This is a genomic window from Streptomyces sp. NPDC050548, from assembly GCF_044457385.1.
Taxonomy (GTDB): Bacteria; Actinomycetota; Actinomycetes; order Streptomycetales; family Streptomycetaceae; genus Streptomyces.
Genome location: NZ_JBITGV010000011.1, coordinates 167,020 through 224,690 on the forward strand (window position 1 = coordinate 167,020; position 57,671 = coordinate 224,690).

General features: G+C 71.4%; 38 protein-coding genes (1 of these 38 running past the window's edge). 17 read left to right on the forward strand and 21 right to left on the reverse strand.

The window, feature by feature from the left end; genetic code table 11:
- The first annotated feature begins 21 nt into the window (after positions 1–21).
- Positions 22–468, forward strand: coding sequence for an Lrp/AsnC family transcriptional regulator (locus ACIBJH_RS28830; RefSeq protein ID WP_399119781.1), 447 nt, complete (start codon positions 22–24; stop codon positions 466–468).
- A 2-nt stretch (positions 469–470) separates the two neighbouring features.
- Here ACIBJH_RS28830 and ACIBJH_RS28835 read toward each other — a convergent pair whose 3' ends face one another.
- The 8 genes from ACIBJH_RS28835 to ACIBJH_RS28870 all read right to left on the reverse strand — a co-directional run bounded on the left by ACIBJH_RS28835 (position 471) and on the right by ACIBJH_RS28870 (position 13,161).
- Complete coding sequence (locus tag ACIBJH_RS28835; RefSeq protein WP_399119782.1) at positions 471–3,464, reverse strand: AAA family ATPase; 2,994 nt, start codon at positions 3,462–3,464, stop codon at positions 471–473.
- Between the two features lie 55 nt (positions 3,465–3,519).
- Complete coding sequence (locus ACIBJH_RS28840) at positions 3,520–4,683, reverse strand: exonuclease SbcCD subunit D (protein WP_399119783.1); 1,164 nt, start codon at positions 4,681–4,683, stop codon at positions 3,520–3,522.
- Positions 4,684–4,796: 113 nt separating this feature from the next.
- The gene (locus ACIBJH_RS28845) at positions 4,797–6,047 is read right to left on the reverse strand and encodes a serine hydrolase domain-containing protein (protein WP_399119784.1); all 1,251 of its coding nucleotides are present in this window, start codon (positions 6,045–6,047) and stop codon (positions 4,797–4,799) included.
- A 30-nt stretch (positions 6,048–6,077) separates the two neighbouring features.
- Positions 6,078–6,905, reverse strand: a complete 828-nt coding sequence (locus ACIBJH_RS28850) for an ATP-binding cassette domain-containing protein (protein ID WP_399119785.1) — start codon at positions 6,903–6,905, stop codon at positions 6,078–6,080.
- A complete protein-coding gene (locus ACIBJH_RS28855; RefSeq protein ID WP_399119786.1) occupies positions 6,902–8,839 on the reverse strand; it encodes a dipeptide/oligopeptide/nickel ABC transporter permease/ATP-binding protein in 1,938 nt (645 codons plus the stop codon). The genes ACIBJH_RS28850 and ACIBJH_RS28855 overlap by 4 nt, the downstream gene beginning before the upstream one ends.
- Positions 8,836–9,759 carry an ABC transporter permease gene (locus tag ACIBJH_RS28860; protein ID WP_399119903.1) on the reverse strand — a complete coding sequence of 308 codons (924 nt, stop codon included), beginning with the start codon at positions 9,757–9,759 and terminating at the stop codon, positions 8,836–8,838. Before ACIBJH_RS28860 ends, ACIBJH_RS28855 begins: the two co-directional genes overlap by 4 nt.
- 42 nt (positions 9,760–9,801) lie before the next feature.
- Positions 9,802–11,364 carry an ABC transporter substrate-binding protein gene (locus ACIBJH_RS28865; protein WP_399119787.1) on the reverse strand — a complete coding sequence of 521 codons (1,563 nt, stop codon included), beginning with the start codon at positions 11,362–11,364 and terminating at the stop codon, positions 9,802–9,804.
- A 438-nt stretch (positions 11,365–11,802) separates the two neighbouring features.
- Positions 11,803–13,161 carry an MATE family efflux transporter gene (locus ACIBJH_RS28870; RefSeq protein ID WP_399119788.1) on the reverse strand — a complete coding sequence of 453 codons (1,359 nt, stop codon included), beginning with the start codon at positions 13,159–13,161 and terminating at the stop codon, positions 11,803–11,805.
- Positions 13,162–13,242: 81 nt separating this feature from the next.
- Between ACIBJH_RS28870 and ACIBJH_RS28875 the strand changes: the two genes are divergently transcribed.
- Both ACIBJH_RS28875 and ACIBJH_RS28880 read left to right on the forward strand, forming a co-directional pair.
- Positions 13,243–13,971: an IclR family transcriptional regulator gene (locus tag ACIBJH_RS28875; protein ID WP_399119789.1), complete on the forward strand. Its 729-nt coding sequence runs from the start codon at positions 13,243–13,245 to the stop codon at positions 13,969–13,971.
- A gap of 100 nt (positions 13,972–14,071) precedes the next feature.
- Positions 14,072–16,045 (forward strand): protein kinase, encoded by a 1,974-nt coding sequence (locus ACIBJH_RS28880; RefSeq protein WP_399119790.1) that lies wholly within the window; start codon positions 14,072–14,074, stop codon positions 16,043–16,045.
- 22 nt (positions 16,046–16,067) lie between these two features.
- Here ACIBJH_RS28880 and ACIBJH_RS28885 read toward each other — a convergent pair whose 3' ends face one another.
- Positions 16,068–16,694 carry a YigZ family protein gene (locus ACIBJH_RS28885; protein ID WP_399119791.1) on the reverse strand — a complete coding sequence of 209 codons (627 nt, stop codon included), beginning with the start codon at positions 16,692–16,694 and terminating at the stop codon, positions 16,068–16,070.
- A 125-nt stretch (positions 16,695–16,819) separates the two neighbouring features.
- On the opposite strand from ACIBJH_RS28885, the gene ACIBJH_RS28890 reads away from it, so the two are divergent.
- Together ACIBJH_RS28890 and ACIBJH_RS28895 are read left to right on the forward strand one after the other, a co-directional pair.
- Positions 16,820–18,805, forward strand: coding sequence for an amino acid transporter (locus tag ACIBJH_RS28890; RefSeq protein ID WP_399119792.1), 1,986 nt, complete (start codon positions 16,820–16,822; stop codon positions 18,803–18,805).
- A gap of 5 nt (positions 18,806–18,810) precedes the next feature.
- Positions 18,811–19,635 (forward strand): SDR family oxidoreductase, encoded by an 825-nt coding sequence (locus ACIBJH_RS28895; protein WP_399119793.1) that lies wholly within the window; start codon positions 18,811–18,813, stop codon positions 19,633–19,635.
- A gap of 8 nt (positions 19,636–19,643) precedes the next feature.
- Here ACIBJH_RS28895 and ACIBJH_RS28900 read toward each other — a convergent pair whose 3' ends face one another.
- The 4 genes from ACIBJH_RS28900 to ACIBJH_RS28915 form a co-directional block, all read right to left on the reverse strand.
- A complete protein-coding gene (locus tag ACIBJH_RS28900; RefSeq protein ID WP_399119794.1) occupies positions 19,644–20,186 on the reverse strand; it encodes a SixA phosphatase family protein in 543 nt (180 codons plus the stop codon).
- Positions 20,183–20,947, reverse strand: a complete 765-nt coding sequence (locus ACIBJH_RS28905) for a hypothetical protein (protein ID WP_399119795.1) — start codon at positions 20,945–20,947, stop codon at positions 20,183–20,185. Before ACIBJH_RS28905 ends, ACIBJH_RS28900 begins: the two co-directional genes overlap by 4 nt.
- Positions 20,948–20,978: 31 nt before the next feature.
- Positions 20,979–21,329, reverse strand: a complete 351-nt coding sequence (locus tag ACIBJH_RS28910) for a DUF190 domain-containing protein (RefSeq protein ID WP_399119796.1) — start codon at positions 21,327–21,329, stop codon at positions 20,979–20,981.
- A gap of 64 nt (positions 21,330–21,393) precedes the next feature.
- Positions 21,394–22,278, reverse strand: a complete 885-nt coding sequence (locus tag ACIBJH_RS28915; RefSeq protein WP_399119797.1) for an alpha/beta fold hydrolase — start codon at positions 22,276–22,278, stop codon at positions 21,394–21,396.
- Positions 22,279–22,397: 119 nt separating this feature from the next.
- Between ACIBJH_RS28915 and ACIBJH_RS28920 the strand changes: the two genes are divergently transcribed.
- Positions 22,398–24,773 (forward strand): BTAD domain-containing putative transcriptional regulator, encoded by a 2,376-nt coding sequence (locus tag ACIBJH_RS28920; protein ID WP_399119798.1) that lies wholly within the window; start codon positions 22,398–22,400, stop codon positions 24,771–24,773.
- Positions 24,774–24,786: 13 nt separating this feature from the next.
- Here the strand turns inward: ACIBJH_RS28920 and ACIBJH_RS28925 are convergent, their stop codons facing one another.
- Positions 24,787–26,745: a hypothetical protein gene (locus tag ACIBJH_RS28925; protein ID WP_399119800.1), complete on the reverse strand. Its 1,959-nt coding sequence runs from the start codon at positions 26,743–26,745 to the stop codon at positions 24,787–24,789.
- A 193-nt stretch (positions 26,746–26,938) separates the two neighbouring features.
- Here ACIBJH_RS28925 and ACIBJH_RS28930 point away from each other — a divergent pair, with 193 nt between their 5' ends.
- The 5 genes from ACIBJH_RS28930 (at position 26,939) to ACIBJH_RS28950 (ending at position 33,508) form a co-directional block, all read left to right on the forward strand.
- Positions 26,939–27,934: a LacI family DNA-binding transcriptional regulator gene (locus ACIBJH_RS28930; protein ID WP_399119801.1), complete on the forward strand. Its 996-nt coding sequence runs from the start codon at positions 26,939–26,941 to the stop codon at positions 27,932–27,934.
- A gap of 137 nt (positions 27,935–28,071) precedes the next feature.
- Positions 28,072–29,940, forward strand: a complete 1,869-nt coding sequence (locus ACIBJH_RS28935; RefSeq protein WP_399119802.1) for a right-handed parallel beta-helix repeat-containing protein — start codon at positions 28,072–28,074, stop codon at positions 29,938–29,940.
- Between the two features lie 70 nt (positions 29,941–30,010).
- Entirely contained in the window at positions 30,011–30,427 is a 417-nt protein-coding gene (locus tag ACIBJH_RS28940) for a CoA-binding protein (RefSeq protein WP_399119803.1), read from the forward strand.
- Between the two features lie 139 nt (positions 30,428–30,566).
- Positions 30,567–32,204: an APC family permease gene (locus tag ACIBJH_RS28945; RefSeq protein WP_399119804.1), complete on the forward strand. Its 1,638-nt coding sequence runs from the start codon at positions 30,567–30,569 to the stop codon at positions 32,202–32,204.
- A gap of 83 nt (positions 32,205–32,287) precedes the next feature.
- The gene (locus tag ACIBJH_RS28950; protein ID WP_399119805.1) at positions 32,288–33,508 is read left to right on the forward strand and encodes a 4-hydroxybenzoate 3-monooxygenase; all 1,221 of its coding nucleotides are present in this window, start codon (positions 32,288–32,290) and stop codon (positions 33,506–33,508) included.
- Between the two features lie 7 nt (positions 33,509–33,515).
- On the opposite strand, the gene ACIBJH_RS28955 is transcribed toward ACIBJH_RS28950, so the two are convergent.
- Positions 33,516–33,875 carry an ArsR/SmtB family transcription factor gene (locus ACIBJH_RS28955; RefSeq protein WP_399119806.1) on the reverse strand — a complete coding sequence of 120 codons (360 nt, stop codon included), beginning with the start codon at positions 33,873–33,875 and terminating at the stop codon, positions 33,516–33,518.
- A 59-nt stretch (positions 33,876–33,934) separates the two neighbouring features.
- Between ACIBJH_RS28955 and ACIBJH_RS28960 the strand changes: the two genes are divergently transcribed.
- The gene (locus tag ACIBJH_RS28960; protein ID WP_399119807.1) at positions 33,935–34,972 is read left to right on the forward strand and encodes a cation diffusion facilitator family transporter; all 1,038 of its coding nucleotides are present in this window, start codon (positions 33,935–33,937) and stop codon (positions 34,970–34,972) included.
- Between the two features lie 2 nt (positions 34,973–34,974).
- Here the strand turns inward: ACIBJH_RS28960 and ACIBJH_RS28965 are convergent, their stop codons facing one another.
- Positions 34,975–35,532, reverse strand: coding sequence for a YbaK/EbsC family protein (locus tag ACIBJH_RS28965; protein ID WP_399119808.1), 558 nt, complete (start codon positions 35,530–35,532; stop codon positions 34,975–34,977).
- A gap of 31 nt (positions 35,533–35,563) precedes the next feature.
- The gene (locus ACIBJH_RS28970) at positions 35,564–36,148 is read right to left on the reverse strand and encodes a helix-turn-helix domain-containing protein (RefSeq protein WP_399119809.1); all 585 of its coding nucleotides are present in this window, start codon (positions 36,146–36,148) and stop codon (positions 35,564–35,566) included.
- 105 nt (positions 36,149–36,253) lie between these two features.
- On the opposite strand from ACIBJH_RS28970, the gene ACIBJH_RS28975 reads away from it, so the two are divergent.
- Positions 36,254–37,111: an EamA family transporter gene (locus ACIBJH_RS28975; RefSeq protein ID WP_399119810.1), complete on the forward strand. Its 858-nt coding sequence runs from the start codon at positions 36,254–36,256 to the stop codon at positions 37,109–37,111.
- A 49-nt stretch (positions 37,112–37,160) separates the two neighbouring features.
- On the opposite strand, the gene ACIBJH_RS28980 is transcribed toward ACIBJH_RS28975, so the two are convergent.
- Entirely contained in the window at positions 37,161–37,958 is a 798-nt protein-coding gene (locus ACIBJH_RS28980; RefSeq protein WP_399119811.1) for an acyltransferase, read from the reverse strand.
- Positions 37,959–38,067: 109 nt separating this feature from the next.
- On the opposite strand from ACIBJH_RS28980, the gene ACIBJH_RS28985 reads away from it, so the two are divergent.
- Positions 38,068–38,595, forward strand: a complete 528-nt coding sequence (locus tag ACIBJH_RS28985) for a gamma carbonic anhydrase family protein (protein ID WP_399119812.1) — start codon at positions 38,068–38,070, stop codon at positions 38,593–38,595.
- 64 nt (positions 38,596–38,659) lie between these two features.
- Here the strand turns inward: ACIBJH_RS28985 and ACIBJH_RS28990 are convergent, their stop codons facing one another.
- Entirely contained in the window at positions 38,660–39,304 is a 645-nt protein-coding gene (locus ACIBJH_RS28990; RefSeq protein WP_399119813.1) for a DedA family protein, read from the reverse strand.
- Between the two features lie 219 nt (positions 39,305–39,523).
- Between ACIBJH_RS28990 and ACIBJH_RS28995 the strand changes: the two genes are divergently transcribed.
- The 3 genes from ACIBJH_RS28995 to ACIBJH_RS29005 are packed head-to-tail and all read left to right on the forward strand — an operon-like array spanning position 39,524 to position 44,180.
- Complete coding sequence (locus tag ACIBJH_RS28995; RefSeq protein WP_399119814.1) at positions 39,524–41,227, forward strand: ABC transporter ATP-binding protein; 1,704 nt, start codon at positions 39,524–39,526, stop codon at positions 41,225–41,227.
- Positions 41,228–41,259: 32 nt separating this feature from the next.
- Positions 41,260–43,053 (forward strand): ABC transporter ATP-binding protein, encoded by a 1,794-nt coding sequence (locus tag ACIBJH_RS29000; protein WP_399119904.1) that lies wholly within the window; start codon positions 41,260–41,262, stop codon positions 43,051–43,053.
- A 50-nt stretch (positions 43,054–43,103) separates the two neighbouring features.
- Complete coding sequence (locus ACIBJH_RS29005; RefSeq protein WP_399119815.1) at positions 43,104–44,180, forward strand: iron-siderophore ABC transporter substrate-binding protein; 1,077 nt, start codon at positions 43,104–43,106, stop codon at positions 44,178–44,180.
- A gap of 59 nt (positions 44,181–44,239) precedes the next feature.
- On the opposite strand, the gene ACIBJH_RS29010 is transcribed toward ACIBJH_RS29005, so the two are convergent.
- Together ACIBJH_RS29010 and ACIBJH_RS29015 are read right to left on the reverse strand one after the other, a co-directional pair.
- On the reverse strand, positions 44,240–44,443 hold the full coding sequence (locus tag ACIBJH_RS29010) for an MbtH family protein (protein ID WP_093624131.1): 204 nt from the start codon (positions 44,441–44,443) through the stop codon (positions 44,240–44,242).
- A 55-nt stretch (positions 44,444–44,498) separates the two neighbouring features.
- On the reverse strand, positions 44,499–57,671 hold the 3' portion of the coding sequence (locus ACIBJH_RS29015) for a non-ribosomal peptide synthase/polyketide synthase (RefSeq protein WP_399119816.1). It continues 8,745 nt past the right edge of the window; the window shows 13,173 of its 21,918 coding nt (coding positions 8,746–21,918); its start codon lies beyond the right edge, outside the window; the stop codon is at positions 44,499–44,501.

Genomic DNA, 57,671 nt, shown 5'->3' on the forward strand with positions numbered 1-57,671 from the left:
TTCCCCTGCTATTTCTCAGCTATGACCGCGTATTCCCCGGACGCCACCGACTGGCGCATCCTCGACGTCCTCCAGCGGGAGGGCCGGGCCGGTTTCACCGAGCTGGCCCGGGCCGTCTCCATGTCCGCGAGCGCGGTCACCGAGCGGGTGCGGCGGCTGGAGGAGGCGGGGGTGATCCAGGGGTACACGGCGGTCGTGGACCCGGAGCGGCTCGGCCTGCCGATCCTGGCGTTCGTGCGGCTGCGCTATCCGAACGGCAACTACAAGCCGTTCCACGACCTGGTCGCGGTGACGCCGGAGATCCTGGAGGCGCATCACATCACGGGCGACGACTGCTTCATGATCAAGGTCGCGGCCCGCTCGATGCGCCACCTGGAGGAGGTGTCGGGGAAGATCGGCGCGCTGGGCTCGGTCACCACCAGCGTCGTCTACTCCTCACCGCTCCCGCGCCGCCCGCTGGGTCACTGACCTCACTGACCCCGCTGTCGTACGGCCGACCCGGCCCGCCCCTTCACGACCTCCAGCTGCGCGTGGATGCGCCGCCGCAGGTCGGCGACATGGCTGACGATGCCGACGCTGCGGTCCCGTTCGCGCAGGGAGTCGAGGACGTCGAGGACCTCGTCGAGGGTCTGCTCGTCGAGGCTGCCGAAGCCCTCGTCGATGAAGAGGGTGTCGAGCCGGACCCCGCCGGCCTCGTCGGTGACCACGTCCGCGAGTCCGAGCGCGAGGGCGAGCGAGGCGAAGAACGTCTCGCCGCCGGACAGCGTCGCCGTGTCCCGCTCCCGCCCGGTCCACGCGTCGACGACATGCAGCCCGAGTCCGCTGCGGCCCCGCCCGGCGCGGTCGTCGGAGTGGACCAGGGTGTAGCGCCCCGACGACATGCGCTGCAGCCGTACGGTCGCGGCGGCGGCCACCTGTTCCAGGCGGGCGGCGAGCACGTACGACTCCAGGCGCATCCGGCGTTCGTTGTCCGCCGAGGTGCCCGCGGTGAGGGCGGCGAGGCGGGCCACCCGGTCGTACTCCTCACGCAGCGGCGCCAGTTGACGTGCCCCGGCCGCCGACCTGGCGGAGAGCCGGTCGAGTTCGGTGCAGCGCCGGGCCGCCGCGTCGCGCGCGGAGGCCGCGTCCCGGGTCCGCCGCTCGGCCGCGCTCGCGGCGCGCTCCGCCAAGTCCAGCTCGGCGGGGGCCTGTTGGGCGGCCGCCACTGTGTCGGCCTCCGCGAGGACCGCCCGTACGGCGGCCTCCTCCGACTGCCAGGCGTCCAGGCGCCGTTGGAGTTCGCGATGGGCGGTGTCGTCGAGGAGGGCGTCGGCAGCCGCCTGCGGGGTCTCGAAGCCCGCGCGAAAAGCGGCGTCGGCCAGCCGCGCGTCGGCGTCCTTGAGGCGCTGCGCGGTGTCCTCGGCGACCCGTGCGGTGTCGGCGGCCTCGGTGAGCAGCGCGGCCTGCCGCTCCAGCTGGGTGGCGCGCGCCGCCACACTGTCGGCCGTGCCCCGCGTTTGCGCCAACTCCTCTTCCAGCAGGGCGCGTTCGCGGTCCAGGGTGTCGCGGAGGGTCGTACGGGACGCGGCTCTGAGGGCGGCCTGCTGCTGGATACCGGTCCGCCGGTCGTGCTCCTGCTCGGCCCGCCGCAGCTCCTCGGTCGCCGGGTGCAGCCAGGAAGCGTCCCGGCGCGCCCGCTCGTACAGCCGCTCCAACTCCGCGACCTCGTCGGCAAGTTGCTCGGTCGGCGTGTCCCCCGCCTCCGCGGTGGCGGCGGCGAGCGCTTCCCGTACGAGACCGAGGCGGCGCTCGGACTCGGCGCGCTGTTCCTCGGCGTGCTGGTGGGCGGTGAGGGCCTGTTCCTCGGCCGCGCGGTCGACGTGTTCCGCGGACTTGCGTGCGGGCGCGGGGTGTTCGGAGGCACCGCAGACAGCGCAGGGTTCGCCGTCGGTGAGGTGGGCGGCGAGTTCGGCGGCGATGCCGTTCAGCCGCTGTTCCTTGAGGTCGAGCCAGTGGGCGCGGGCCTCGACGGCGCGCTCGGCAAGGGCGAGCACCTGCCGCTGGGCGTCCTCCGTGTCACCGGCGAACTGGTCCCGCTGCCGGGCCGCCCGGAGCCGCCGCTCGGCGGGCTCGCGGCGCACGGCGAGCTGTTCGGCCCGGCTCGCGGCCTCCTGTGCGGACTCGATCCGGGTCCGCAGCTCCGCGCGGTTGGTGTCCCACCCGGCGAGCCAGGCCTCGGCCTCCTGCCGTACCTCCTCGTCGGCTCGCTCCTGCCGCTCCGACTCGGCGCGTTCCACGACGAGTTCGGTCAGGCGCTGTTCGGCGCGCCGGGCCGACTCCAGGCCGCCCAGCTCCTCGGCGGCCCGACGGGCGGCGGCGGTGAGCCCGGCCGCCCCGGCGTCCGCGAAGGTCTCCGGCAGCAGCTCACGTGCGCGCGCCTCGGCCCGGGCGGCTTCCCGGTGCTCGGCGTCGGCTGCGTCCCGCAGCTCCAGCGCCGGCGCCACCGCCTCCGCCTTACGGGCCCGCTCCATCCGCGCCTGCGCCTGCCGATAGCCGTCGGCGCGCTCCTCCAGAAGCGTGGCCCGCTCCCGGGCCTGCGTGAACCGCTGTTGCAGGCGGGCCAGTTCGCGTACGTCGGCAAGCTCGCGGTCGGCGGCCGCCTGGGCGGACTCGGCGGCGCCGAGGCGACTGTGCGCGATGGTCAACTGCTCGCGCGCGGTGCTGCGGGCGACGGCCGCCGCGCCCAACACCTCTGCGGCGAGGCCGGGTTCACCCGGTGCGAGGTCCGGCAGCTCCATGGCGTTCCCGGCGGCCTGCTGCATGCGGTGCGCGTCGGCCAGCAACTCGGCGTCGCCCTGGCGGACTTGGGCCTCGGTGGCGCGCCGCCGGTCGGCGAGCCGCTTCTCGACCTCGGCGAAGCGGTGGGTGTCGAAGAGCCGGCCGAGCAGCTTGCCGCGCGCCTCGGCGTCGGAGCGCAGGAACCGCGCGAACTCTCCCTGCGGCAACAGCACGACCTGGCAGAACTGCTCCCGGCTCATCCCGAGCAGCTGGGTGATCTCCTCGCCGATCTCCTGGTGCGAGCGGCTGAGATCCTTCCAGGTACCGGCCGTGGCGTCGTACTCGCGCAGCCAGCTCTGTGCCTTGTCGACCGTGGTCCCGGGACCGCCCTTCTTCTTGGGGCGCTCCCAGGGCGGCTGCCGGGTGAGTTCCAACCGCCGTCCGGCGACGGTGAGTTCGAGCCGGACCTCGGTGCGGGTGGCGGGCGCCGCGTGGTCGCTGCGCAGGGTGAGCCCCTGGCCGGACTGGCGGACGCCGGGCACCGAGCCGTAGAGCGCGTAGCACACGGCGTCCAGGACGGAGGTCTTGCCGGCGCCGGTCGGGCCGTGCAGGAGGAAGAGGCCGGCGGAGGACAGTTCGTCGAAGTCGACGGTCTGCGAGCCGCCGAAGGGACCGAAGGCGGTGATGTCGAGCCGGTGCAGCCTCATCGCCCACCCCCTCCTGCCGAGAACCGCGCACTCACTCGCGCCGAGAGCCGCGCGTTCACGGCGTCACCTCCCGCACCACCGCGTCCGCGCGCACCGCGTCGAACGCCTCCTGGAGCACGGTCTGTTCGTCGTCGTCGGGTCCCGCACCACGCACATGGGCCACGAAGTCGTCGGCGATCTCCTGGTCGCTGCGGCCCGCGAGGCGCCTGGCGTACGACACGTCGGGGTCGTCCGGGGACCGCTCGGGGTCGAAGACCAGGCTGAGGGTGTGCGGGAAGCGCTCGGTGAGCCGGGCCATGGGGTCGGCCGGGCGCACCGGGTCGGTGAGCGTCGCCTCGACCCACGCCTCCTCGTGCCGCGCCAGCTCCGGATCGTCGAGCAGATCCTCCAACGCGCCCCGGATCCTGGCCAGTTCGCGCTCCACCGGGCAGTCGACGCGCTCGGCGGTGACGGTCCCGTCGGCGTCCAGGTCGACGAGCCACATGCTCTTGCGGTGGTCGGCCTCGGAGAAGGAGTACGGCAGCGGCGAGCCCGAGTAGCGCACGCGCCCGGTGATGGTCTGGGAGCCGTGCAGATGCCCGAGCGCCACGTAGTCGACGCCGCCGAAGACACCGGCCGGTACGGCGGCGACCCCGCCGACGGTGATGTCCCGCTCGCTGTCGCTGGCCTCCCCGCCGGTGACGAAGGCATGGGCGAGGACCACGGAACGGGTGCCTGTCGGACGACCCGCGAGGTCGGCGCGGACGCGCTCCATCGCGGCGGCCAGCACCGCTTCGTGCCCGGCCTTCTCCACCCCGAACTCGGCCTTCACCAAGGCGGGTTCGAGATACGGCAGCCCGTAGAAGGCCACGTCCCCGAACGCGTCCGGAATCACCACGGGCGTCCCGCAGGCCGACGGCTCGGTGCGCAGATGGATGCCCGCGCGGTCGATCAGTCCCGCGCCGACGCCGAGGCGGCGGGCCGAGTCGTGGTTCCCGGAGATCATCACCGTGGGCACGCCCAGGTCGGCGAGCCGGTGCAGGGTGTCGTCGAACAGCTCGACGGCGGCGAGCGGCGGGACCGCACGGTCGTACACGTCTCCCGACACGACCACGGCGTCAACCGCGCGCTCGCGCACGGTGGTGACGAGGTGGCTCACGAAGTCGGCCTGGGCCCCGAGCATGTTCACTCGGTGGAACGCCCGGCCCAGGTGCCAGTCGGAGGTGTGCAGCAGTTTCATGGAGCCACCACGCTAGCGCCTGTGGCCCCCCTGCTTCACCACGGCCACACGTTCGCGCCCGCCCCGCCACGCAAGACGCCGCGAATATCCCTTATGTCGACGTCGAACGCCCCTTATGTCATGGCCTGGTACACGAGGTTGCGCAACTGGCGGCGGATCGGCGTGCGGTGTGTGCCCCAGGTGACGACCTGGGTGCAGAAGACCGCCGTGACCCCGTCGACCGGGTCCACGAAGAAGTGGGTGTTGGCCGCGCCGGACCAGCCGAACTCCCCCTTGTTGCCGAACGAACCCGCGCCCACGGGGTCGGTCATGACATAGAAGCCCAGCCCGAATCCGCAGCCCCGGTGCTCGTCGTCGGGGTACAGCCCGAAGGAGTTGATCTCGGCGCCGCCCGGCAGGTGGTTGGCGGTCATGTGCGCGAGGGTCCGGGGGCCGAGCAGCCGCTCGCCGTCGAGTTCTCCGCCACGTACGAGCATGGCCGCGAAGCGGTGGTAGTCCTCCAGCGTCGACACCAGTCCGGGGACACCGCTGCCGGACGGGAACGGCGCCGGTTCGCGGAAGGTGGGCCGCAGTTCCTGGTTCACGGCGAGCCGGCCCGATGCGGGGTCCGGGCTGTAGACCTCGGCCAGGTCCGGCACCCGCTCGGGCGCGAGCGCGAACGTCGTGTCGGTCATCCCGAGCGGGCCGAGCACGTGGGACTCGATGAAGGTGTCGAGGCTCTCCCCGCTCACCACCTCGATGATCCGGCCCAGTACGTCGACGCCCAGGGAGTAGTTCCAGGCGGTGCCCGGTTCGAACAGCAGCGGCAGGGCGCCGACGTCGGCGCACATCTGCTGGAGTGTCGCGCCGGGCAGCGGCAGGACGTCCTGGCCCGCCTCGCGGTACAGCGCGTCGACGGGGTTCATGTGGGCCAGCCCCAGGGTCAGCCCGGCGGTGTGCGAGAGCAGGTGGCGCACGGTCACCGGGTGGGCGGCCGGGCGCACCCGCACACTCCCCGGTGACCCGCCGTCGTAGACCCGCATGTCCGTGAACTCGGGGATGTACGCGCCGACCGGGTCGTCGAGTCCGAGCAGGCCGTGCTCCACCAGCATCATGACGGCGACGGACGTCACCGGTTTGGTCATGGAGTAGAGGCGCCACAGGGTGGTCGGCTCGACCGGCAGGCCGAGTTCGAGGTCGCGGAGTCCGCCGCCCGCCGCGTACACGGGTTCCCCGTCGCGGGCCACGAGCGCCGACCAGCCGGGGATGACGCCGAGTTCGGTCTGCCGGTCGAAGAACTCGGTGATCCGGCCCAGCCGTTCGGCACTGAAGCCGGACCGCTCCGGGGGTTTGGTGACGCCGAAGCGTTCGGCGAACTGCTGCATGTGGGCCTCCGTGTACGGGAGTTGGGGGGGTCAAGGGGTGGCGGGAGCTGCGCTCTGCACCCCGGCCGCCGCCAACAGCTTTCTGGTGTAGGGGTGTTGGGCGTCGGCGTAGACCTCCTCGGTCGTGCCGTGCTCCACCACGTCACCGCGGTACAGGACGACGATCCGCTGGGCGAGGTGTCGTACCACGGCGAGGTCGTGGGAGATGAACAGGTAGCTGACGCCCGTCTCCCGCTGGAGGTCGGTGAAGAGGTTCAGGACCTGGGCCTGGACGGACAGGTCGAGCGCGCTGACCGGCTCGTCGCACACGATGAGCTTCGGCGCCATCACCAGGGCCCGGGCGATGGCGATCCGCTGCCGCTGGCCGCCGGAGAACTGGCGCGGGTAGCGGTCGGCCGCCTCGGCCGGGAGCCCGACCAGTTCCAGCACCTCCCGTACTCGTTGCTGGACGACGGACCGTTCGTCGCGCGAGTGCACCAGAAGCGGTTCGGCCAGGGTCTGGCCCACGGTCAGTGCCGGGTTGAGCGAGCCGTTGGGGTCCTGGAAGACGGCCTGGACGCTCTTGCTCAGCTCCCTGCGCCGGGCGCCGGCGGCATGCGTGATGTCCTCGCCGTCGAACAGGATCGTGCCCTGGGTGACGGCCGTCAGCCCGAGCACGGCACGGCCCAGCGTGGACTTGCCGGAGCCGGATTCGCCGACCAGCGCGACGGTCTCGCCGGGCCGGATGTCCAGGGACACGTCCCGGATGGCCGGGGTGCCCTTGCCACGGCGGTGGTACGACACCGAGAGGTCGCGGATGTCGAGCAGCGGCCGACCGGCCGCGCTCGCCTCAGCCCTGTCGGCTGCTTGCGTGCTCACGAGGACACCTCCAGCAGTTCTTCGCCCAGTTCCTCGCCGATCAGGACGCAGCGGGCGACGCCCTGGTCGTCGGGTTGGGTCAGGGCGATCGGGGCCTCGGTGCAGCGGGCGACCCGGTCGGGGCAGCGGTCGGCGAAGTGGCAGCCGACGGGCCACTGTCCCGGGGGCGGCACGGTGCCGGGGATGGTGGGGATGGGTTCGCCGACCGTCGCCAGGCGCGGGTTCGCGGCGAGCAGCTTGCGGGTGTACGGGTGCAGGGGCGCGGTCATGACGCGTTCCGTCGGACCGGCTTCGACGACCTGGCCGGCGTACATGACCAGGGCGGTGTCGCAGGCCTCCGCGATGACGTCCCAGTCGTGGCTGATCATCAGCAGGGCCATGCCGGTGTCCCGCTGGATGGTGCGCAGCAGTTGGACGATCTCGCGCTGGACGGTGACGTCTAGCGCGGTGGTCGGTTCGTCGGCGACGAGGATGCGCGGGCGTCCGGCCAGCGCGACCGCGATGGAGACGCGCTGTGCCATACCGCCGGAGATCTGCGACGGGCGCAGTTTCAACACCCGGTCGGGGTCGGGGAGTTGGACTTGCGCGAGCAGTTCACGGGCGCGGAGCGTGGCGTCCTTGCGGGACAGTTTCTCGTGGGTGCGCACCGCCTCGCGCAGCAGCTGGCCGATGGTGAACAGGGGGTCGAGGCCGACCATGGGTTCCTGCGAGATGAAGGCGATGGTTCCGCCGCGCAGTTCCCGCCACTGGGCCGGACCGAACGATCCGACGTCCACGCCGTCGATCTCGACCGTGCCCGAGGAGACCCGGGCGCCGTTCGGCAGCAGGCCGAGCACGGCGAGCCCGGTCATGGACTTGCCGCAGCCGGACTCGCCGACCAGTCCGACCGTACGGCCCTGCCCCACGGCCAGGCTGACATCGCTGATCAGCTCGACCTCACCGTGCTCGGTCTCCGCGGTGACGGTCACCTTGGTGAGCCGTACGACCGGATGCGGTTCCGCCAGCAGCCAGGCGTCGTCGGACTCCGGCGCCGCGGCGGTGGCCACCGGGGCGGTAACTGCCTTACGGTGCCGGGTCGTTGTCGCGTGCGAGGTGCCGGACCAGCGTTCGGCGAGCGTGTCGCGCAGGCCGTCGCCGAGGACGATCAGCGCGGCGGCCGTGACGGCGACGAGACCGCCGGTCGGGATGGCCAGCCAGAGGCTCTGGTTGAGGGTCTGCGCGGCGTCGGCCATCATGCCGCCCCAGGACGGGGCGGGCGGCTTCACGCCGAGGCCGATGGCGTTCAGGCCGGCCGCGATCAGCAGGGTGTTCGCGCAGGCCAGGGCCGCGTTGACCAGGATCAGACCGGTGATCCGGGGCAGCACGTGCCGGCGGGCCACCCGCCAGGTGCCGAGCCCGGAGACCCTTGCCGCGGCGACGTAGGTCTCGCGGCCGACGGTGAGGGACGCGGACCGGACGACCCGCATCATGCCGGGTACCGACAGCAGGCCGATCACGATCATGGCCGCGGTCATGCTCTGCGAGAACAGGGCCAGCACGATCAGCAGCAGGATGATGCCGGGGATCGACATCACCACGTCGGCCAGCCGCATCAGCACCGCGTCGATGCGGCCCCGGCGCAGTCCTGCGACCAGGCCGAGAGGGACCGCGATCACGAGGGTGATCAGTACGGCGATCGCGATCTCGCGGAACGTGTCCGCGCCGCCGTACATCAGCCGCGACAGCACATCGCGGCCGAGGCGGTCGGTGCCCAGCAGGTGCTTCGCGCTGGGGCCGCTCAGTGCGGCGGCGAAGTCCGCCTGCTGGGGCGGGTAGGGCGCGAGCCAGCTCGCGCCGAACGACGCGATCAGCTCCAGGACCAGGATCACGGCCGGGATCATGATCCGCGGGCGGCCCAACGCGCGGCGGACGAGGGGGACTTGGGGTGTGCTCATGCGGCGACCGCCTGTGGGTTGAGCCAGCCGATGGCGAGGTCGAGCAGGAGATTGAGTCCGACCACGATGAGGGTGAAGTACACCGCCACTCCCTGGATCACCGGAATGTCGCCGCTGGACGCGGCCGTGACCGCCGCGCTGCCGAGGCCGGGCAGGCCGAAGAGTTCCTCGATCACCACGGCCGAGCCGAGGAGTCCGATGAGGTTGTTGCCCGCCACCGTGAGGACGGTGACGGAGACGTGCCGCAGCGAGTGCTTGAAGAGGATCGAGCGCTCGCTGACACCGTTGGCACGCAGGTTCCGTACGAAGTCGCGGCCCAGTACGTCGGCGAACTGCTCGCGGGTCTGCTTGGCGATCACCGTGACCAGGGCGAAGGCCAGGGCGGCCACCGGCAGGACCAGTGAGCGCGCCCAGCCGCCGGCGGACGTCCCGAAGAACACGTAGCCGTTGGCGGGCAGCAGGTCGAACCGGGTGTTGAAGACCCAGATGCCCAGCAGACCGACCCAGAAGGCGGGGATGGTCATGCCCGCGATGGACGCGCTGTCCGCGGCGAGCCGGGTGGCGCGCCCGCCACGCACGCTCGCCATGCCCAGGACGACCCCGACGACCAGGGCGAGCAGCGTGGTCGCGATCACCAGGGAGAGGGTCACCCCCAACCGGGTGTTGAGGGTGCCCGAGACCGATTCGTTGTTGCTGATCGAGCGTCCGAGGTCGCCGTGGACGGCGTCCTTGAGCCAGGCCCAGTAGCGCTCCCAGACCGGCTGGTCGAGGTGGAGGCGGTGCCGCAGCGCGGCGATCGCCTGGGGTGAGGCGGTCAGGCCTCCGATGGACCGGGCGGCGTCACCCGGGATGAACAGCTGGAGGAAGAAGGTGAGCGCCGAGACGAAGAGCAGCAGGGGTACAGCCTGCACGATCCGCATTCCGCTGGTTCGCCACATGACTGGGTGCCTTTCTCGGGAGGGTCACTTCGCGGCGTACAGGGACGTCAGGTCCGGGGTGAGGTTGGTGGCCGAGAGGTCGATGCCCTTCAGACCGGGCCGGGCGTAGACGATCTTCTCCATGGAGACCATGGGGATCGTCCAGGACAGGTCGGACAGCCGCTGTTCGAACTTCTGCCAGCCCTGCTCCTGGAGTGCGGCGGAAGGTGCGGAGGCCGCCGCGCTGTAGAGCGTGTCGAGCTGCTTGTCGCTGACCTTGAGCGGGTTGCCCCAGCTGTAGAGGAGGTCGTTGCCCTGGGCGTAGGGCGGGGCGATGCCGGCGCCGTAGTCGAACATCATCGCCGGGAACTTCGCGTAGGTGGAGAACAGCTCGTTGACGTTGGCCGGGACGTTGATCTTGACGTTGATGCCGATGTTGGCCATCTCCGCGGCGAAGGCCTCCGCGGCCTGGGACTCCCCTACGCCCGTGAGGTTCACGGTGATGGACATGCTGAAGCCGTTGGGGTAGCCGGCCGCCGCCAGGAGCTTCTTGGCCTTGGCGACGTCGTAGGGGTACTTGCCTTCGCTGCCCTGGGTGTAGCCGCTCGTGTCGGCGAGCACGGGGTAGTCCCAGCCCTTGGCGTACGAGCCGTACAGGGCCTTGGCGATCGAGTCCCGGTTGATGCCGTACATCATGGCCTGCCGTACCCGCAGGTCACCGAGGGCCTTGACCATGGTGCCCGCCCGGTCCTGGATCATCAGCTGCATGATCGAGTAGGGGCTCGAAAGGACCTGGAATCCGGCGGACTTGGCGCCCTTGGCGGTGGTGGAGTCGCCGAGCGCGTAGTCGACCTCACCGGAGCGGAAGGCGCTGAGCGTGGTGTTCGTGTCCTTGATGACCTTGACGACGACCTTTTTCCAGTGCACCCGCGACTTGTCGTAGTACGTGGGGTTGGGGACGTAGGTGTAGGTCTGGCCGGAGACGGTCCCCGAGCTGTCGATCATGTACGGTCCGGCGCCGTGGGTGGTGGTGCCCAGTTCGCTCGTCTTGGCGAGGCCGGTGGGGCTGATGATCTCTCCGGTGGTCGGTCTGGAGAGATAGAGCGGCAGCAGCGGGTCGGACGTCTTGAGGTGGATACGGAGGGAGAGCGGGGAAGTGACGTCGATCGATGCGACGGGGGCCAGGTCGGCCGCCAGTGGGCCGCCGGCCTTGGCGTAGTACTCAAGCGACTTCTTCACGCCGTCGGCGGTGAGTGCGGAGCCGTCGTTGAACTTCACACCGGACCGCAGGGTGAGGTCGAAGGTCTTGCTGCCGGAGCCGACGAAGCCCCATTTGGTCGCGAGGGCGGGCGTGTACTTCCCGTTCGGGGCCTGACGGATCAATGTGTCGTACGCCAGTTCGAAAAAGTACTGCTGTGGGTCGGAGGAACCGCCCAGAGCCGGGTTGAGGCTGTTGGGCGCGATGGCCGAGGCGACCGTCAGGACGCTGGGGTCCTGGGCCTTCGCGGGAGTGGACGAGGTGCTGCTTCCACCGCCGCACGCGGTGGTCAGCAGCGCCAGCCCGGCGGCACCGGCTGTGACTGTGAGAGTGAGACGCGAACGAGACATCTGAACCTCCGGCGTTGAGGCATCGAACGGGAACGCGGGGTTCACCGGGCGTGGGGAAGGAGGCCACCGTCGTGGTGGCCGCTCCATTGCGTGAGTCCGCGGGGATGGAGGGGCGGCGGGACGGTCACGCCGTACAGCTGCGTACGGCGGCGTCCGGAAACCGCGGAGCGTGTCCCGACTGAACGGGGAACACGCGAACCGTGCTGTTGTGAGCTGCAAGCCTAGGAGTGGAACCGCTGTTCGGCCCACTCTTGTGGAGGTCGGGCCGAGCAGGGGGTGGGGCCCTGCGTATCGAAGTTCGCCCAGTATTCGGTCGGCCGCCGCATTCCCGGAAAGACAGCAGTCCGCTGAACGGACCGCCGGACACATCGGGACACCGCGGCCCACCCCGTTCGAGGGGCCGCGGGCCTACGCGATCGGTTCCCTCGCCCCTCCCCGCTACGCAATGGTGCGCGGCTCCTTGAGATACCGGCGTACCGCGAACGCCGTGTAGGCCAGGCCGATGAACCAGCCGACGGGTACCGCCCAGATGATGCCGTCCAGGCCGAGCGGCCCCTTCAGGAGGGACGCGGTGGGGACGCGGGCCACTAGGAACGACAGCATCGTGCAGACCAGGGGGAAGACGGTACGGCCGATGCCGTTCAGGAAGCCGTGGACGACCGCCATCGCCGAGTAGAGGAGGAAGAACGGATACGTCATGAGGATGTACGAGCCGACGATCGCGCGGACCTGCTCGTCGGTGGTGAACGCGGCGGCGATGCCGTGCCGCAGCAGGATCACGAGCAGGGACTCCGCCGGCGTCGCCCACAGGCAGATCCGCAGCGCGTCGAGCAGGACCCGCCGGGCCCGTTCGGCGTCCCCGGCGCCCGTGTGCCGGGCCACGAAGACGGTCACCGCGCCGGACAGGTCGAGGTAGAAGCGTCCGGCGAGGGCCTCCAACCGGGCGGCGATGCTGAAGGCCGCGATGGCGGCCGTGCCGAACGGCGCGATCAGCGAGGTCAGGACCATGGTGCCGAGCGAGAGCAGGACGTGCTGGATGCCGACCGGGAAGCCGAGGCGCAGGGCCGAGCCCGCCTGCCGGGCCAGGTCACGCGGGCTGCTGCGGTAGCGATGGATGCCGTGTCGGCGGGCCACCAGGACGAGGCCGGCCACGAAGGCCAGCGAACTCGCCGCCACCGTCCCCAGGGCCGCGCCACGCAGTCCCAGTCCGAGCACGGCCACGAAGCTCCAGGCGAGCACGATGTTGAGCAGGCTGCTGAACACCATGATGTACATGACCGTGCGGGAGTCGCCGAGCCCGCGCAGGAAGCCGCCGAGCGCACCGATGCCGAACATGCCGGCGAATCCCAGCGACAGGGTCCGCAGATAGGTCGTGCTCCCGTCGGCCACGGTGCCGTGAATCCCCATGGCACCGAGGAAGAACCCGGTGGCGGCGAAGACCAGTCCGACGCACAGCGCGGCCCAGACCGCGGTGAAGCCCGCGAGGCCGATGACGGCGTCCTGTTGCCGCTCGGCACGGCCGGATCCGGTCATTCTCGCGAACCGTATGGCGAATCCGCCGACCAGCCCGAGGAAGACGGCGTTGACGAGATAGAAGATCGGCTGGGCGGCACCGACGGCGGCCAGGCCGCCGATCCCCACGTAGTGGCCGACGATGACGCTGTCGGCCAACAGGTAGGACTGCTGCACGTAGTTGGCGACCGACATCGGAAGGCTGAACCCGAGAATCGCCCGCCGCTCGGAGCCCTCCTTCCGCCCCCGTTGTTCCCAACGGGCTTTCAGCACACCCTTGTTCATCCGCTCCACCGCCGTATGCCGGTCCCCCGGCGTCTCAATTACCCCACTCCGCAAGGCATTGATGCATGCCACACTCATTCCATGCCAGGTCCCATCCAGTCGTTGTCCCGAGGCGCCGCGCTGTTACGGCTGCTGGCCACCGGTGAGGGACGGCTCGGTCCCTCCGAGGCCGCCGCCTCGCTCGGTCTGCCGAAGGGCACGGTGTACGGCATCCTGCGCACCCTGCGACAGGAGGGCCTCGTCGAGCAGGATCCGGTGTCCGGCAAGTACGGGCTGGGCGCGGAGTTGGCGCGGCTGGGCGGCAGGTACCTCCAGACCCACGAATTACGGGCCCATGCCCTGGCCTGGGCCGACGACCTCGCCCGGGGTACCGGGGAGGCGGTGCACGTGGGTGTGCCGCACCGGTCGGGCGTGCTGATCGTCCATCACGTCTTCCGCCCCGACAACACACCACAGGTCCTGGAGACCGGCACGGTCGTGCCCCTCGGCGGCACGGCACTGGGCGCGGTCCTGGGCGCCTACGCGGCCAATTCCCCTGCACCGCACGCGAGTTCGCCCCCTCTCGCCGACAGTCCGGAGGCCGTCAGGGATCGCGGCTGGGCCTGCGTTCCCGGACCGGCCGGGGACGGCACGGCGTCGATCGCCGTACCGATCCGCGACCGGCGGCGCGGCGCCGTGGCGGCGGTGAGCGTCACGGGGGCCGCCGACCGGGTCTGCGCGGACGGCCCGGTGCGCGCCTCCCTGGTCTCCGCGGCGCGGACCTGCGCCCGCTCGATCTCCCGCAGCCTCGGCGACACGGATCGCCCCTGAGGCGCCCGGCTCCCCACAGGAAACCCTCAACTCCCCTGCCCCACAAGGGAGCTGCGCTAATCTCACGTCACACGCACCACGCGAGAGACACAGGGTTCCCATGCCAGTCGAGTACCGCGGTCGGTCCGAGACGATGGCCTATGCGGCGGCGGGGATGGAGCCGCCGCCCGAGGTCCCGTTGCGGAAGAGCGATCCCCGGCAGGCGGGCCCGTACCGCTTGCTGTCGGTACTGGGCAGCGGCGGAATGGGCCGGGTCTATCTCGGCCGCGACACCACCGGCTCCACCGGCCCGGCCGCCGTGAAGGTGATCCGTCCCGAGTACGCGGAGGACCCGCAGTTCCGCAAGCGCTTCGAGCGCGAGGTCGGCGCCCTGGACAGCATCCGAGGGGCGCACATCGTACGGCTGCTGGGCAGCGGCTGCGACGAGGACCTGGTCTGGGTCGCCACCGCGTACATACCCGGGCCCACGCTGGACCAGCTGGTCGACGCGCGCGGACCGGTCGACGCGGCGGCGGCCTGGCGGCTGATGGGCGACGTGGGACGCGCGATCGAGGCGATCTGGCGCGCCGGGCTGGTGCATCGCGACCTCAAGCCGTCCAACATCATCCTCGGTGCCGACGGCGCCCGCGTCATCGACTTCGGTGTCGTCCAGGCCACCGACGGCACCTCGATCACCGCCACCGGCCAGAACGTGGGCACCCCCGCCTACATGTCCCCGGAGCAGGTCCGCGGCCAGGAGGTGACCGCCGCCTCGGACGTCTTCTCACTGGCCTCCACGCTCACCTACGCGGTCGCCGGGGAGGCGCCGTTCGGCGAGGGCACCGGCGTCGACGTGCTGCACCGGGTGGCCTTCGACCCGCCCCGGGAGGAGACCCTCGACAAAGTGGCGGCCGTCGACACGGACCTGGCCGCGTTCATCCGCGTCTGCCTCGACAAGGACCCCGAGCAACGGCCGTCACCCGAAGCCGTGTTCAGGACGGCCATCGGGCATCAGCTCTCCGGGCCGGTCGGCGACCCGCCCCGTGCGGATCCCCGGCGCGGGGCCTCCCCCGGTCTCGCGATCTCCGCCTCCGTCGGTCCCGTCGCGGCGCCCCCGGAGCCGTCCGCCGAGCCCCACGTCGCCCCTGGGAAACGGGGGTTCGCGCCCGGGAGACGCGGAAAACTCGTCGCGGGCGCCGTCGCCGCGGCGGCCGTCCTGGTCGCCGGCAGCATCACCGCGACACTGCTGCTGCACCACGACGACGGCAGCGGGACATCGGCCGGTGCCGGGCCAGTTGCCTCCTCGGCGGCTGCCGTACCGGAGAACTCGCCCTCGGCGCCGAGCAGTTCACCGACCGCGGACACGACCCTGCCGGGGACGGGGAACGTGGCGTCGCAGAACCCGACGAAGGCACCGGACACCCACGATCCCGCGGCCCTCGACATCCGGATCGCCTCCTGCGTCGCCGAGATCGCGTCGCACTCCCCCGGCGACTGCGTCAAGGCCCTCCAACTCCTCCTCGCCGGCTACGGGTTGCACGTCACCGTCGACGGCGACTACGGGCAGGCGACGACCGACGCGGTGAAGGCCTTCCAGACCGAGGCCGGAACCACCCCGAGCGGGACGGTCGACGCGCCGACCATGAAGCTGCTGTACGGCACGGAGCGCGGGCCGGTCAGGACCGGTTCGGTGACGGTCACCGAGAGCGTCCACGCCGTCGATGTCGCCCGGTGCCTCGACGCCCGCGTCTCCGCGGTGCAGGTGTGGGGGTGCGACGGCACGGCGGCCCAGAAGTGGGCGCTGTATCGCGTGCCCGGCCACGCGTCCCAGTACCTCGTCGTCAACCAGGGCAGCCACGCCTGCCTGGACGCCGACGCCGACACGGTCGGACAGAACTTCTCGAAGATCCGGGCCAGGAACTGCGACGGGCTGAGCGCGCAGCGGTGGCGACTGGGCAGCGCCGGGACCCTGGTCAGCGCCCCGGACGGCTTCTGTCTGGACGCGGAGGCCGACAAGTCGGGGCAGGACGGTCAGCCGGTGCAGACCTTCGGCTGCGCGGGCAGCTCCAACCAGGTCTGGAACTGGCACTCCTGACGCACCGTCACCACCGTTGAGGTCAGGCGTCCCCGTACGCCTCTCCGCCCAGCTCCAGACCCGCCGTCCCCGCCGTGGCATCGGCCAACCACGCCCTGAAGGCGTCCACATCGGCGTCCGGCAGGCCGATCTCGATCGTGACCGCCTCGCCGTAGCGGACGTCCCGGACCTCGCGTCCCGTGGCGCGCAGATCGTTCTGGATCTTGCCGGCCCGCTGGTGGTCGACGGTGACCGTGGCGAGCCGGAAGCGGCGGCGGGTGAGGGTGCCGAGGGTGTCGAGGGCTTCGCCGACCGAGCCGCCGTAGGCCCTGATGAGGCCGCCCGCGCCGAGCTTCACGCCGCCGTAGTAGCGGGTGACGACGGCGACGACGTACCGCATGTCGCGGCGCAGCAGCATCTGGAGCATGGGGACGCCGGCCGTGCCGCCGGGCTCGCCGTCGTCGCTCGCCTTCTGGATGGCGGCGTCGGCGCCGATGACGTAGGCGAAGCAGTTGTGCGTGGCGTCGGCGTGCTCCTTGCGGACCCGGGCGACGAAGTCCTGCGCCTCCTGCTCGGTGGCCGCCGGGGCGAGGGCGCACAGGAAGCGGGAGCGGTTGACCTCGGTCTCGTGCACACCCGGGCGGGCCACTGTGCGGTACTCGTCCTGCATCCGGCCAGCCTATGCGCAGGGTCAGGGGTCGCCCCCGGTCCGGGTGCGGGTGACGATGTGGTGGATACTCGCTGCTCGTTGCCCCGGTGGCGGGCACGGTGATCCGATCTCAGGGAGTTCTCAGCATGACCGGCGCGCAGGTGGACCCGACGGAGAGCGTGGAGTCCGGCGGTTCGGGGTCCGCCGCCGAGCGCTGCCGGGCCTGGCTGCTGGAGGGGCTGAGCGAGCAGAGCGCCCGGCATCCGGGGCCGCACGCGACGCCGAACCCGGAGCACGAGGGGCACCGGTGGTGGCGGGTCATGTGTCTGACCGGCGTCGACTACTTCTCCACCCTCGGCTACCAGCCGGGCATCGCCGCACTCGCGGCCGGACTGCTGTCGCCGCTCGCGACGGTCGTGCTGATCGGGCTGACGCTGCTCGGGGCGCTGCCGGTGTACCGGCGGGTGGCGCACGAGTCTCCGCACGGCGAGGGGTCGATCGCCATGCTGGAGCGGCTGCTGCCGTGGTGGTCGGGGAAGATCTTCGTCCTGGTGCTCCTGGGCTTCGCGGCGACCGACTTCATGATCACGGTCACCCTCTCGGCGGCGGACGCGGCGGCGCACGTCGTGGAGAACCCGTTCGCTCCGGGCTGGATGCACGGCGAGAACACCTGGATCACGCTGGTGCTGGTCGGCTTGCTGGGCGCGGTCTTCCTCAAGGGGTTCCGGGAGGCCATCGGGATCGCCGTGGTGCTGGTGGGCGTGTATCTCACGCTCAACCTTGTGGTGCTGGCAGTGTCCGCCTGGGAAGTGCTGAGTCATCCCGTGAAGATCGGCGACTGGACGGACGCGATGACGGCCGCGCACTCCTCACCGCTCGCGATGGTCGGCGTCGCCCTGCTCGTCTTCCCGAAACTCGCGCTCGGCATGTCCGGCTTCGAGACGGGCGTGGCGGTGATGCCGCAGGTCAAGGGCGATACGACGGACACCTGGGAGAAGCCGACGGGCCGCATCCGCGAGACCCGCAAGCTGCTCACCACGGCCGCCGTGGTCATGTCCGGTTTCCTGCTGCTGTCCAGCCTGGCGACGACCATCCTCATCCCGCAGAGCGCCTTCAAGACGGGCGGCCCGGCGAACGGCCGCGCCCTCGCCTATCTCGCGCACGAGCACCTGGGCCAGGTCTTCGGCACCTTCTACGATGTCTCGACGATCGCGATCCTGTGGTTCGCGGGCGCCTCCGCACTCGCCGGACTGCTCAACCTCGTACCGCGCTATCTGCCGCGCTACGGCATGGCCCCGGAGTGGACGCGGGCGGTACGCCCCCTGGTCCTCGTGTTCATGGTGGCGGCCGTGCTGATCACGCTCTGGTTCCACGCGAGCGTCGACGCGCAGAGCGGCGCGTACGCGACCGGCGTCCTGGTGCTGATGCTCTCGGCGGCCTTCGCCTCCACGGTCACCGTGCACAAGCGGGGGCATCGGAAGGCGACGCTCGGGTTCGGCGCGATCACGGCCGTGTTCGCGTACACGCTGGTCGCGAACGTCGTCGAACGGCCCGACGGCATCAAGATCGCCGGGATCTTCATCGTGCTGATCCTGGCGACGTCGTTCGGTTCGCGCATCCACCGCGCCTTCGAACTCCGGGCCGCCGAGGTCACGTTCGACGACACGGCGGCCCGGTTCATCGACGAGGCGGCCCGCTCCGGCCCCCTGCGGCTGATCGCCAACGAGCCGCAGGAGCACAGCAGTCGGGAGTACCGCGCCAAGGAGTACAGCCAGCGCGAGCACACCCACATCCCGGAGGGTGGCCCGGTGCTCTTCGTGGAGGTCATCGTCCGCGACTCCTCGGACTTCACCGCGGACATCGCCGTGCACGGCGACAAGAAGTACGGGGTACGGCGGCTTCGGGTCGAGGGTCCCACGGTGCCCAACTCGATCGCCGCGGTCCTGCTGGCCCTGCGGGACCGCACCGGCAAGGTCCCGCACGCCTACTTCGACTGGACCGAGGGCAGCCCGGTCAGTCATCTGATCCGTTTCCTCGTCTTCGGCGACGGGGAGGTCGCGCCGGTCACCCGCGAGGTACTGCGCCGCGCGGAACCGGACCGGCACCGGCGGCCCCGCGTCCACGTCGGCTGACCGCCGTGCGAGTCCTTGTCGTCGGCGGCAGCGGCTTCCTGGGTACGGAACTCGTACGCCGGGCGAGCGCGGCGGGCTGGGCCACGGCGGCGACGTACTGCTCGGCACGCCCCGACACCGTGCCGCCGGATGTTTCGTGGCACCGGCTCGACCTCCGCACGAACACCCGACTCGGCGATCTCCTGGCCGAGTTGGAACCCGACGCGATCATCAACGCGACCAGCGGACAGAGCGACTGGGCGGTCACCGCCGACGGTTCGGTCCGCGTGGCGATGGCGGCGGCACGCCACGGATGCCGCCTGGTCCATGTCTCCAGCGACGCCGTGTTCTCCGGTTCCCGCGTCTCCTACGACGAGTCGTGCCCGCCCGACCCGGTCTCCCCGTACGGCGCGGCGAAGGCCGCCGCCGAGACCGCCGTTCGCCTTCTGACACCGGCCGCCGCGGTCGCGCGCACCTCGCTGATCATCGGCAACGGCGGCTCCGCGCACGAGCGCATGGTGCGTGAACTGGCCGCCGCTGCCCGCGAGGGCGTCCTGTTCACCGATGTCGTCCGCTGCCCGGTGCACGTCGAGGACCTGGCCGCCGCCCTGCTGGAACTCGCCTGCTCCGACCTGGCCGGGATGTTCCATCTCGCCGGCCCGGACGCCCTCAGCCGCCACGACCTCGGTGTGCTCATCGCCCGACGCGACGGACTCGACGCGAGTCGGCTCCCCGCCGGGCGCAAAGAGGGCACGTCCATGGCCCTCGACGTCCGCCTGGACAGCCGAGCGACACAGGAGCGGCTGGGCACGCGGCTGCGCGGAGCGCGGGAGTTCCTCCAACTCCCTTAGAACCGGGCCTACTTCTTCTTGCCCCTCGGCACGGTCAGGCCCGTCAGCAGGGCCGTGCCCGGGGCGAGGTCCCGCCAGGTGCGGCCGTGCCAGGCCAGGACCGCGATCGCCGACGTCGGGAACTTCACCCGCACCTCGTCGAGCGCGTCGTCGAGACTGTCACCCGCGAGTTCGAGGACCAGTTCCTCCAGGCCGGGGTTGTGGCCGACGACGAGCAACGTCTCTACCTCGTGCGGCACTTGGCGTACGGCGTCGAGCAGATCCTCCACATCGGCCGCGTAGAGCCGCGGTTCGTACCGCACCGGCGGCGGGGTGCCCCACTCGGCCGAGGCCAACTCCCAGGTCTGGCGCGCCCGTACGGCCGTGGAGCACAGCGCGAGGTCGGGCAGGGAGTCCGTCTCGGCGAGCGCGATCCCGGCGGCCGGTGCGTCACGCAGACCGCGCGGGGCGAGCGGCCGTAGACGGTCGGGAACGCCTTCGGGCCAGGCGGACTTGGCGTGCCGCAGCACGACCAGTCGGCGCAACGGGCGGGCCCCGGAGCGGGCGTTCACGCCAACGACCCGATGTCACGGGTGAGTTCGAGCCCGAGGAGCCGGTCGGCGTAGGCGTACGTCTCGAAGCGGGCACCGTCCGGCAGGTCGGGCCAGGTCTCCACGCGCCGCAACACCCCCAGCACGGCGGGCACGTCGAGGTCGTTCTCCCAGGCGCTCCGCAGCTCGGCGCGCACCTCGTCGGGCACCGGCCGCGAGGGTTGCCGCGCCCAGTCGGCGACCGACCCGCGCCAGTGCGCCAGGGTCCGCCGCGCCTCGTCAAGACCATCCGCGTCGAGCCGTACGGGCAGGTCCCGTGGGTGCGAGAGCAGGGCGAGACGGAGCGCGCCCGGGTCGGACAGGTCCGGGGCAGCGGTCGTAGGGGATGCGACGGGCGCTACGGCGACCAGGACTCCCCCGGGTGTCGCCTCGCTCCCGGCGGCCACGTGGAGGACCTGGGCCTCGCCGAGTCCGGAGCCGAGGTCTCCGCCGTCCTCGAACGGGCGGATGCCCAACGCACCGGCGGCGGCGCGGAGTTCGGCCTGGTCCCGTTCTCCGGTGAGCAGGGCCCACACGGGTGTGCCGCCGAGTTCGAGGGCGCGCACGAGGAGGTCGGCGACGAGGAGGACACGTAGTGCCGTGGGGTCGAGGCCCGGCGCGTGCGCCTCGACCCTGGTCAGGCCACGGCGGGCGGGGGCGGCTTCGGTGGAGTCGCCGGTTCGGGCGTCGATGATGCGGAGCACGGCCCGAGCGTAGGCGGGTGGAGGGCCGTACGCACGCATGTTCGCTCTGTTCAGGCCGGAGTGGCGGGGTTCACGCGGGGCTGTCCGGCACATGGATCCGCACCTGGTCCAGGGTGGCGACGGCCGCGGTCTCTCCCAACACGTCGGCCACGCACGGCAGAAACGAACGCAGCCGTCGCTCGTCGTCCACGATGATCACCAGGCAGGGCCCGTGATCGCGGAGGTGCGGGGCCTTGCCGGGGTGCCGGGCCTTGGCGGCGCCCGTGCCGAACCCCGTCACGCCGTGGAAGACGCTCGCTCCGGCGAGGCCCTCGCGGTGGGCGCGGTGGACGAGTTCGGCGTATGCGGGTCTGTGGTGCCAGAGCGCGGCCGCGTCGAGATGGACGGTGAGCCGTGCGGCGAGCGGGTCGGGCGCGGGCATCGGGCACCCCCTGCCGTGGGGACTGTCCCGACGGTACTGCGCGGGTCGGCGAGGGGGAACGCGGTCAGCGGGCGAGCAGGTCCCGGAGCGCCTTGGCCACGTCGGCGGGCGCCTCCTCCGCCATGAAGTGGCCGCAGGTCACGGTGGAGTGCCGGAGATCCGGTGCCCAGTCGCGCCACAGGGCCGCCGCGTCGAAGCCGAGGGCGGCGCCCCAGTCCTGCTGGAGCACGGCGACCGGCATCCGCAGCCGGTTCCCGGCGTCCCGGTCGGCCTGGTCGTGGGCGAGGTCGACGCCGGCGGAGGCGCGGTAGTCGGCGACGATCGAGGGGACCGCGGCGCGGCAGGCGTCCAGGTAGGCGGTGCGGACGTCGGCGGGGATCGCGTGTGGGTCGTTCGCCCAGAGGTCGAGGAAGTGGCCGAAGAACGCGTCGGGCGCGGCGGCGATCAACTCCTCGGGCAGGCCCGGGGGTTGGGCCATCAGGTAGAGGTGGAAGCCGACGGCGGCGGTGACGCCGTGCAGCACGTCCCACATGTCGAGGGTGGGCAGTACGTCGAGGCAGGCGAGGTGGGTCACGGTGTCCGGGTGGTCGAGTCCGGCGCGGAAGGCGACGAGGGCGCCGCGGTCGTGTCCTGCCAGTGCGAAGCGATCGTGTCCCAGGGTGTGGGCGAGGGCCACGATGTCGTTCGCCATGGTGCGCTTGGCGTAGCTGTCGCCGGAGCCGTCGGTCTCGGCGGGCTTGTCGCTCGCGCCGTAGCCGCGCAGGTCGGGGCAGATGACGGTGTGGTCGGCCGCGAGGTCGGCGGCGACATGACGCCACATGAGGTGGGTCTGCGGGAAGCCGTGCAGCAGCACGACCGGACTGCCCGAACCGGACACGGCCGCGTTCAGGGACACTCCGTCCGCGACGGGAACGCGGTGGTAGGTGAAGCCGGGGATGGTCGGTGGCATGGTGCGCCCTGCTTTCGTCTGTGCTGTGGGTGCTCTCTCCGAGCCTGCCGCGCGCCGATGAGCAACGGGTGAGCGCGCTACCGTGACCTGGGGCGATGCCCCGGAAAGGGTGGTCGGTGATGGAGGTCGCGTTCGGGGTGCTCGGGCCGGTGACGGCCTGGGACGGTGCCGGGGACGTGATCGCCCTGCGGGGGCCGCGACACCGCGCGGTGCTGGCCCGGCTGCTCGTGGCCCGGCGCCGGGTCGTCCCGGTCGGACGGCTGGTCGAGGATCTGTGGGCGGGCCGGGAGGAGCCGCCCGCCGACGCGGTGGGCGCGGTGCGCACCTTCGTCGCCGCGCTGCGCCGGGCCCTGGAACCGGAGCGCCCGCCGCGCGCGCCGGCCCGGCTGCTGGTCACCGAGGGACCGGGGTACGCGCTGCGGGCCGCGCCGGAGGCCGTGGACGCGTGGCGGTTCGAGCGCGCGGTGACCACCGCCGGAGAGCTGCCCGAGCCGCGGGCACTGGCTCACCTGGAGGAGGCGCTCGGCTGGTGGCGGGGCCCGGCCTACGCCGACTTCGACGCCGAGACCTGGGCCCGCGCGGAACGCTCCCGCCTCGCCGAGCTGCGCCTGCACGCCGTCGAACGCCGGGCCGAGACCCAACTCGCCCTGGGCCGGGCCGCGGAGGCGGTGCCCGACCTGGACGCGCACGCGGCCGAACACCCGTGGCGCGAGAACGCCTGGCGACTGCTGGCCCTGTCCCTGTACCGCACCGGCCGCCAGGGCGACGCACTCGCGGTACTGCGCCGGGCCCGCACCCTCCTCGTGAAACAACTCGGCGCGGACCCGGGCCCGGCCCTGCGCCGCCTGGAGTCGGACATCCTGGCGCATGCTCCGCACCTCGATCCTGGGCTCGGAGGTCAGCAGGAACGGGGGCGGGCGCAGACAGTTGGCCGCCCGCTGGAACCAGCGCGGGCGCAGGGAGACGGCCATCTGCGGGGGCACGGGCAGGTGGGGGCGGACGGCAGTCCCCATGAACAGGGACGAGCCCAAGCCGACGGCAGCCCGCCGGAACGGGCGCAAACCCAGACGAACAGCGACCCGCCCGAACCGGCGCAGGCGCACAGGGACGGCGATCCACTCGGGCACAGGCGGGCGCACACGGACGGCAGCCCTGAGGAACGGAGCCGAGCCACACCGGACGGCGAGCCGCCGGAGTCGGCGCGGGCCCAAGCCGACGGCAGCCCGCCCGCGCGAACGCGAGTCCAGGCAGACGGTGGCCCAGCGGAGCGACCCCGGGCGCAAGCCGTCGGCGGTCCCGCGGAGCGGGTGTGGGCAGCCACCACCGCCGCCTACGACCGAACCGTGGCGGCCGGTGCGCGGGTGCGGCTGGAGTCGGCGGTGGGGCTGTTGCGGGATCTCGCGGTGACCGGAGGCGGCGGGCTGGAGGCGGCCCGCGGGCATCGGCTCGCGGCGATCGCGGCGGCGGCCGAACTGGGCGACCCGGAACTCACCGCCCGGGTGATCGGCGCCTACGACGTCCCGGCGATCTGGACCCGTGTCGACGACCCCCGGCTGGCGGCGGAGACCGTGGCCGCCGCCGAGCGCACCCTTGCCGTACTCCCGCCGGACGTCCATCTCGCGGTGCGGGCCCGTCTGTTGGCCACGGTCGCTCTGGAGTCACGGGGTACGCGTTCCGCGCGCGGGCCCCAGGCCGCCCGGCAGGCGGAGGACATCGCCCGCCGGCTCAACGACCCGGCGCTCCTGGCCTTCGCCCTCAACGGGGTGTTCATGCAGACCTTCCACCGCGCCGGCCTCGCCCCGCAACGGGACCGGATCGGGGCCGAGTTGGTCGCCCTGTCCGCCCGGCACGGCCTCGTCACCCACGAAGTGCTCGGCCATCTCGTTCGGCTCCAGGCTCGTAGCGCCCTCGCCGACTTCGGCGGAGCGGACCGGCACGCGGCAGCCGCAGAACAGCTGGCGGAGCGTCATGAACTGCCGCTGGTGGGCGTGTTCACCCAGTGGTACCGGGTGGTGCGGCTCACCGAGTGTGGCAGTGCGCTGCCGGTGGACGTGGAGGCGGCCTACCAGGATGCGGCGCGGCGGCTGGACGGCGCCGGAATGCCCGGGCTGGAGCACGGGCTGCTACCGCTGGCCCTGCTGTGTCTGCGGGTGCGGTACGGGCAGCCCGCGCAGACCGGCGAGCACATCGACTGGGGGCCGTACGAACCGTGGGCCCGCCCCCTCGTGTCGCTGGCCCAGGGACGGACCAACGACGCCCGGAACGCGCTGCGTTCACTGCCCGCCCCGCCGCGCGACCTGCTGTTCGAGGCGCTGTGGTGCCTGGCCGCGCGGGCGGCGCTCGCCGTGGGCGACCGGGACACGATGGAGCGCGCGAGGGACGAACTGGCGCCCGCCGCAGCCGAGTTGGCCGGGGCGGGCAGCGGTCTGCTCTCGCTGGGCCCCGTCGCGCGGTACCTCGACGATCTCGACGCCGCACTACGGGGCCCTCGGTGAGCGGGAGTTCGCGTCAGTCGCCGACCTGCACGACCGTCGTCGCCCCGGCCCGGACCGTCGGTGTCGCGTAGGTGTAGGTCACGCCGTGGACCGTCTTCACCCGCACGTGCTGCGCGACGCCGTTGACCTTGATCTTCTTGTGGACGCCGGCGAAGCGGGCCTCCCAACTGTAGGAGCCCTTGCGGGAGTTGTTCGTCAGCGTGGTCTTCGTGGCGCCGTCGTGCCGCACGGTGACCGTGCCGGTGCCGATGGGGACGTCCGCCGCCTGGAGCCACTTCATGCCGGTCGGCAGCTGCGACTGGGTGGTCACCTTGTGGTCCGGCGCGTCCGGTGTGATGCCCATCAGGCCCTGGATGGTCTGGCTGACCAGGGTGAACGACACCTCGGGGTAGTCGCCGTCGGGGCCCTGGCTGGAGTTGACGTGCTGGGTCTCCCGCTCGCCGTAGATCTTCTGCATCCACTGCCAGGCGGTGTCGGGGCGGTTGTTCTTGAAGAACATGTCGGGGAGATACGTCGTGGACTCGATGTTGGGTGAGCCCTGCGGTCCCAGTTCCTGCTGCTGGATGTAGTCGAGGTAGGCGTCGTTGCGCGGGCCGGGGTCGATGATCTGCTTCATCGGCATGAAGACGCTGTTCTCCTTGCCCCAGCCGGTGACCGGAGTGCCGGAGACGGTGTAGGCGCGGACCATGTCGGCGCCGCTGCCGGTGCCGCTCCAGGTGTCGTTGAAGTACGTCTTGAGGTCGGCGGCCTTCTTGTCGTAGGTCTTCGCCAGCTTGGTGTCGCCCTTGCCGCGGGCGAGCACGGCCATCGCCAGGTAGGCCTGGTACTCGGTGGCGATGGTGTCGCCCGCCTCGGCCAGGTCGTCGCCGTCCTGTTCGTTGTAGCTGGCGGCGCCCGCGAAGATGCCCTGGCCGGTGCCCTCGGCGACCTTGACCTTGCCGTTGTCCTTGGCGGAGTTGTGCAGGTCGATGAACTGCTCGGTGGCGTGCCGGTAGAAGTCCCACAGCACCGGGTCGTCCACGTATCTGCGGTCGCCGGTCCAGAGGTAGGCCTGGGCTGCCTTCTCGACGAGTTCGAAGGTGGCCGGCACCTCGCGGACGAAGTTGTCCGGGCTCTTGTAGTCGATGCTCAGGTAGGTCTTGGCGTCGAAGTTGAGGGACCACACCGGGAAGTACTTGCTCTCGGCGGTGGCCGACGCCGCGTACGAGCGGAGCATCGTCTCGTTCTCGGTGTCGAGGCCGATGAGGTGGGCGCCGGCGAGCTGGTGGGTCATGTCGCGGGAGTAGTAGGCGCTGCGGTTGGCGTATCCGGCCCAGTAGGTGGGCTCGTACGTTGCGGTTCCGGTGCCGCCGGTCTGGTACTCGTCGACGTTGACCGGGCCGACCGTGCCGGGGAGTTGGACCCAGCTGTTGGCCTTCTTCTGCGCCCAGGCGAACATCTCGACCACCGAGGGGTCGGACGAGGTGACCTTGGGGTCGGCGGGCGCGGCGGGCGAGATCATCAGGTCGTCGGCGTTGACCCAGGAGGTGCCGGAGCCGAACTCGATCTGGAGCAGATCGCCGGTCCTCAGCTTGACGTCGCTGATGGTGTAGCGGGCGTAGCCGGGGTGTTGCGGCAGGGTGATGGTCTGCACGGTCACGCCGTTGCGCCGGATCGTGTACGTGCCGCCGGTGCCGGCGCTGCCGATCCACGCGGAGAAGTCGTAACTGCCGTCGCGGGGCGCGACGATGGTCGTCTGCCCGCTCTTGCCGGCTCCGGAGTCGAGGTAGAGGAAGCGCTGGCCGCCGTGTCTGTTGCCGGTGCCGACGCCGGCTCCCGAGGTGAAGGTCCAGCCCACGCCACCGTTCTCGAACCCGGGGTCGGGGATGGCGAGTTGGGGGCGGGGGGCGGCGGACGCGGTGGCCGACAGTGCGGGAGCCATCGGTGCGAGCAGGGCAACAGCGGTGAGCAGCATGAGCCTTGAGGGCTTCATCGGGTCTCCCGGGTCTTCGGTCACTGCGGGATGGGCGCCGCGTGGTGGCCGGAAAGCTAGCAGGGGCCGAAGTGGCGATTCAATGGTCATGCGCAAGAAACATGGAAGACATGCAGTCTCACTGCTATGTTGCGTGGGAGGTCGGATTGAAAGTTTTCATCCGACTGTTGCAAATCGGGGTGGAGGGAACCGTATGAAGGTCGGCATCACCGAGGTCGCGGACCGGGCGCAGGTGAGCGAGGCCACGGTCAGCCGGGTCATCAACCGGCGCCAGGGCGTGTCCCGCAGGACCCGCGAGGCCGTCGAGCAGGCGATGGCCGACCTGGGCTACGAGCGGCAGACGCGGGGGCAACTCGTCGCGATCGTCACGGAGTTGGTCTCCAACCCGTTCTTCGCCGATGTCGCCGAGCGGATCGAGTCGGTGCTCGCCCCGCACGGCCTGAAGACGGTGCTGTGCCCGTGCTTCCCGGGCGGGGTCCAGGAGTTGGACTTCGTGACCTCCCTCGCGGACCGGGGTGTGGCCGCCGTGGTCTTCCTCTCGGCCAGCAACACGATCGAGGGCGCGGATCCGCAGGCGTACGAACTCCTCACCTCCCGCAGGATCCCGTTCGTGGGGATCAACGGCCGGTTCGAGGGCGTGAGCGAGGCACCCGTCTTCTCCACCGACGATCTGCTCGCCGCCGAACTCGCCGTGGACCACCTCCACCGGCTCGGCCACCGCCGGATCGGCATGGCGTCGGGGCCAGTTGGCAACCGCCCGGCCGACCGGCGCGTCAGCGGCTTCGTCTCCTCGCTCACCAAGCGCGGTGTCGAGGACGCCGAGCAGTGGGTGGTCCGGCAGTCGTACACCGTGGAGGGCGGCCAGTCCGCCGCGATCTCACTGCTCGGCCGGGGCGCGACGGCGATCGTCGCCGCCAGCGACTACATGGCGCTCGGCGCGATCCGCGGCGCGCGCCGGCAGGGGTACGACGTCCCGGGCGATGTGTCGGTCGTGGGCTACGACGGCTCCATGATCATGGACTTCGTCGACCCGCCGCTCACCACGGTCCGCCAGCCGGCCGACCGGCTGGCCTCGGAGGCGGGCCGCAGTGTCCTCGCCCTGGTCGGCAACCGTGATGTCCCCGTCGGCGAGCTGCTCTTCGATCCCGAGCTGGTGATCCGCGCGAGCACGGCGGCGCCGAAAGCTTGAACTCCCTTGCTCGTCCGGACCATTGACCCAGAGGTCGGATCTATGGACACTCCAGTCCGGAGATCGGACCGGCAAAGCGGCCGCAACTCCGTTTATTCATCGGGTGTTTGGCGACTCATGAATGCTCCGGAGGGGCTATGTCTCGGTCTCGGTTCGTGTTTCTCGGGGTGGCGCTCGCGCTGCTCGTGGGCGGCGGGGGTCCCGTCGCCGCGGCGTCGGGAGCGACGCCCGCGCCGGCGGTGGTGCGGGTCGACGCGTACGGCGCCGATCCGACGGGCCGGACGGACTCCACGCCCGCCGTCGTCGCGGCGCTGCGGCACGCGAAGGAGGTCGATCACGGGCGTGCGGTCAGGATCGTCTTCTCCAAGGGGACCTATCAGCTCTACCCCGAGCGGGCCGAGACGCGTGAGCTGTATGTCTCCAACACCGTTGGCGCCGACCAGCGTTACCGGGACAAGAAGATCGGCCTGCTGATCGAGGACATGCACGACGTCACCGTCGACGGCGGCGGGGCGAAGCTCGTCTACCACGGTCTGCAGACGGCGTTCGCGTCGATCCGCTCGACGAATGTGACCTTCCAGAACTTCTCGTTCGACTACGCGGCCCCCGAGGTCATCGACGCGACGGTCGCGAGTGCCGGGGTCAGCGACGGGCACGCCTACCGCGTCCTGTCGATCCCGGCCGGCAGCCCGTACCAGGTGAACGGCACGCACATCACCTGGCTCGGCGAGAAGAGCCCGGCCACCGGACAGCCGTACTGGCAGGGCGAGGACGGACTCCAGTACACGCAGATCCACGACCCCGAGGCGCAGAAGACCTGGCGCGGCGACAACCCGCTCTTCAACGACGTCTCCTCGGTCACCGACCTCGGCAACCGCCGGATCCGCATCGACTACAGCACCGCGGCACAGCCGTCGGACGCCGGTCTCGTCTACCAGATGCGCCTGATCGAGCGGACCGAACCGGGCGCCTTCATCTGGCAGTCCAAGAACGTCACGATGCGCTCGATGAACGCCTACTACCTCCAATCCTTCGGTGTGGTCGGCCAGTTCAGCGAGAACATCACCATCGACAAGGTGAACTTCGCGCCCGATCCGAAGTCCGGCCGCTCGACGGCCTCGTTCGCGGACTTCGTGCAGATGTCCGGCGTCAAGGGCAGGGTCTCCATCACCCGGAGCCTCTTCGACGGCCCGCAGGACGACCCGATCAACATCCACGGCACCTACCTCGAAGTGGTCGGGCAGCCGGGCCCGAACACCCTCACCCTCGCCTACGAGCACCCGCAGACCGCCGGTTTCCCGCAGTTCGCCCAGGGCGACGAGGTCGAGTTCACCACGCAGCGCACGATGACCCCGGTCGCGGACCCGCACGCGAAGGTCACGGCCGTGGACGGCCCGAGCGGCATGGACCACGACAAGCCGCTCACCACGATGAACGTCACTTTCGACCGGCCGGTGCCCGCCGGGGTGCAGATCGGCGGCACGGTCGTCGAGAACATCACGGCCACCCCGTCGGTCGTCATCTCCGGCAACACGTTCCGCAACGTGCCGACCCGCGGCATCCTGGTCACCACCCGCAAGCCCGTGCTGATCAGCGACAACCACTTCGACGCGATGTCCATGGCGAGCATCTACGTCTCCGCCGACGCGTACCAGTGGTTCGAGTCCGGCCCGGTGGCCCACCTGACGATCCGCGACAACTCCTTCACCCGCCCCACGGGTCCGGTGATCTTCGTGGAACCGACGAACCAGGTCGTCGACCCGGCCAACCCGGTGCACCACAACATCGCGGTCGAGGACAACTCCTTCGACATCGGCGACGTGACGGTCGTCAACGCCAAGAGCGTCGGCGGCTTCACCTTCACCGGCAACACGGTCCGCCGCCTCGCTTCGCCGGACGAGCCGCCGTACACCTCCCCACTCTTCGTCTTCCACGGCAGCACGGGGATCAAGATCGCCCGCAACCACTACGACAAGGGCCTCAACACCACCGTGGTCTCCGACTGAGGGAATCCCCGCCCGCCGCGCGCCGTTGTGTCACGCGTCAGACTCCGCACGCATACCAAGGAGGCCGAGCGTGTACGGCGACTCAGCAACGGTCCGAAAGATCCTCACCGAGTCCGGTGACACCTGGGCGGTCGTGGGCCTGTCCTCGAACCGGTCCCGCGCGGCGTACGGCGTGGCGGAGGTGCTGCAGATCTTCGGCAAGCGCGTCGTCCCGGTCCATCCCAAGGCGGAGACGGTGCACGGCGAGCAGGGGTACGCCTCGCTCGCGGAGATCCCCTTCGAGGTCGACGTCGTCGACGTGTTCGTCAACAGCGAGCTCGCCGGGGCGGTCGCGGACGAGGCGGTCACCAAGGGCGCGAAGGCGGTCTGGTTCCAGCTGGGCGTGATCGACGAGGCCGCGTACGAGCGGACCCGGGCGGCGGGCCTGGAGATGGTGATGGACCGCTGCCCGGCGATCGAGATCCCGAGGCTCGGGGCAACACGGTAAGAAGCCTGTGAACATGTCAAAGAACACCTCGAAGACAAGTAAAATTTCAGGCAACGGACTTCTGTAAGAATTCATTCATTCCTAGCCTGAGGCCTCCCGTCCGTTAAGCATGCGTGCTGACTTCGAGAGGCCTCTTGACATGGTGAGCGTTGACCAGTCCGTTTCGGAGGCCACCAGGGATCCGAGCGGCTTGCGGAGGGATGTCGGCCTGATCGGGCTGATGTGGGCATCCGTCGGCTCCATCATCGGCTCCGGGTGGTTGTACGGCGCGCACGACGCCGTCATCCAGGCCGGTCCCTCGGCGATCATCTCGTGGGTGATCGGCGCGGTCGCGATCGTGCTGCTGGCACTGGTGCACGCCGAACTCGGCGGCATGTTCCCGGTGGCGGGCGGCACGGCCCGCTACCCGCACTACGCGTTCGGCGGCCTCGCGGGCATGTCGTTCGGCTGGTTCTCCTGGCTCCAGGCCGCGACCGTGGCGCCGATCGAGGTCGAGGCCATGATCGGCTACGCCGGTCACTGGTCGTGGGCGAAGCACTTCGAGCACGCCGACAAGACCCTGACCGCCAGCGGTCTGCTGGTGGCGATCGTGCTCATGGCGGTCTTCGTCGCCGTGAACTTCTTCGGCGTACGGGTGCTCGCGCACACCAACAGCGCCGCGACCTGGTGGAAGATAGCCGTCCCGCTGGGCGCGATCTTCATCGTCGCCGCGCGCAACTTCCACCCCGCCAACTTCCACTCGGAGGGCTTCGCGCCCTTCGGCGCCAAGGGCGTGCTCACCGCGATCAGCACCAGCGGCATCATCTTCGCCCTGCTCGGCTTCGAGCAGGCCATCCAACTGGCGGGCGAGAGCCGCAACCCGAAGCGGGACCTGCCGCGCGCCACGCTCGGCTCGGTCGCGATCGGTGCCGTCATCTACGTCCTGCTCCAGGTGGTGTTCATCGCCGCACTGCCGCACAGCACCTTCGCGAACGGCTGGGGCCACCTCGCGTTCAAGGGCGACAGCGGTCCGTGGGCCGGCCTGACGACTCTGATCGGCCTCGGCTGGCTGGCCTGGATCCTCTACCTGGACGCGATCATCTCCCCCGGCGGCACCGGCCTGATCTACACCACGGCCACCTCACGCGTCTCCTACGGCCTGGCGAAGAACGGCTACGCCCCCAAGCTCTTCACGAAGACCGACGCGCGCGGTGTGCCGTGGTTCGGCCTGATCATGTCCTTCGTGACCGGCGTGATCTGCTTCCTGCCGTTCCCCAGCTGGCACAAGCTGGTCGGTTTCATCACCTCGGCGAGTGTGCTGATGTACGCGGGCGCCCCGCTGGCCTACGGCGTCTTCGCCGACAAACTGCCGCGCCTGGAACGCCCGTACCGGCTGCCGGCCGGCAAGCTGCTCTCCCCGCTGTCGTTCGTGGTCGCCAACCTGATCATTTACTGGGCGGGTTGGGACACCCTGTGGCGGCTCGGCCTGGCGATCCTGCTCGGCTACCTCCTGCTCGGCGGCTACGCCTTCTACGCCCACAGCAACAACCTGCCGGACGCGCCCCGACTGGACTTCAAGGCCGCGCAGTGGCTGCCGGTCTACCTGCTGGGCATGGGCCTGATCTCCTGGCAGGGCGGCTTCGGTGGCCAGGGCAACATCCCGCTGTGGTGGGACATCCTGCTCATCGCCGCCTTCTCCCTCGGCATCTACTACTGGGCCAAGGCGACCTCGTCCACGGTCGAGGACATCGAGCGCAGCATCGACGAGGTCGTGATCACGGACGCGCCCGCGCACTGATCCGACCCTCCTCACGCACGATCCGAACCGGCCGCCGTCCAGGCGGCCGGTTTCGGTTGTCGGGACGCCGTCATACTGGGCCGGTGACTTCTGCCTCCCCCCACCCCAACTCACCGTCCGTTCCCCGCTTTCCGGTCGTCGTCGTGGGCGCAGGACCCGCCGGGCTCACCGTCGGCAACATCCTGCGCGCGGCCGGAGTCGACTGTCTGGTCCTGGAGACCGAGACCAGGGAGTTCATCGAACAGCGGCCCCGGGCCGGGGTCATCGAGGAGTGGGCCGTCCGCGGCCTTGAGCAACGCGGCCTCGCCCAGAACCTGTTGGAACGGGCGCAGCGCCACACCCAGTGCGAGTTCCGCTTCGGCGGGCAGCGACACCGGGTCTCCTACACGGAGTTGACGGGGCATCACCACTACGTCTATCCGCAGCCGTTGCTGGTCACGGACCTGGTGCGGGAGTACGCGGACGTACGCGGCGGCGCGATCCGCTTCGGTGTGCGGGACGTCGAGCTGCACGACCTGGACACCGACCGCCCGGCGGTGTCGTACACCGACGAAACCGGTCAACGGCAGCTCGTGCACGGGGACTTCGTCGCGGGCTGCGACGGTGCGCGCGGGGTGAGCCGGGGCGCGATACCCCCGGAGCGGGCCCGTACCGCGCGGCACGACTACGGCATCGGCTGGCTCGCGCTGCTCGCCGAGGCACCGCCGTCCTCGGACTGCGTCCTGTTCGGCGTCCATCCGCGCGGCTTCGCCGGGCACATGGCACGCAGCCCCGAAGTCACCCGCTACTACCTCGAATGCCCGCCCGGCGACGACCCCGCCGACTGGCCGGACGACCGCGTCTGGTCCGAGCTGCAGCACCGGCTCGCCGCGACCGGCGCCCCGCCGCTGACCGAGGGCCGGCTGATCGAGAAGCGTGTGCTCGACATGCACAACTACGTTGTCGAACCCATGGTGTTCGGCCGGCTCTACCTCGCGGGCGACGCGGCCCACCTCACCGCGCCCATCGCCGCGAAGGGCATGAACCTCGCCCTGCACGACGCGTTCCTGCTCGGTGACGCGCTCGTCGCCCACTTCACGAGGGGCGAATCGGCGGGCCTGGGCGGCTACTCGGAGGCATGTCTGGGCCGGGTCTGGGAGTACCAGGAGTTCTCCCGCTGGCTCTCCGAGGTGTACCACGGCGCCTCGTCAGGCGACCCGTACCTCGCGGGCACCACCCTCGCCCGGCTGCGCCGGGTCTTCCAATCCCCTTCCGCGGGGCTCGCGTTCGCGGAGTCGTACCTCGGCAAGGGCCCGACCGGCTGACGGAGCGTCAATCGTGCGGCGGGCGGTCGTTGAGCCGGTGGTCCGCCACGTTCAACGCCTCGTCGACGAGTCGTCGTAGATGACCGTCGCTCAGTGCGTAGATGACCCTGCGGCCCTCCTTGCGCGTGGTCACCAGGCCCGCGAGACGCAGCCGTGCCAGATGCTGGCTGACGGCCGGGCGGGCCGCGTCGCACGCCTCCGTGAGCGTGGTGACGTCGGACTCGCCCGCCGTCAGGGCATGGAGGAGGGTCAGGCGGGTGCGGTCGCCGAGCAGTGCCAGGAGTTCGGCGGCCAGCGCGAACTGTTCCTCGCCCGGGGTGCGCGGATGCGCATCGTGCGCAGGTGACAGGTGCGTGCGTGCGCTCATACGCACATAATGGTCCCGTGGGCGCGTCACGTCCACCCGCGCACCGGAAGGGGACGCACGTGAGCGACCAGCACCACCACGAGCACCATCATCACCACCACGCCCCCAGGGGCATCCGCCACCGCCTCACCCACATCCTCACCCCCCACTCCCACGAGACCGCCGACAAACTCGACTCCGCCCTGGAGTCCTCGGCCCGCGGTATGCGCGCCCTCTGGGTCTCGCTCGCGGTGCTCGGTGCGACGGCGCTTGTGCAGGCGGTCGTGGTCGTGGTGTCCGGGTCGGTCGCACTGCTCGGCGACACGGTCCACAACGCGGCGGACGCGCTGACCGCCGTACCGCTGGGCATCGCGTTCGTGCTCGGCCGCCGTGCGGCGACCCGGCGCTTCACCTACGGCTACGGCCGGGCCGAGGACCTGGCCGGGATCGCGATCGTGCTGACGATCGCCGCGTCCGCGGCCTTCGCGGCCTGGGCGGCGGTGGACCGGCTGCTCGATCCGCGGCCCGTCACGCATGTCATGGCGGTCGCGGGGGCCGCGCTGGCCGGCTTCGTCGGCAACGAGTGGGTGGCCAGGTACCGGATCCGGGTCGGGCGGGAGATCGGCTCGGCCGCGCTGGTCGCCGACGGACTGCACGCCCGCACCGACGGGTTCACCTCACTGGCCGTGCTGGTCGGCGCCGGGGGCTCGGCGCTGGGGTGGCAACTCGCCGATCCCCTCGTGGGGTTGGCGATCACGGCCGCCATCGCGCTGGTGCTGCGGGACGCGGCGCGCGAGGTGTTCCGGCGCGTGATGGACGCCGTCGATCCCGAACTCGTGGACCGGGCCGAGCACGCCGTCCGGGAGGTCCAAGGGGTGCGCGGAGTGGGCGAGTTGCGGCTGCGCTGGATCGGGCACCGGCTGCGCGCCGAGGTGGCGGTGGTCGTGGACGGGGAGGCCACGGTACGGCAGGCCCACGCCGTCGCCGTGGCGACGGAACACGCGCTGCTGCACGCGGTGCCTCGCCTCACCGCGGCCCTGGTGCACGCCGACCCGGCACCGGTGCCGGGCGAGGCCGACCCGCACGGGGAGTTGGCCCACCACCACAGCATGGCCTGAGATCAGGCGACCCCGAGACCTTCGAGTACGACCGCGCCCGGAATCTCGGCGAACGCCTTGCCGGGGACGAGGAGTTTGCCGCGGCGGCGTCCGCTGCCGACCAGGACGTACGGGAGGTCGACGACGGCGGAGTCCACCAACACCGGCCAGTCGGCGGGGAGTCCGATGGGGGTGATGCCGCCGTACTCCATGCCGCTCTCGCCGGTCGCCGTGTCCATGGAGGCGAACGAGGCCTTGCGGGCGCCGAGTTGGCGGCGGACCAGACCGTTGACGTCGGCACGGGTGGTGGACAGGACCACGCAGGCGGCGAGCATGGTCTCGCCGCCGCGCTTCCCGGCCACGACCACGCAGTTCGCGGACTGCTCCAGCAGCTCCCGGCCGTAGTGCTCGACGAAGGTGGCGGTGTCGGCCCACTCCGGGTCGGTGTCGACGTAGACGATCTGGTCGGTGGGGACGCTGCCGTGCCAGCCGCGCACGGCTTCGGCGACCGGGCGGATCAGTTCGTCGAGGCAGTCGGGGGCCGGGGTGGCATGGTCGAAGTGTCCGATGGGTGCGCGCATGACGGCACGCTAACAGCCGTACGACGGCCGTTCACGGGGTGTCGCGGTGCACCGGCGGGACGGACACCGCCATCACCATCTCCATCGGCACCTCGCCCCGATTCCCGTATGTGTGCGGGGTGTTGGCCTCGAAGGTGGCGCTCGCGCCGGCCGGGACGAGGTGGTCCTCGCCGTCCACGGTGAGGGTCAGCTCGCCGGTGGTGACATGCACGAGTTCGACGGTGCCGGTGGGGTGGGGCTCGGAGGAGCTGCTCTCCCCCGGCATCAGCCGCCAGTCCCACATCTCCAGCGGTCCGGGCGCCTCGGTGCCGGCGAGCAGGCGGTTGTAGCTGCCGGCCTCCGTGTGCCAGAGCCGTACCGCCCGGTCGGCGGGGACGATACGGACCTTCGGGCCCTGTTCGTAGTCGAGCAGGGTGGTGATGCTGACCCCGAGGGCGTCGCCGATCTTGACGACCGTACCGATGCTGGGATTGGTGCGGGCCTGCTCGATCTGGATGAGCATGCCCCGGCTGACGGCGGCCCGCGCGGCCAGCACGTCCAGGGTGAAGCCGCGCACCGATCGCCAGTGCTTGACGTTGCGCGCCAGGGACTGGTTCAGCAGATCGAGGTCCGACACGTTCCGTCCATACCTTCAGTTCAATATTATGGATGACAGAGTTCACTTCGCTGAACTACGGTGTGATGCACCGATCGTTCACCGAACTGTACTGCGAGGCACCCCGTGACAGCATTCTTCGCCCTGGCCACCAGCCTCCTGTGGGGGCTGGCCGACTTCGGCGGAGGTCTGCTCACCCGACGGTCCCCGGCACTGACGGTCGTCGTCGTGTCGCAGGGGATCGCGGCGGCCGTGCTCGGCGCGGTCGTCATCGCCACCGGGGGCTGGAGCGAGGCCGGGCCGCGTCTGTGGTTCGCGTTCGCGGCGGGCCTGGTGGGACCGATCGCGCTCCTCTCCTTCTACAAGGCGCTCGCGCTGGGCCCGATGGGCGTCGTCTCACCGCTCGCCACGCTGAGCGTCGCCGTGCCGGTCGGTGTCGGGCTGTTCCTCGGGGAGCGGCCCGGGCTGATGCAGGTGGCGGGGATCGCGGTCGCCGTCACCGGGGTCGTCCTGGCGGGCGGCCCGCAGTTGCGGGGCGCGCCCGTACAGCGGCAGACCATCCTGCTGACACTGATCGCCGCGCTCGGCTTCGGCACGGTGTTCGCGCTGATCGCGGAGGCCTCCACCACTGTCACCGGCCTGTTCCTCGCCCTGTTCGTGCAGCGACTGACGAACGTGGCCACCGGCGGGGCAGCCCTCTACGTCTCCGTACGACGGGGCGGGACCGCGCTCCCGGAGGGCGGGTTCCGCTGGGGTTCGCTGCCTGCGCTGGCCTTCGTGGGGCTCGCCGATGTGGCGGCCAATGGGACGTATTCCGTTGCCGCGCAGCACGGGCCGGTGACCGTGGCGGCGGTGCTCGCGTCGTTGTACCCGGTGGTGACGTCCCTGGCCGCGCGCGGATTCCTGAGTGAGCGGTTGCGGGCGGTGCAGGCGGCGGGGGCAGGGCTCGCGTTGGTGGGGACGTTGTTGCTGGCGACGGGGTGAGCAGCAGCGGAGGGTGGGGGCCGGTGCGAACCTCCGCTCCGATGCGGGATCAGGCTTCGGCGTCCAGTTCCGCCAACCGCGCGACCGTGTCGTCGTCGAGTTCGGCGAGCCGTGCCGCGGTCTCCTCGTCCAGACCGGCCAGCGCGTTCAGCTGGTCCGGGGTGACGCCCTCGGGGATCGGCACAGGAGCCGGGGTCCGTAGCGGTGGCTGCCAGCCCTCCGCCGGAGTCCAGCGGCGTACGACCCGTGCGGGCGCCCCTGCCACCACGGCGTGGTCGGGCACATTGCCCCGGACCACCGCACCGGCCGCCACCACCACGTTCCGGCCGATCCGCGCACCCGGCAGGATCACCGCGCCGGTGCCGATCCAGCAGCCCGGGCCGATCTCGACGGGCTCCATGCGCGGCCACTGCTTGCCGATGGGCTCGTGCGGGTCGTCGTAGGAGTGGTTCGTGGAGGTGACGTAGACGTACGGGCCGAAGTAGCAGTCGCTGCCGATGGTGACCGTCGTGTCGGCGATGACGTGGCTGCCGCGGCCGAGGACGACGCCGTCGCCGAGGCGCAGGATCGGGTCGGGGCCGAGGTCGAGGTCGGGCATCAGGCCCGCGGTGAGGGTGACCTGTTCGCCGACGATGCAGTGGGCGCCGAGGTGGATCCACGGTTCGCCGAAGACGGTGCCCAGCGGGAAGGCGAGGCGGGTGGCTTCGCCGATGGAGCCGAAGCGGAAGCGGCCGGGGTTCTCGGCCGTCACCGAGCCCGTGCGCTGCACCCAGGCCCAGCCCGCGTGGACGGCGCGTTGCGCGAGGTGGCGCGGCCATTTCGAGAACGTGTTCTTGCGCTTGGGCACCCGCTCACGGTACTCAGCGTGAGCCGCACCCATGAGGTCCGGCCGCTGTGATCTTCGCCCTACCCGATGACATACGGTGCGGGTGTCTCCGACGGATAGGGAGGGTCTTATGACGCACAGGGCGTTGATCGTGGGTATTGGTGGCAGGGAGCCGGAGGTCGACGAGTCGGCGTTCGTGGCTCCTACGGCGTCGGTGATCGGGGATGTGACGCTGTCTGCGGGAGCGAGTGTCTGGTACGGGGCCGTGTTGCGCGGTGACGTCGAGCGGATCGTCGTCGGGGCGAGCAGCAATATTCAGGACAACTGCACGCTGCACGCCGATCCCGGGTTTCCGGTGACTGTCGGGGAGCGGGTGTCCGTGGGGCACAACGCCGTTGTGCACGGGGCGACCGTTGAGGACGACTGTCTCATCGGGATGGGGGCTACGGTGCTCAACGGGGCGGTGATCGGGGCGGGTTCGCTTGTTGCCGCGCAGGCGTTGGTGCCGCAGGGGATGGTTGTGCCGGCGGGGTCACTGGTCGCCGGTGTCCCGGCCAAGGTCAGGCGGGAACTCACGCCCGAGGAACGGGAGGGGTTGACCCTCAACGGGACCATGTATGCGGAGTTGGCCAAGGCGCATAAGGGGGTACATGAGTAGACCGGCTGGCGGGTGCGGGTTGTGTGTGGCTGGGCGCGCAGTTCCCCGCGCCCCTTTGGGCGATCTACTCGGCGGCGTTCACTGGTTCGGGTTGGTTCTTCTCTGCTGACATCTTTTGGGCCTTGCGCCTCACCATCAGCATGGAGGCCAGGCCCACCAACACCGCCGCGGCCAGGCCGAAGTACGAGAAGCGCTTGAGCCAGTCCTCGGCGACGATTCCTACGTAGTAGACAACTGCCGTTGTGCCGCCTGCCCAGATGATGCCGCCGAGGAGGTTGGCGGTCAGGAACTTCCAGTACGGCATGTGCAGTACGCCTGCGAGCGGGCCGGCGAAGATGCGGAGCAGGGCGATGAAGCGGCCGAAGAAGACGGCCCACATGCCCCACTTTTCGAACGACCGCTCAGCGGTGGCCACATGGCCCTCGCTGAAGTGTCTGGGGAACTTGTCGGCCAGCCAGGCGAGCAGCGGGCGTCCGCCCTTGCGGCCGATCGCGTAACCGATGGAGTCGCCGATCACCGCGCCGAGGCTCGCGCAGGCGCCGAGGATGATCGGGTTGATGCCGGAGTGCTGGGAGGAGAGCAGCGCCGCCGAGACCAGGACGATCTCGCCCGGCAGCGGGATGCCCAGGCTCTCCACCCCGATGACCAGCGCCACCACGGCGTAGACGGCCACTGGGGGAACCGTGTCGAGCCATTCCTGGACGTGCAACGCCGGTCCTCCCGGGTTCGTGTACCGCCTTGCCTGCGCGCGCCGCGCAAAAGGGCGCACTCCGGGAAGGGTACCGCTCGCCGTCACGGGCCGACGCCCCGCCGATCGGGCGCATCGGAACCGCTCCGTTACCTACCGAGCGGGCAGAAAGGGCTCTCACTTCCCGCAATTCACTTAAGGTAGCCTTGCCTAAGTTGGCCGGTTTCCGGAGGGTGGCTGGTGGGAGCAGGGGAACTGTCGGGGCGGGACGTCCTGACGCGCTCGGTCAAGGGACAGATACGGCGCGTCGCTCTCGGCTCGGCGCTCGGATGCGTGCACCAACTGGGGGAAGCCCTGGTGCCGGTGCTCATCGGCGTCGTCATCGATCAGGCCGTCGCCGGTCAGGACGCGGGGCGGCTGGCGCTCTGGCTCGGTGTGCTGGCCCTCATGTACGTGACGCTGTCGTGGAGTTTCCGGCTCGGCGCCAAGGCCGGTGAGCGCGGGGCCGAAGAGGCCGCGCACACCCTGCGGTTGGCGATCGTGGGCCGGGTGCTCGATGCGCGCGGCGGTGCCGAGGACGGTCGGCTGCCCGGTGAGCTGGCCAATGTCGCCACCGAGGACGCCAAGCGGGTCGGCGCGGTCAACATGGCCTTGATGAGCGGGATTTGGGCCGTCGCGGGTGTCGCCGTGAGCGCCGTCGCACTGCTGCTGATCTCCGTGACGCTCGGGCTCATCGTGCTGCTGGGTACGCCTGTTCTGCTATGGCTCGGGCATCTGTTGAGCAAGCCGCTGGAGCGGCGAAGCGAGGCCGAGCAGGACCGGGCCGCCCACGCCTCGGGCGTGGCCGCCGACCTCGTGGCCGGGCTGCGGGTGCTCAAGGGGCTCGGCGCGCAGCAGGCCGCCGTCGAGCGGTATCGACGGACGAGCCGTATCTCCCTTGCCGCCACGCTGCGTTCGGCGCGTGCCGAGTCCTGGCAGACCGGGCTCGTGCTCGCGCTCACCGGTGGATTCATCGCGCTGATCGCCCTGGTGGGCGGACGGCTCGCCCTCAATGGGTCTCTTACGTTGGGGCAGTTGGTGTCGGCGGTGGGGCTCGCGCTGTTCCTGCTGGGGCCGTTGGAGACGTTCGCGTGGGTCAACGCCGAGCTGGCGCAGGGCCGGGCCTCGGCCGCGCGGGTCGCCGAGGTGCTTGCCACCGGGCACTCCGTCGTGGACGGCGACGAGTCCGTCGCCGAGCCCGTGCGCGGCGAACTGCGACTTCGGGGCGTACGGCTCGGCGGCCTCGACGGCGTCGATCTCGACCTGCGCGCCGGGCAGTTGACCGGTATCGCGGTGACGGATCCGGCCGGCGCCGAGGCGCTGTTGCGCTGTCTTGGCCGGGAGACCGACCCCGAGTCGGGTTCGGTGGAGCTGGACGGTGTGCCGCTGACTCGGCTGGATCCGACGGGACTTCGGGCTGCGGTGCTGGTCGCCGCGCACGACGCGGCACTGTTCGAGGGCTCGTTGGCGGCGAACGTGACTCCGCAGGAGGAGCCAGCCGGCGACCGTCTCCTTACCGAGCGCGCCATGGCCGCCGCCCGTGCCGACGAGGTCGCCGAGTCCCTGCCGTACGGGCCCGCCACCGGTGTCGGTGAGGGCGGCCGGTCCCTGTCGGGCGGGCAGCGTCAACGCGTCCTGCTCGCACGGGCGTTGCGGGCCGGGGCGTCCGTCCTCGTCGTGCACGATCCGACGACGGCCGTCGACACGGTGACCGAGGCGCGGATCGCGGAGGGGCTGCGCGAGTTCCGGCAGGGCCGGACCACGATCGTCGTGACCAACAGCCCGGCACTTCTCGCCGTCACCGACCACGTGATCCTCCTCGACGCCGGGCGCGTCGGCGCCGAGGGCACCCACGCGGAGTTGGTACGCACCGACGCGACCTACCGGACGGCGGTGCTGGCATGACGACGGAAGGCATACGGACAGACACCGAGGACATGCGGACGGACTCCGAAGGCCTGCGGACGGACTCCGACCGTGCCCTCCTCCCCACCGCCACCCCAGCCCGTACCCGTGCCGCGGTCCGTGAACTGCTGCGCCCGCAGCGGGGGTTGGCCTTCGCCGGGTTCGGGCTGATGGTGGTCGCCACGGCTGTCGGACTGCTCACCCAGCCGCTGCTGGGTCATATCGTCGACGTGGTCACCGAGCGCCGCTCCCCCGACGCGCTCACGTTGCCCGTGGTCGCGCTGGCCGGGGTCGCCGTCGTTCAAGGCGTGACCACCGCACTCGGCATGTCGCTGGTGTCCCGGCTCGGGGAGACCGCGCTCGCGCGGCTGCGCGAACTGTTCGTGGAGCGGGCGCTGTCGCTGCCTCTGGACCGGATCGAGAAGGCCGGGTCGGGCGACCTCAACTCCCGTGTGACGCGGGATGTTTCACGGGTCGCCGACGCGGTGCGCGGTGCGCTGCCCGAACTGGCGCGGTCCGCGCTGTCGATCGTGCTGACGTTGGGCGCGCTCGCCCTGCTGGACTGGCGGTTCCTGCTCGCCGCGCTGATCGCCGTGCCCGTGCAGGCGCACACCGCCCGCTGGTATGTGCGCAACGCCGTTCCCCTGTACGCCAAGGAGCGCATCGCTACCGGGACCCAGCAGCAGCAGTTGCTGGACACCATCGGCGGGGCGCGGACGGTGCGGACGTACCGCTTGCAGAAGGGGCACACCCGGCAGGTCACCGAACGTTCGCGCGCCGCCGTGGAGTTGACGATGAGCGGGGTGCGGCTGATGCTGCGCTTCTACAGTCGGCTGCACATCGCGGAGTATCTGGGGCTGTCCGCCGTCCTGGTCACCGGGTTCCTGCTGGTGCGCGACGGTTCCGCCTCGGTCGGTACGGCCACGGCGGCCGCGCTCTACTTCCACAGTCTCTTCGGTCCGGTCAACACCGCGCTGGTGCTGCTGGACGACGCCCAGTCGGCAACGGCCGGACTGGCGCGGCTCGTCGGCGTCGTGGACGAACCCGCGCCCGTGGTCGCCGGGCGCGCTGACGACCGTACGACCATGGCCGGACCCCTGTCCGTGATGCTGACCGGTGTCTCGCATGCGTACGTGCCGGGCCGCCCGGTGTTGCACGACGTCGACCTGGAGATCCGACCCAAGGAGCGGGTCGCGCTGGTCGGGACGACCGGTGCGGGCAAGACGACGCTCGCCAAGCTGGTCGCGGGGCTGCACCGCCCGCAGGCGGGCCGGATCGACGTCGGCGGTGAAGAGCCGGACGAGGCAGGGCAGTTGGTCGGGCTCGTCACGCAGGAGGTCCATGTCTTCGCCGGACCGCTCGTCGACGATCTGCGGCTGGCCCGCCCCGACGCGCACATCGAGGAACTGCGGGAGGCGCTCGACACGGTGGGCGCGCTCGGCTGGGCCGAGGCGCTGCCGGAGGGCCTGGACACGGTCGTGGGCGACGGCGGTCACCGGCTGACCGCCGACCGCGCCCAGCAACTCGCCCTGGCCCGGCTGCTGTTGGCCGATCCGCCGGTCGTCGTGCTCGACGAGGCGACGGCGGAGGCGGGCAGTTCGGGCGCCCGTCAGCTCGACGAGGCCGCCGAACAGGCCCTGCGCGGTCGTACGGCGCTGGTCGTGGCGCACCGGCTCAGCCAGGCCGCCTCCGCGGACCGGGTGGTCGTCCTCAGCGGCGGCCGGGTCGTGGAGAACGGCACGCACGACGAACTCCTCGCCGCCCGGGGCCAGTACGCCGCGCTCTGGCAGGCCTGGTCCGACAGCCGCTCCGCCGACACCCCCTGAACCTGTCACCCCCCCGCCGTACCCATCGCGACGAACAGAAGGATCATCCGATGCCCCGCGCCACCAGAGCCTCCCGGCTGTCCGGCCTGCTCGCCTCCGTACTCCTGCTGGCCGTCACGGCGGTGGGCTGCGGATCCTCCGACTCCGACTCGACCTCGTCCTCCACCAACACGTCGGGCTCCGAGGCGAAGGCCTCCGCCGACGCGTTCCCCGTGACGATCGCCCACAAGTTCGGCAGTACGACGATCAAGTCCGAGCCCAAGCGCATCGTCACCGTGGGCCTCACCGACCAGGACGCCGTCCTCGCGCTGGGCAAGGTGCCGGTCGGCACGACCGAGTGGCTCGGCGGCTACAAGGGCGCCATCGGCCCGTGGGCCGCGGACAAGCTGGGGAGTTCGGCGGCGCCGACCGTCCTCAAGGACACCGGCACGGGCCCGCAGGTGGAGAAGATCGCCGCCCTGAAGCCCGATCTGATCCTCGCCGTCTACTCGGGCCTGACCAAGGCCCAGTACCAGAGCCTGTCGCAGTTCGCGCCGGTCGTCGCCCAGCCGAAGGCCTACAACGACTACGGCGTGCCGTGGCAGCAGCAGACCGAGGAGATCGGCCAGGCGCTCGGCAAGGCCGACGAGGCCAAGACCCTGGTGGCGGGCGTCGAGGCCAAGTTCGACGCGGCGAAGAAAGCCAACCCCGCGTTCGCCGGCGCCTCCGCCGTCATGGCGACCCCGTACGAGGGCGTGTTCGTCTACGGCAGCCAGGACCCGCGCTCGCGACTCCTGTCCGACCTGGGCTTCTCGCTCCCGAAGGACCTCGACAAGGTCATCGGTGACACGTTCGGCGCCAACATCAGCAAGGAGCGCTACGACCTGCTCGACCAGAAGGTCGCCGTGTGGATCGTGCCGGACACCACCACGGCGGTCACCAAGTTGCACAGCGACAAGATCTACGGCGACCTGAACGTGGTGAAGCAGGGCCGCGAAGTCTTCATCAAGGAGACCAGTGACTACGGCAACGCGGTATCCCTCTCTACGGTGTTGAGCATCCCCTACGTCCTGGACCGCCTGGTGCCGCAGCTCGCGGCGGCGGTGGACGGCAAGACGTCGACGAAGGTGGAGCAGCCCGCCTCCTGACCCAACGGAAGGGGGGCCGGCCCGAGTTCACGACTCGGACCGGCCCCCCTTCCGCGTACTCAGACCCCGTCGACCAGGCTCTTGGGCCGCATGTCCGTCCAGTTGGCCTCGATGTGGTCCAGGCACTCCTGCCGGGCGGCGGGTCCGTGCGCGACCGTCCAGCCGGCCGGCACGTCCACGAAGTCGGGCCACAGGCTGTACTGGCCCTCGTCGTTGACGAGGACGGAGTAGACGCCTTCGGGGTTCTCGAACGGGTTGCTCATGTCGGGAGTTCCTTGCCTTTCGTCGGGATCTACTGTCGGAGTAAGTACTGGGATTTCAGGCCCTGTTGAGGGCTTCCGCCCGTCGTACGACGGCCTCCAGCGCCCGGAACCAGGTGCGGGCCAGGTCCTGGACCCGCTCCTCGGTGAGGAGTTCGGCCGCGTACGCCCAGTGGGCGCTGAGTTCCGGGCCCTCGGGACGGTTCTCGGTGATGGCGTTGAGGGTCAGGGCGTGGGACATCGGCTGGCCGGGGTCGGCGTCGAGGTCGGCCGCGTCGTCCTCGGGGGCGTAGGACCAGTCGGCCGCCGCCGGGCGGTCGAAGCGGCCCATGTAGTTGAACTCGATCTGCGGCTCGGCGAGTTGGGCGAGCAGCGGGCCGGTCCCGGAGTTGAGGTGACGCAGCAACCCGTACCCGATACCGGCCGTGGGCAGCGCGGTGAGGTGGGCGCGGACACGGGCCAGGGCCGTGTCCAGTGCGGGCCCGCCCGCGAAGGCGTCCGCCAAGTCGGCCTGGCCCGGGTCGAGTCGTACGGGTACGACGCTGGTGAACCAGCCGACCGTACGGGACAGGTCGGCGTCGCCCGCGAGTTGCTCCTCGCGGCCATGGCCCTCCAGGTCGACCAGGACGGGCCCGCCTGTACGTTGCGCGCCGAGTGTCCGGGTCCGCCACTCCCCGACCGCCAGCGCGAACGCGGTGAGCAGGACGTCGTTGACGGTGGCGCCGAAGGCGGCCGGGGCGCGGCTCAGCAGCGGTTCGGTGAGGTCGGCGGGCAGGGTCAGGGAGAGGTAGCGGGTGGTGGCGACGGTGTCCCGGGCCGGGTCGAGCGGACGGGCCAGCGGAAGCCCCGCCCCCTCGGCGAGGGCGGAGGTCCACCACGGCAGTTCGTCCTCGGTGGCCGGATCGCCCGCGCGGGTGCCCAGAAGCCTGGCCCAGCGGGCGAACGACAGCTCCACGGGCGCGAGTTCGGCCGTACGACCGCCTCGGACCGCCGCCCAGGCGGTGGCCAGGTCGGGCAGGAGCACACGCCAGGAGACGCCGTCGATGACCAGGTGGTGGACGAGGATCAGCAGCCGCCCGGGCTGTCGTGGTCCGGCGTCGAACCAGACCGCCCGGACCATCGCTCCGGCATCCGGGTCGAGCCCGGCGCGCGCGGTCTCGGCGTGACGGGAGATGGCGGCGCGCAGTCCGGCCTCGTCCGTGCCCGCCACATCGACGCGGGTCAGCCAGGCGCCCACCTCGGTGTCCTGGGCCGCGGGCACCCGCAGACTCCACTCCGGTGCGCGCATGAGCCGGGCCCGGAGCATGTCGTGCCGGTCGGCGAGTGCCTTGAGCACGGTCAGCAGGCCGGGTTCGGTCAGGTCCGCGGGGGTCTGGACCAGGGCCGCCTGGTGGTACGCGGCGATGGGGCCACCACGCTCCAGCAGGCCGCGCATGATCGGGGTGAGCGGGACGGCGCCGGTGCCGTCGTCGTGGACGGCGTGCCGTTCGGCGGTGCCCAGCGGGACGGCAACTGCCGCGAGGGCGGCGACGGTTCGGTGCTGGAAGACCTGGCGCGGGGTGACGCGCAGGCCGCCGGCCCGTGCTCGGGCGACGAGTTGCATGGCGACGATGCTGTCGCCGCCGAAGGTGAAGAAGTCGTCGTCCGTGCCGACCGCCTCGGCGGGCAGCCCGAGGGCGTCCGCGAACAGGTCGCGCAGGGTCAGCTCGGCGTCGTTCTCGGGGGCCCGGCCGCCGCCCGTCGTGGTGAAGTCCGGGACGGGCAGGGCGGATCGGTCGAGCTTGCCGTTGGACATCAGCGGCAGCCGGTCGAGGACGACCACGGCGGCCGGGACCATGTAGTCGGGCAGTACGGCGGCGGCATGGGCACGCAGGGCCGACCCGTCCGTCTCCTCCGCGACCACGTAGGCGATCAACTGCCGTATGCCGGGCCGGTGTTCGCGAGCCACGACGACGGTCTGGGTGACGGCCGGGTGGGTGTCCAACGCGGCCTCGATCTCCGCGAGTTCGATGCGGAAGCCGCGGATCTTGACCTGGTCGTCGGTGCGGCCCGCGAACTCCAGCCGGCCGTCCTCGGTCCAGCGGGCGAGGTCGCCGGTGCGGTACATACGCGCGCCCGGTGCGCCGTACAGGTCGGCGACGAAGCGTTCGGCAGTGAGTTCGGGCCGGTCGAGGTAGCCACGGGCCAGGCCCGGTCCCGACAGGTACAACTCGCCGGTGACGCCGGGCGGTACGGGGCGCAGGGCGGTGTCGAGGACGTAGGCGCGGGACTCGTGGACGGGGCGTCCGACGACCGGGGTGGCGCTGTCGCGGACCCGGCCGACGAGCGCGTCGACGGTGGCCTCGGTGGGGCCGTACAGGTTGAACGCCTCGGTGTCCGGCAGCGCGGCGAGCCGCGTCCACAGCGACTCGGGCACGGCCTCGCCGCCGAAGCCGACCACCGCGAGCGGGCAGTCGCCCTCGCTGCCGATCAGTCCGCTGTCCGCCATCTGCGCGAGCAGCGACGGGGTGACCTCGATGAAGTCGATGCCCCGGCCGCGGATGAACTCGGCGAGGAGTTCGGGGTCGCGGCGGGTCTCGTCGTCGGCGATGTGCAGGGCGTGTCCGTCCAGCAGCCACAACTGCGGCTGCCAGGAGGCGTCGAAGGAGAACGACCAGGCGTGGCCGACCCGCAGGCGCCGCAGTCCGGTGCGCTCCCTGGCCACCTGGTGCAGGTCGTGACGGTGGCTGTGGAAGAGGTTGGCGATGCCTCGCTGGGTGACGACGACACCCTTGGGGCGGCCGGTGGAACCGGAGGTGTAGATCACGTAGGCGGGGTGGTCGGGGCCGGGGGCGACGGGTTCCGCCTGCGGCAGTCCGTTGTCCGGGGCGTCAAGTCGCAGGACCGGTACGCCCGTTGGCGGCAGCGTGGCGGCCGTCTCGCCCGTGGCCAGGATCAGCACCGGGCGAGCGTCTTCGAGCATTCCGGTGAGTCGGGACTCGGGGAGGTCGGGGTCGAGGGGCAGATAGGCGGCGCCCGCCTTCATCACGGCGAGGATCGCGGCGATGTGGTCGACGGTGCGGGGCAGCGCGAGGGCCACGATCCGCTCGGGCCCGGCGCCGTGTCCGGCGAGGGTGCGCGCCAACTGGTCGGTGCGGGCGTCGAGTTCGCCGAAGGTGTAGGTCGTACGGCCGTCGGTGACGGCGATCGCGTCCGGTCCCGCGGCGACCTGCGTGGCGAACAACTCCGGGACCGTACCGAGGCGTTGGGAGTGCGGGAGCGCGGTGTCGTTCCAGCTCTCCAGGACGGTGTCCAGGTCGGCGGGGCCGAGCAGGTCGAGGCGTCCGACGGGGCGGTCCGGGTCCGCCGCCATCCCGGTGAGCAGGGTGGTCAGGGCGTCCGAGATCCGTCGTACGACGGCCGGTCGGAACAGGTCGGGGCGGAACTCGGCTGTCAGCCGCAGCCGTTCGGCGGGCTCGACGGCCCACGCGAACGGGTAGTGGGTGGAGTCCTCGTGGTCGCGGACGCTGACGCGCGGCCCGTCCCCCGGCTCCTCCGCGTCGGCCACGGGGTACGACTCGAACACCACGAGGGTGTCGAAGAGTTCACCGAGTCCGGCGGCCCGCTGGATGTCGGCGAGACCGAGGTGCTGGTGGGCGATGAGGGCGGACTGCTCGTCCTGGAGCCGCGTCAGCAGGGCGGCGGTGCTCTCCTCGGGGTGGACGTTCACCCGCACAGGCACGGTGTTGATGAACAGGCCGATCATCGACTCGGCACCGGCCAGTTCGGGCGAGCGCCCGGCGACGGTGGCACCGAACACCACATCCGTGCGTCCGGTGAGTCGGCCCAGGAGCACGCCCCAGGCGGCCTGGACAAGGGTGTTGACGGTGACGCCTCGGCGACGCGCGAACGCCTCCAGCTCCGCCGTGCGGTCCGGGTCCAGCTCCACGGTGTGGGTGCTCGGTACGACGGCGGCCCGGTCGGGGTCGACCGGCGCGAGCCGGGTCGGCTCGGCCAGCCCGCCGAGCGCCTCGGCCCAGGCCGCGGTGGAAGCGGCCGGGTCCTGGGCGGCGAGCAGTCGCAGGTGTTCGCGGTACGGGGCGGGCGCGGCCGGAGTGCGGCCCTCGTAGCGGGCCCACAGTTCGGCGGTGAGCAGCGGCAACGACCAGCCGTCCAGCAGGAGATGCTGGTGCGACAGCACGAGCCGGTGCCGGTCCGGCCCGAGCCGGGCCAGCAACAGCCGTAGCAGCGGTGGGTGTTCGGGATCGAACCGGCGCCGCTCCTGGACGAGCAGCCGCTCCCACTCCCCTGGCTCGTCGGCCAGGTCGAGCTGCCGCCACGGCAGTACGGCCGTACGCGGGACGACGGCCACGGGCCGTCCGGAGGACAGGTGCCGGAAGCCGCTGCGCAGGTTCTCGTGCGCGTCGAGCACGGATTGCGCGGCGGTGTGCAACCGCTCGGGGTCGAGGGGACCTTCGAGGTCGTAGGAGACCTGGACGGTGTAGACGTCCGGGCCGTCGTCGCCCGAGTCGAGGGCGGCGTGGAAGAGCAGGCCGGCCTGGAGCGGGGAGACGGGCAGGACCTCGGTTCCGGCGGGCAGCGCGGCGAGTTCGGCGCGCTCGTCGTCGGTGAGGTCGAGCAGCACGGTGCCGTCGGCGCGCCCGGCGGTGGCCGTGGTCGCGGTCACGGTGGCCAGTCCCGCCGCCGACTTGCGGCGGAAGACGTCACGCGGGCTGAAGGTGAGCCCGGCGGCGCGTGCGCGGGCCACCAGCTGCATGGCCACGATGCTGTCGCCGCCGAGGGTGAAGAAGTCGTCCTCGACACCGACCCGTTCGAGCCCGAGGACATCCGCGACGAGCGCGCAGAGGGTCTCCTCCAGCTCCGTACGCGGCCGGGTGTCGGTGACCTCGGCGGCGAAGTCGGGAGCGGGCAGGGCGCGGCGGTCCAGCTTGCCGTTGGGGGTGAGCGGGAGGGCTTCGAGGGTCACTACGGCGGCCGGGACCATGTGGTCGGGCAGCGAACGGGCGGTGTGGTCGCGGAGTTCGGCGGATTCGGCCGGAGCGCCGGCCGGTACGACGTATGCCACGAGCCGTTCGTCCCGTACGAGGACGGTGGCGTGCGCGACGCTCTCGTGCGCGGCCAACACGCTCTCGATCTCGCCGAGTTCGATACGGAAGCCGCGCAGTTTCACCTGGTCGTCGGCGCGGCCGAGGTATTCCAGCTCCCCGTCCCGGGTCCAGCGGGCCAGGTCGCCCGTGCGGTACATGCGGGCGCCGGGCTCGGTGGCGTACGGGTCGGCGACGAAGCGTTCGGCGGTCAGGGCGGAGCGGCCGAGGTAGCCGCGCGCCAACTGGACGCCCGCCAGGTACAGTTCGCCGGCCACGCCGGGCGGTACCGGGCGCAGTCCTGCGTCCAGGACGTAGGCGCGGGTGTTCCACACCGGGCGGCCGATCGGGACGGTGGCCGGGTCGGCGGGGACCTCGTGGGCGGTGACGTCGACGGACGCCTCCGTGGGGCCGTAGAGGTTGTGCAGCCGGGTGTCGGCGAGGACCTGGTGGAAGCGGGTGGCCAGCGGGGCGGGCAACGCCTCGCCGCTGCAGATCACTTGGCGCAGGTCGGCGCAGCCGGTGGCGGTGGGTTCGTCGAGGAAGGCGTGCAGCATCGACGGTACGAAATGGGCCGTGGTGATGTGCTGACGCCGGATCAGTTCGGCGAGGTAGGCCGGGTCCTGGTGGCCTTCGGGGCGGGCCACGACGAGCGTGGCGCCGGTGATGAGCGGCCAGAAGAACTCCCACACCGACACGTCGAATCCGGCCGGGGTCTTCTGCAGGACCCGGTCGTCGGCGTCGAGGCGGTAGGTGTCCTGCATCCACAACAGGCGGTTGGTGATGCCCTGGTGGGGGACGGTGACGCCCTTGGGGCGGCCGGTGGAGCCGGAGGTGTAGATGACGTAGGCGGGGTGGCGGGGGTCGTGGGTGGTGGGCAGGGGTGCGTGTGCCGGGTGGTCGGGGGTGCCGTCCGTGTCGACCGTGAGGGCGGGAACGTCGGTGTCCGGGAGGGTGACGCCGTCCGTGGTGACCAGGCAGACCGGGCGGGCGTCGGTGAGCGTGTGGGCGAGTCGTTCGGCCGGGTAGCCGGTGTCGAGGGGCAGGTAGGCGGCGCCCGCGCGGTGGACGGCGAGCAGGGCGACCACGAGGGCGAGGGAGCGCGGCAGGGCCACGGCGACCACGGCCTCCGCCTGCGCCCCGTGCGCGGCGAGGGTGTGCGCCAACTTCTCGACGCGCAGGTCGAGTTCGGCGTAGGTGAGGGCGGTGTCCTCGAAGACGACCGCCGTGGCCTCGGGGGTGCGGGCGACCTGGCGGCGGAACAGCTCGGGCAGGGTGAGGTCGGGGACGGTCCGGGTGGTGGCGTTCCAGTCGGTGAGGACAAGGGCGCGTTCGTCGTCGCGGAGGATGTCGAGGGCGCCGATGCGACGGTCGGGGTCGCGGGTTAGCTGGGCGAGCAGTGACTCCAGGCGCTGGGCGAGGAGTTGGGCGGTCGGCTCGTCGAAGAGGTCGGCGCTGTACTCGATCCAGCAGCGCATGCCGTCCGCGCCTCGCTCGACGAAGTCGAAGCTGAGGTCGAACTTGGCGCCCTGCTGGCCGAGTTCCTCGCGGCGCGCGGTCAGGCCGGGCAGGGCGGGAGTCGCGCCCTCGTCGTCGAGGTGGACGACCATCACCTGGAACAGCGGGTGCCGGGCCAGTGAGCGGGCCGGGTTGACCGCCTCGACCAGGCGCTCGAAGGGCAGGTCCTGGTGCTCGTAGGCGGCGAGGTCGGTGTCCCGGACGCGGGCGAGCAGATCGGCGAACGTCGGGTCGCCGGACAGATCGGTGCGCAGGACAAGGGTGTTGACGAAGAACCCGATCAGGTCTTCGAGCTGCTCGTCCGCCCGCCCGGAGATCGGTGCGCCGAGCGGGATGTCGTCCCCGGCGCCGAGCCGGTGCAGGAGTGCGGCGACGGCGGCCTGGGTGACCATGAACATACTGACGCCGTGGCGCCGGGCCAACGCGCGCAATTCTGACGTCTGTTGGGCATCGAGAGTCAGGCCGACCGCACCGCCCCGGTGACTGCTCTCCAGCGGGCGGGGGCGGTCCGTGGGCAGCGCGAGTTCATCGGGGAGGCCCGCCAAAGTGTTCTGCCAGTAGGCGAGTTGGCGGGACTGGCGGCTGTCCGGGGCGTCGGGGTCACCGAGCGCCTCGCGGTGCCAGAGGGCGTAGTCGGCGTACTGCACGGGCAGCGGCGCCCACGCGGGGGCGTGCCCTTCGCGGCGGGCCTCGTACGCGGTGGCGAGGTCCCGCCACAGCGGCCCGTCGGACCACTGGTCGCCGGCGATGTGGTGCAGCACCAGGAGCAGGACGTGCTCGTTCTCGCTGACCTCGAACACGTGGGCTCGGAGGGGGAGTTCGCGGTCGATGTCGAAGCCGCGCGCGGCGGCCCCGGCGAGCAGGGCGGGCAGTTCGGTCTCCGTGGCCCGGCTGTGGTGCAGGGGCACCGCGGCCTGGTCCAGGACGACTTGGTGGGGGTGGCCGTCCCGCTCGGGGAAGACCGTGCGCAGGCTTTCGTGGCGTACGGCGAGGTCGTCCAGTGCGGCGGACAGCGCGTCCCGGTCGAGTGTGCCGGTCAGACGCCAGGCGGCCGGGATGTTGTACGTGGCGCCCGGGCCCTCGATGCGGTGCAGCAGCCACAGGCGCTGCTGGGCGAAGGAGAGCGGGAGTTCGTCGGGTCGTTGGGTGGGGACGAGGGCGGTCAGGCCGTCGGCCCGGTCGTCGAGTCGGGCCGCGAGGAGGGCGGGTGTGGGTGCCTCGAAGACGGTGCGGACGGTGAGGTCGGCGCCGAGCAGCGCGCGGACGCGGCTGACCAGGCGCATGGCGAGCAGGGAGTGGCCGCCGAGCGCGAAGAAGTCGCCGTCCACGCCGACCTGTTCGAGGCCAAGGACATCGGCGAAGAGTCCGGTGAGGATCTCCTCGCGCGGGCTGCGGGGCGGGGTGCCCGTATCCGTGCCGGCGGCGGTCGTGAAGTCGGGGGCGGGCAGGGCGGCGCGGTCGAGCTTGCCGTTGGGGGTGAGGGGCAGCGTGTCGAGGGTGACGAAGGCGGCCGGGACCATGTGAGCGGGGAGGGTGGCGGCGGCATGGGCGCGCAGCGCCGTCACCTCGACGGAGCCCGCCGGGACCACGTACGCGACGAGGTTCTGCTCCCGGACCACCACGACCGCGTGCGCGACGGACGGGTGTGTGGTCAACACGCCCTCGATCTCGCCGGGTTCGACGCGGAAACCGCGCACCTTCACCTGGTCGTCGGTGCGGCCCAGGTACTCGATCGTCCCGTCCGTGTGCCGGCGGGCCAGGTCGCCGGTCCGGTACATCCGGGTGCCGGGCGCGCCGTACGGGTCGGCGACGAAGCGTTCGGCGGTCAGGCCGGGCCGGTCGAGGTAGCCGCGCGCGAGCTGGACGCCCGCCAGGTACAACTCGCCCGGTACACCGGGCGGTACGGGACGCAGTCCGGCGTCGAGGACGTAGGTACGGGTGTTCCACACCGGGCGGCCGATCGGCACGCGCGTCGCACCGGGTCCGATCTCCAGGGCCGTCACGTCGACCGAGGCCTCGGTGGGACCGTAGAGGTTGTGCAGCTCGGTGCCGGCCAGGACGTGGTGGAAGCGGTGGGTGAGGGCGACGGGCAGGGCCTCGCCGCTGCACATCACGCGACGCACGCCGGTGCAGTCGGCCGCGGCCGGTTCCTCCAGGAAGAGTTGGAGCATGGAGGGCACGAAGTGGACGGTGGTGACGTCCTGTTCGCGGATCAGCCGGGCCAGGTAGGCCGGGTCGCGGTGGCCCTCGGGGCGGGCGACGACCAGGGTGGCGCCGGTGATCAGGGGCCAGAAGAACTCCCACACCGACACGTCGAAGCTGGACGGCGTCTTCTGCAACACCCGGTCGGCGGTGGTGAGTTCGTACGCGTCCTGCATCCACAGCAGCCGGTTGACGATGCCCTCGTGCGGGACGACGACGCCCTTGGGGCGGCCGGTCGAGCCGGAGGTGTAGATGACGTACGCCGGGCTCGACGGGTCGTAGGACGTGGGGAGTCGGTCCTCGGGGCCGGTCGGCAGGGTGTCGCGGACGACGTACACCGGGCGGGCGTCCTCGACCATCAGGGCGAGTCGGTCCTCCGGGTAGTCGGGGTCGAGCGGGAGGTAAGCGGCCCCGGAGCGGTGGACGGCGAGCAGGGCGACGACGAGTTCGAGTGAGCGCGGCAGCGCCACGGCGACGGTCTGCTCGGGGCCCGCGCCGAGCGCTGCCAACACCCGAGCCGTGCGCTCCACTTCAGCGTCCAGTTCGGCGTACGTCAGCCGCTGCCCCTCGAAGACGAGGGCCGTGGCGTCGGGGGTGCGGGCCACCTGGGCGCGGAAGAGTTCCGGCAGGGTGGTGGCCGGGACGGGGTGCTCGGTTGCGTTCCACTCCCCGAGGACCAGGGCGCGTTCGGTGTCCTCCAGGAGGTCCAGGTCCCGTACCGCGCGGTCGGGTTCGGCCGCCGCCCGGTCCAGCAGCCGGGCCAAGCGGCCGGCGAGGCGTTCGGCGGTGGACTCGTCGAAGAGGTCGGTCGCGTACTCCAGGAGCAGGACCACCCGGCCGCGGCCGGTCTCGTCGACGAACGTGAAGTGGAGGTCGAACTTGGCCATGCCGGTGTCCATGTCGAACCACTCGGTCGCGAGGCCGAGCACGTCCGGGTCGCCGTCGGGGCGGTGGTGGTAGCCGAGCATGACCTGGAAGAGCGGGTTGCGGCCGGCCACGCGCGGCGGGTTGAGGGCTTCCACCACCCGGTCGAAGGGCAGGTCCTGGTACTCGAAGGCCGCGAGGGACGACTCCCTTACCCGGCCCAGGAGTTCGCGGAAGGTCAGTTCGTCGCCGGACACGTCGGTGCGCAGGACAAGGGTGTTGACGAAGAAGCCCACCAGGTCGGCGAGGGCCTCGTCGGTGCGGCCTGCGATGGGGGCACCGAGCGGGATGTCGTCGCCCGCGCCGAGCCGGTTCAGGAGTGCGGCGGTGGCCGCCTGGAACAGCATGAACATGCTGGTCCCGGTGGCGGTGGTGAGATCGCGCAGGGCGTGGCCGGTGGCGGTGGGCAGTTCGAGGCGGACCTTGCCGCCGTGACCGGTCGGCTCGGTCGGGCGCGGTCGGTCGGCGGGCAGGGCGAGTTCGTCGGGCAGGCCGTTCAAGGCCTCGCCCCAGTGGGCGAGTTGGGCCTCACCGGTGCGGGCGAGCAGGTCGTCCTGCCAGAGGGTGTGGTCGGCGTACTGCACCGGCAGCGGCGCCCATGCCGGCTCCCGTCCCTCGCGGCGGGCCGCGTAGGCGGTGTTGAGATCCGCGAGGAAGGGGCGGTCGGACCACTCGTCGGTGGTGATGTGGTGCAGGACGACGGCCACCACCTGCTCGTCGAATCCGAGCCTGAACACCTCGCAGCGCAGCGGGAGTTCGGTGGTGAGGTCGAAGGGGCGGCGCTGGGCAGACTCGATCAGCGCGGGCAGTTCGTCCTCAGCGCAGTCGACGACCGTGCAGGCCGGGACCGCCGCGTCGGCGGGGAGAATGCGCTGGTACGGCTCGCCCTCGTGGGTCGGGAACACCGTCCGCAGTGCCTCGTGCCGTCCGGCGACGTCCCGCAGGGCGGCGGCCAGCGCGTCGGTGTCGAGGATGCCGCGGAGTCGGAAGACCAGCGGGAAGTTGTAGGCGACACCGCTGCCGGTGATCTCCTCGACGAGCAACAGCCGTCGCTGGGCCGCCGACAGCGGAACGCGGGCGGGCCGGTCGGCGACGGGCGTGACCGCCGGACGGGCCGGGCTCGCCGCGTCCGCACGGCCCGCGAGGAGCGCGGGAGTCGGCGCCTCGAAGAGGTCGCGGATGGCGAGTTCGGCGCCCAGTTCGGTGCGAGCGCGGCTGACCAGTCGGGTCGCGAGGAGCGAATGGCCGCCCAGGTCGAAGAAGTTGTCCTCGGCGCCGACCTCGGGAAGTCCCAGCACTTCGGCGAACAGGCGGCAGAGCACCTCCTCCTGCGGGGTGCGCGGGCCGCGTCCGCCGCCGAGGGCGACGGCGGGTTCGGCGTCGGGCAGGGCACGGACATCGAGCTTGCCGTTGGCGTTCATGGGCAGGCCGTCGACGGTGACGAAGGCCGACGGGACCATGTAGTCGGGCAGTTCGCGGCCCAGATCCTCACGCAGGCGGCGCACGAGCGCGCTCGCCTCGCGGGCGGCGGTGGGGTCGTTGGCGTAGGGGTGCGTGCCGCCGCCGGGCTTGAACAGGCCGCCGGTCAGCCGGAGTTCGGACGCTTTCAGGAAGACGGCGTCATACGTCCCCCGCTGCTCCGACCAGGTCGTCAGCACCCGGTATCCGGCCGCCGTGCCCAGCTCGTGCAGGTGCTCGGGGTCGACTCCCGTCTCGGTCGTACGGCCGTCGGGGATGCCGGTGAAGCGGAGCGCCTCGGGGCGTTCGCCGCGCGGGCGTTCGGCGGTGGCGCCGGTCGCGGACCAGCCGCCGCGCAGGAGTTCACCGATCGCCTCGGCGGACGTCCGGTCGCCCCGCAGGAGTTCGCCGATGGTGTTGCCGGTGGCCCAGTCGACGGACGGGACGGTGTCCAGGCGTACGTCCGGGTCGTCGGCGTAGAGGACGACGTCGTAGCGGTGCCGGGACAGCTCGTTGTGGTGCTCGGCTCGCTTGGTGCGCAGGTCGACGCCGTAGCCGAGGGTGGTGAAGTAGTCGGGGTCTACGAGGAGTTCCTTCTCCAGGCGCAGTCCGCGTTCCACCGCCCGCTCCAGGTCCGGCTCGGCGGTGCCCCTGGCGCGCTGGATCTCGGTGTGGAAGGTGCCGGCGAGCCGCAGGTTGCGGACGTCGCCGACGAACAGGGCACCGCCGGGCGCGAGCAGGTCCATCAAACCGTGTATGACGGTGGTCAGGTGGTCGATGCTCGGGAAGTACTGGATGACCGAGTTGATGACGATCGTGTCGAAGTAGGCGAACGGCAGACCGCTCAGGTCCTCGGCCGGGCGGCAGCGCAGTTCGACCTTGGCGGCGAGCGCGGGGTCGCGCCGAACCTCCTCGCCGATCTTGCGGATGACGGGAGCGGCGAAGTCGGTGGCCCAGTAGGCCTCCGACTCCGGGGCGAGCCGCGACAGCAACAGGCCTGATCCCACGCCGACTTCGAGGATGCGGCGCGGCTTGAGGGCGCCGATGCGGGCGAGGGTGGCCTCGCGCCACTCGTGCATCTCCTCGAAGGGGATGGGCCGGCCGTCGTAGGAGCTGTCCCAGCCGTCGTACCGCTCGGTGAAGACGGCGGTGCCGATCTCCTCGTACTCGTCGGAGTAGATCTCCTGCCACTCCCCCACCTGCGCGGCCTCGGCGGCGGTGCGTTCGGACGGGTCGGCGCCGGAGGGGACGACGTAGCCGACGAGGCGTTCGTCGCGGACGACCACGGCGGCCTGGGAGACGAGCGGGTGGCGGCTGAGGCTGGTCTCGATCTCGCCGGGTTCGATGCGGTAGCCGCGGATCTTGACCTGGTCGTCGGTGCGGCCGAGGAAGTCGAGGTTGCCGTCGGGGTTGCGGCGGACCAGGTCGCCGGTGCGGTACATGCGCTCGCCGGGCTCGCCGAACGGGTCGGCGACGAAGCGCTCGGAGGTCAGCGCGGGCCGGTCCAAGTAGCCCCGGGCCAGGCCGATTCCGGCGATGTACAGCTCACCGGGGACGCCGTCCGGCACCGGGCGCAGCCAGGCGTCGAGGAGGTGGGCGCGGGTGCCGCGGATGGGCTTGCCGACGGTCGGGGTGTCACTGTCGAGGGTGCCGCCGCCGAGGGTGTTGATGGTGTACTCGGTCGGCCCGTAGAGGTTGTAGCCGTACGTTCCCTCGGTGTCGTGCAGGGCCGTCCACACCGTCTCCGGGACGGCCTCGCCACCGAGGAGGACGAGTGGCGGGACGTGGCCCTCCAACAAGCCCTGTTCGATGAGGATTCGGGCGTAGGTGGGCGTGACGTTGACGACGTCGACGCGATGCCGCTCGCAGTAGGCGACCAGCGCCTCCGCGTCCCGCCTCAACTCCTCGTCGCAGACGTGCACTTCGTGGCCCTCGACGAGCCAGAGCAGTTCCTCCCACGACATGTCGAAGGCGAAGGACACGGTGTGCGCGATGCGCAGCCGCCGCCCGCCGGCCGAGGCGATGGCGGATTCGAAGATCTCCTT

What these genes read in the sequence shown, in the direction of transcription:
- ACIBJH_RS28835 (WP_399119782.1), bottom strand. Translation starts at nt 3,464, where the DNA reads ATGAGGCTGCACCGGCTCGACATCACCGCCTTCGGTCCCTTCGGCGGC.
- ACIBJH_RS28870 (WP_399119788.1), bottom strand. Translation starts at nt 13,161, where the DNA reads ATGAACAAGGGTGTGCTGAAAGCCCGTTGGGAACAACGGGGGCGGAAG.
- ACIBJH_RS28915 (WP_399119797.1), bottom strand. Translation starts at nt 22,278, where the DNA reads ATGCCACCGACCATCCCCGGCTTCACCTACCACCGCGTTCCCGTCGCG.
- ACIBJH_RS28920 (WP_399119798.1), top strand. Translation starts at nt 22,398, where the DNA reads ATGGAGGTCGCGTTCGGGGTGCTCGGGCCGGTGACGGCCTGGGACGGT.
- ACIBJH_RS28860 (WP_399119903.1), bottom strand. Translation starts at nt 9,759, where the DNA reads ATGCGGATCGTGCAGGCTGTACCCCTGCTGCTCTTCGTCTCGGCGCTC.
- ACIBJH_RS28840 (WP_399119783.1), bottom strand. Translation starts at nt 4,683, where the DNA reads ATGAAACTGCTGCACACCTCCGACTGGCACCTGGGCCGGGCGTTCCAC.
- ACIBJH_RS28890 (WP_399119792.1), top strand. Translation starts at nt 16,820, where the DNA reads ATGACCGGCGCGCAGGTGGACCCGACGGAGAGCGTGGAGTCCGGCGGT.
- ACIBJH_RS28955 (WP_399119806.1), bottom strand. Translation starts at nt 33,875, where the DNA reads ATGAGCGCACGCACGCACCTGTCACCTGCGCACGATGCGCATCCGCGC.
- ACIBJH_RS28875 (WP_399119789.1), top strand. Translation starts at nt 13,243, where the DNA reads ATGCCAGGTCCCATCCAGTCGTTGTCCCGAGGCGCCGCGCTGTTACGG.
- ACIBJH_RS28830 (WP_399119781.1), top strand. Translation starts at nt 22, where the DNA reads ATGACCGCGTATTCCCCGGACGCCACCGACTGGCGCATCCTCGACGTC.
- ACIBJH_RS28935 (WP_399119802.1), top strand. Translation starts at nt 28,072, where the DNA reads ATGTCTCGGTCTCGGTTCGTGTTTCTCGGGGTGGCGCTCGCGCTGCTC.
- ACIBJH_RS28905 (WP_399119795.1), bottom strand. Translation starts at nt 20,947, where the DNA reads ATGCGTGCGTACGGCCCTCCACCCGCCTACGCTCGGGCCGTGCTCCGC.
- ACIBJH_RS28885 (WP_399119791.1), bottom strand. Translation starts at nt 16,694, where the DNA reads ATGCAGGACGAGTACCGCACAGTGGCCCGCCCGGGTGTGCACGAGACC.
- ACIBJH_RS28930 (WP_399119801.1), top strand. Translation starts at nt 26,939, where the DNA reads ATGAAGGTCGGCATCACCGAGGTCGCGGACCGGGCGCAGGTGAGCGAG.
- ACIBJH_RS29000 (WP_399119904.1), top strand. Translation starts at nt 41,260, where the DNA reads ATGCGGACGGACTCCGAAGGCCTGCGGACGGACTCCGACCGTGCCCTC.
- ACIBJH_RS28965 (WP_399119808.1), bottom strand. Translation starts at nt 35,532, where the DNA reads ATGCGCGCACCCATCGGACACTTCGACCATGCCACCCCGGCCCCCGAC.
- ACIBJH_RS28945 (WP_399119804.1), top strand. Translation starts at nt 30,567, where the DNA reads ATGGTGAGCGTTGACCAGTCCGTTTCGGAGGCCACCAGGGATCCGAGC.
- ACIBJH_RS28880 (WP_399119790.1), top strand. Translation starts at nt 14,072, where the DNA reads ATGCCAGTCGAGTACCGCGGTCGGTCCGAGACGATGGCCTATGCGGCG.
- ACIBJH_RS28985 (WP_399119812.1), top strand. Translation starts at nt 38,068, where the DNA reads ATGACGCACAGGGCGTTGATCGTGGGTATTGGTGGCAGGGAGCCGGAG.
- ACIBJH_RS28845 (WP_399119784.1), bottom strand. Translation starts at nt 6,047, where the DNA reads ATGCAGCAGTTCGCCGAACGCTTCGGCGTCACCAAACCCCCGGAGCGG.
- ACIBJH_RS28865 (WP_399119787.1), bottom strand. Translation starts at nt 11,364, where the DNA reads ATGTCTCGTTCGCGTCTCACTCTCACAGTCACAGCCGGTGCCGCCGGG.
- ACIBJH_RS29010 (WP_093624131.1), bottom strand. Translation starts at nt 44,443, where the DNA reads ATGAGCAACCCGTTCGAGAACCCCGAAGGCGTCTACTCCGTCCTCGTC.
- ACIBJH_RS28910 (WP_399119796.1), bottom strand. Translation starts at nt 21,329, where the DNA reads ATGCCCGCGCCCGACCCGCTCGCCGCACGGCTCACCGTCCATCTCGAC.
- ACIBJH_RS28855 (WP_399119786.1), bottom strand. Translation starts at nt 8,839, where the DNA reads ATGAGCACACCCCAAGTCCCCCTCGTCCGCCGCGCGTTGGGCCGCCCG.
- ACIBJH_RS29005 (WP_399119815.1), top strand. Translation starts at nt 43,104, where the DNA reads ATGCCCCGCGCCACCAGAGCCTCCCGGCTGTCCGGCCTGCTCGCCTCC.
- ACIBJH_RS28925 (WP_399119800.1), bottom strand. Translation starts at nt 26,745, where the DNA reads ATGAAGCCCTCAAGGCTCATGCTGCTCACCGCTGTTGCCCTGCTCGCA.